Annotated in this window: 51 protein-coding genes and 1 tRNA gene (1 of these 52 running past the window's edge); 33 read left to right on the top strand and 19 right to left on the bottom strand. The window is 75.5% G+C overall.

Going from position 1 to position 56558, the window contains the following annotated elements:
• The first annotated feature begins 162 nt into the window (after positions 1-162).
• A complete protein-coding gene (locus ACZ4MO_RS17865) occupies positions 163-492 on the top strand; it encodes a tyrosine-type recombinase/integrase (protein ID WP_499279320.1) in 330 nt (109 codons plus the stop codon).
• A 97-nt stretch (positions 493-589) separates the two neighbouring features.
• On the opposite strand, the gene ACZ4MO_RS17870 is transcribed toward ACZ4MO_RS17865, so the two are convergent.
• The 3 genes from ACZ4MO_RS17870 to ACZ4MO_RS17880 all read right to left on the bottom strand — a co-directional run bounded on the left by ACZ4MO_RS17870 (position 590) and on the right by ACZ4MO_RS17880 (position 4107).
• Positions 590-666: transfer RNA gene (locus ACZ4MO_RS17870), tRNA-Pro, on the bottom strand.
• A 160-nt stretch (positions 667-826) separates the two neighbouring features.
• On the bottom strand, positions 827-1807 hold the full coding sequence (locus ACZ4MO_RS17875; RefSeq protein WP_499279311.1) for a metallophosphoesterase: 981 nt from the start codon (positions 1805-1807) through the stop codon (positions 827-829).
• Positions 1771-4107 (bottom strand): transglycosylase domain-containing protein, encoded by a 2337-nt coding sequence (locus ACZ4MO_RS17880; protein ID WP_175010018.1) that lies wholly within the window; start codon positions 4105-4107, stop codon positions 1771-1773. The genes ACZ4MO_RS17875 and ACZ4MO_RS17880 overlap by 37 nt, the downstream gene beginning before the upstream one ends.
• 138 nt (positions 4108-4245) lie before the next feature.
• Here ACZ4MO_RS17880 and sp36 point away from each other — a divergent pair, with 138 nt between their 5' ends.
• On the top strand, positions 4246-4410 hold the full coding sequence (gene sp36, locus ACZ4MO_RS17885; RefSeq protein ID WP_021481786.1) for a Sp36 family protein: 165 nt from the start codon (positions 4246-4248) through the stop codon (positions 4408-4410).
• The gene (locus ACZ4MO_RS17890; RefSeq protein ID WP_085387318.1) at positions 4410-4898 is read left to right on the top strand and encodes a RidA family protein; all 489 of its coding nucleotides are present in this window, start codon (positions 4410-4412) and stop codon (positions 4896-4898) included. Before sp36 ends, ACZ4MO_RS17890 begins: the two co-directional genes overlap by 1 nt.
• A 94-nt stretch (positions 4899-4992) precedes the next feature.
• Here ACZ4MO_RS17890 and ACZ4MO_RS17895 read toward each other — a convergent pair whose 3' ends face one another.
• On the bottom strand, positions 4993-5628 hold the full coding sequence (locus ACZ4MO_RS17895; protein ID WP_170982154.1) for a Crp/Fnr family transcriptional regulator: 636 nt from the start codon (positions 5626-5628) through the stop codon (positions 4993-4995).
• 139 nt (positions 5629-5767) lie between these two features.
• On the opposite strand from ACZ4MO_RS17895, the gene nth reads away from it, so the two are divergent.
• Complete coding sequence (gene nth / locus ACZ4MO_RS17900; protein WP_209828593.1) at positions 5768-6493, top strand: endonuclease III; 726 nt, start codon at positions 5768-5770, stop codon at positions 6491-6493.
• Between the two features lie 33 nt (positions 6494-6526).
• On the opposite strand, the gene ACZ4MO_RS17905 is transcribed toward nth, so the two are convergent.
• Together ACZ4MO_RS17905 and ACZ4MO_RS17910 are read right to left on the bottom strand one after the other, a co-directional pair.
• Positions 6527-7471: an alpha/beta fold hydrolase gene (locus ACZ4MO_RS17905; protein WP_257418509.1), complete on the bottom strand. Its 945-nt coding sequence runs from the start codon at positions 7469-7471 to the stop codon at positions 6527-6529.
• Positions 7468-8250 carry a winged helix-turn-helix transcriptional regulator gene (locus tag ACZ4MO_RS17910; RefSeq protein ID WP_255437391.1) on the bottom strand — a complete coding sequence of 261 codons (783 nt, stop codon included), beginning with the start codon at positions 8248-8250 and terminating at the stop codon, positions 7468-7470. The genes ACZ4MO_RS17905 and ACZ4MO_RS17910 overlap by 4 nt, the downstream gene beginning before the upstream one ends.
• Positions 8251-8605: 355 nt before the next feature.
• Here ACZ4MO_RS17910 and ACZ4MO_RS17915 point away from each other — a divergent pair, with 355 nt between their 5' ends.
• The 3 genes from ACZ4MO_RS17915 to ACZ4MO_RS17925 are packed head-to-tail and all read left to right on the top strand — an operon-like array spanning position 8606 to position 10335.
• Positions 8606-9340, top strand: a complete 735-nt coding sequence (locus ACZ4MO_RS17915) for a hypothetical protein (protein WP_043654716.1) — start codon at positions 8606-8608, stop codon at positions 9338-9340.
• Positions 9337-9819 (top strand): thioredoxin domain-containing protein, encoded by a 483-nt coding sequence (locus ACZ4MO_RS17920; protein WP_186810509.1) that lies wholly within the window; start codon positions 9337-9339, stop codon positions 9817-9819. The genes ACZ4MO_RS17915 and ACZ4MO_RS17920 overlap by 4 nt, the downstream gene beginning before the upstream one ends.
• Before the next feature lie 36 nt (positions 9820-9855).
• Entirely contained in the window at positions 9856-10335 is a 480-nt protein-coding gene (locus ACZ4MO_RS17925) for a DUF4395 domain-containing protein (protein WP_255437390.1), read from the top strand.
• 18 nt (positions 10336-10353) lie between these two features.
• On the opposite strand, the gene ACZ4MO_RS17930 is transcribed toward ACZ4MO_RS17925, so the two are convergent.
• Positions 10354-10749, bottom strand: a complete 396-nt coding sequence (locus ACZ4MO_RS17930; RefSeq protein WP_255437389.1) for a DsrE family protein — start codon at positions 10747-10749, stop codon at positions 10354-10356.
• A gap of 254 nt (positions 10750-11003) precedes the next feature.
• On the opposite strand from ACZ4MO_RS17930, the gene ACZ4MO_RS17935 reads away from it, so the two are divergent.
• The 9 genes from ACZ4MO_RS17935 to ACZ4MO_RS17975 all read left to right on the top strand — a co-directional run bounded on the left by ACZ4MO_RS17935 (position 11004) and on the right by ACZ4MO_RS17975 (position 18602).
• Positions 11004-11600, top strand: coding sequence for a heme-binding beta-barrel domain-containing protein (locus tag ACZ4MO_RS17935; protein ID WP_175010015.1), 597 nt, complete (start codon positions 11004-11006; stop codon positions 11598-11600).
• A gap of 67 nt (positions 11601-11667) precedes the next feature.
• Positions 11668-12810: a CAF17-like 4Fe-4S cluster assembly/insertion protein YgfZ gene (ygfZ, locus tag ACZ4MO_RS17940; protein WP_255437388.1), complete on the top strand. Its 1143-nt coding sequence runs from the start codon at positions 11668-11670 to the stop codon at positions 12808-12810.
• Positions 12807-13955, top strand: a complete 1149-nt coding sequence (locus tag ACZ4MO_RS17945; RefSeq protein ID WP_175010014.1) for an FUSC family protein — start codon at positions 12807-12809, stop codon at positions 13953-13955. Before ygfZ ends, ACZ4MO_RS17945 begins: the two co-directional genes overlap by 4 nt.
• A gap of 126 nt (positions 13956-14081) precedes the next feature.
• Complete coding sequence (locus ACZ4MO_RS17950) at positions 14082-14414, top strand: type II toxin-antitoxin system prevent-host-death family antitoxin (RefSeq protein WP_175010013.1); 333 nt, start codon at positions 14082-14084, stop codon at positions 14412-14414.
• 10 nt (positions 14415-14424) lie between these two features.
• On the top strand, positions 14425-14862 hold the full coding sequence (locus ACZ4MO_RS17955) for a type II toxin-antitoxin system VapC family toxin (RefSeq protein ID WP_061267981.1): 438 nt from the start codon (positions 14425-14427) through the stop codon (positions 14860-14862).
• Between the two features lie 10 nt (positions 14863-14872).
• Entirely contained in the window at positions 14873-15211 is a 339-nt protein-coding gene (locus tag ACZ4MO_RS17960) for a DUF2516 family protein (RefSeq protein WP_286185721.1), read from the top strand.
• Positions 15208-16305, top strand: a complete 1098-nt coding sequence (locus tag ACZ4MO_RS17965; RefSeq protein WP_255437387.1) for an asparaginase — start codon at positions 15208-15210, stop codon at positions 16303-16305. Before ACZ4MO_RS17960 ends, ACZ4MO_RS17965 begins: the two co-directional genes overlap by 4 nt.
• Positions 16302-16742 carry a D-aminoacyl-tRNA deacylase gene (gene dtd / locus ACZ4MO_RS17970; protein ID WP_175010012.1) on the top strand — a complete coding sequence of 147 codons (441 nt, stop codon included), beginning with the start codon at positions 16302-16304 and terminating at the stop codon, positions 16740-16742. Before ACZ4MO_RS17965 ends, dtd begins: the two co-directional genes overlap by 4 nt.
• Positions 16743-16964: 222 nt before the next feature.
• Positions 16965-18602 carry a glycosyl hydrolase family 18 protein gene (locus ACZ4MO_RS17975; RefSeq protein WP_175010011.1) on the top strand — a complete coding sequence of 546 codons (1638 nt, stop codon included), beginning with the start codon at positions 16965-16967 and terminating at the stop codon, positions 18600-18602.
• A 49-nt stretch (positions 18603-18651) separates the two neighbouring features.
• On the opposite strand, the gene ACZ4MO_RS17980 is transcribed toward ACZ4MO_RS17975, so the two are convergent.
• Together ACZ4MO_RS17980 and ACZ4MO_RS17985 are read right to left on the bottom strand one after the other, a co-directional pair.
• On the bottom strand, positions 18652-19677 hold the full coding sequence (locus ACZ4MO_RS17980; protein ID WP_108047806.1) for a CorA family divalent cation transporter: 1026 nt from the start codon (positions 19675-19677) through the stop codon (positions 18652-18654).
• Positions 19677-19907 (bottom strand): hypothetical protein, encoded by a 231-nt coding sequence (locus ACZ4MO_RS17985; protein ID WP_043659205.1) that lies wholly within the window; start codon positions 19905-19907, stop codon positions 19677-19679. The genes ACZ4MO_RS17980 and ACZ4MO_RS17985 overlap by 1 nt, the downstream gene beginning before the upstream one ends.
• Positions 19908-20411: 504 nt before the next feature.
• On the opposite strand from ACZ4MO_RS17985, the gene ACZ4MO_RS17990 reads away from it, so the two are divergent.
• From ACZ4MO_RS17990 to ACZ4MO_RS18000, 3 genes are all read left to right on the top strand, one after another.
• Entirely contained in the window at positions 20412-23474 is a 3063-nt protein-coding gene (locus ACZ4MO_RS17990; RefSeq protein ID WP_175010010.1) for a LuxR C-terminal-related transcriptional regulator, read from the top strand.
• 212 nt (positions 23475-23686) lie between these two features.
• Entirely contained in the window at positions 23687-25618 is a 1932-nt protein-coding gene (locus ACZ4MO_RS17995; protein WP_175010009.1) for a glycosyl hydrolase family 18 protein, read from the top strand.
• A gap of 256 nt (positions 25619-25874) precedes the next feature.
• Entirely contained in the window at positions 25875-26486 is a 612-nt protein-coding gene (locus tag ACZ4MO_RS18000; RefSeq protein ID WP_175010008.1) for a hypothetical protein, read from the top strand.
• Between the two features lie 88 nt (positions 26487-26574).
• Here ACZ4MO_RS18000 and ACZ4MO_RS18005 read toward each other — a convergent pair whose 3' ends face one another.
• Positions 26575-27255, bottom strand: a complete 681-nt coding sequence (locus ACZ4MO_RS18005) for a peptidase (RefSeq protein ID WP_175010007.1) — start codon at positions 27253-27255, stop codon at positions 26575-26577.
• A gap of 207 nt (positions 27256-27462) precedes the next feature.
• Positions 27463-29289, bottom strand: coding sequence for a DUF4012 domain-containing protein (locus ACZ4MO_RS18010; protein ID WP_175010006.1), 1827 nt, complete (start codon positions 29287-29289; stop codon positions 27463-27465).
• A gap of 138 nt (positions 29290-29427) precedes the next feature.
• Here ACZ4MO_RS18010 and ACZ4MO_RS18015 point away from each other — a divergent pair, with 138 nt between their 5' ends.
• The 9 genes from ACZ4MO_RS18015 to ACZ4MO_RS18055 all read left to right on the top strand — a co-directional run bounded on the left by ACZ4MO_RS18015 (position 29428) and on the right by ACZ4MO_RS18055 (position 39184).
• Positions 29428-29991, top strand: a complete 564-nt coding sequence (locus ACZ4MO_RS18015) for a sigma-70 family RNA polymerase sigma factor (protein ID WP_175010005.1) — start codon at positions 29428-29430, stop codon at positions 29989-29991.
• A 70-nt stretch (positions 29992-30061) separates the two neighbouring features.
• Complete coding sequence (locus ACZ4MO_RS18020) at positions 30062-31558, top strand: hypothetical protein (RefSeq protein WP_175010004.1); 1497 nt, start codon at positions 30062-30064, stop codon at positions 31556-31558.
• Positions 31559-31837: 279 nt separating this feature from the next.
• Positions 31838-33085, top strand: a complete 1248-nt coding sequence (locus ACZ4MO_RS18025) for an inositol-3-phosphate synthase (protein ID WP_175010003.1) — start codon at positions 31838-31840, stop codon at positions 33083-33085.
• Positions 33082-34011: an SCO3242 family prenyltransferase gene (locus tag ACZ4MO_RS18030; RefSeq protein WP_209828575.1), complete on the top strand. Its 930-nt coding sequence runs from the start codon at positions 33082-33084 to the stop codon at positions 34009-34011. Before ACZ4MO_RS18025 ends, ACZ4MO_RS18030 begins: the two co-directional genes overlap by 4 nt.
• Positions 34008-34922, top strand: coding sequence for a sugar phosphate isomerase/epimerase family protein (locus ACZ4MO_RS18035; RefSeq protein ID WP_255437386.1), 915 nt, complete (start codon positions 34008-34010; stop codon positions 34920-34922). The genes ACZ4MO_RS18030 and ACZ4MO_RS18035 overlap by 4 nt, the downstream gene beginning before the upstream one ends.
• Positions 34919-35620 carry an EboA domain-containing protein gene (locus ACZ4MO_RS18040; protein ID WP_209828573.1) on the top strand — a complete coding sequence of 234 codons (702 nt, stop codon included), beginning with the start codon at positions 34919-34921 and terminating at the stop codon, positions 35618-35620. Before ACZ4MO_RS18035 ends, ACZ4MO_RS18040 begins: the two co-directional genes overlap by 4 nt.
• Positions 35620-36498, top strand: coding sequence for a TatD family hydrolase (locus ACZ4MO_RS18045; RefSeq protein ID WP_175010002.1), 879 nt, complete (start codon positions 35620-35622; stop codon positions 36496-36498). The genes ACZ4MO_RS18040 and ACZ4MO_RS18045 overlap by 1 nt, the downstream gene beginning before the upstream one ends.
• Positions 36499-36515: 17 nt before the next feature.
• Positions 36516-37769 carry a metabolite traffic protein EboE gene (gene eboE, locus ACZ4MO_RS18050; protein WP_186810508.1) on the top strand — a complete coding sequence of 418 codons (1254 nt, stop codon included), beginning with the start codon at positions 36516-36518 and terminating at the stop codon, positions 37767-37769.
• Entirely contained in the window at positions 37766-39184 is a 1419-nt protein-coding gene (locus tag ACZ4MO_RS18055) for an alkaline phosphatase family protein (RefSeq protein WP_175010001.1), read from the top strand. Before eboE ends, ACZ4MO_RS18055 begins: the two co-directional genes overlap by 4 nt.
• A 10-nt stretch (positions 39185-39194) precedes the next feature.
• Here ACZ4MO_RS18055 and ACZ4MO_RS18060 read toward each other — a convergent pair whose 3' ends face one another.
• From ACZ4MO_RS18060 to ACZ4MO_RS18075, 4 genes are all read right to left on the bottom strand, one after another.
• Positions 39195-40424: an alpha/beta hydrolase gene (locus tag ACZ4MO_RS18060; RefSeq protein WP_175010000.1), complete on the bottom strand. Its 1230-nt coding sequence runs from the start codon at positions 40422-40424 to the stop codon at positions 39195-39197.
• Between the two features lie 125 nt (positions 40425-40549).
• On the bottom strand, positions 40550-41098 hold the full coding sequence (locus tag ACZ4MO_RS18065; protein ID WP_175009999.1) for a hypothetical protein: 549 nt from the start codon (positions 41096-41098) through the stop codon (positions 40550-40552).
• A gap of 88 nt (positions 41099-41186) precedes the next feature.
• Positions 41187-41879, bottom strand: a complete 693-nt coding sequence (locus tag ACZ4MO_RS18070) for a DUF4241 domain-containing protein (protein ID WP_175009998.1) — start codon at positions 41877-41879, stop codon at positions 41187-41189.
• A gap of 185 nt (positions 41880-42064) precedes the next feature.
• Complete coding sequence (locus tag ACZ4MO_RS18075) at positions 42065-45667, bottom strand: S8 family serine peptidase (RefSeq protein ID WP_186810507.1); 3603 nt, start codon at positions 45665-45667, stop codon at positions 42065-42067.
• Between the two features lie 297 nt (positions 45668-45964).
• On the opposite strand from ACZ4MO_RS18075, the gene ACZ4MO_RS18080 reads away from it, so the two are divergent.
• Entirely contained in the window at positions 45965-46696 is a 732-nt protein-coding gene (locus ACZ4MO_RS18080) for a hypothetical protein (protein WP_175009996.1), read from the top strand.
• Between the two features lie 114 nt (positions 46697-46810).
• The gene (locus ACZ4MO_RS18085; protein ID WP_074802899.1) at positions 46811-47254 is read left to right on the top strand and encodes an OsmC family peroxiredoxin; all 444 of its coding nucleotides are present in this window, start codon (positions 46811-46813) and stop codon (positions 47252-47254) included.
• A 96-nt stretch (positions 47255-47350) separates the two neighbouring features.
• On the opposite strand, the gene ACZ4MO_RS18090 is transcribed toward ACZ4MO_RS18085, so the two are convergent.
• Together ACZ4MO_RS18090 and ACZ4MO_RS18095 are read right to left on the bottom strand one after the other, a co-directional pair.
• On the bottom strand, positions 47351-48388 hold the full coding sequence (locus tag ACZ4MO_RS18090; protein ID WP_499279317.1) for an NAD-dependent epimerase/dehydratase family protein: 1038 nt from the start codon (positions 48386-48388) through the stop codon (positions 47351-47353).
• A 47-nt stretch (positions 48389-48435) separates the two neighbouring features.
• The gene (locus tag ACZ4MO_RS18095; protein WP_175009994.1) at positions 48436-49143 is read right to left on the bottom strand and encodes a TetR family transcriptional regulator; all 708 of its coding nucleotides are present in this window, start codon (positions 49141-49143) and stop codon (positions 48436-48438) included.
• A 111-nt stretch (positions 49144-49254) separates the two neighbouring features.
• Between ACZ4MO_RS18095 and ACZ4MO_RS18100 the strand changes: the two genes are divergently transcribed.
• The 3 genes from ACZ4MO_RS18100 to ACZ4MO_RS18110 all read left to right on the top strand — a co-directional run bounded on the left by ACZ4MO_RS18100 (position 49255) and on the right by ACZ4MO_RS18110 (position 55843).
• The gene (locus ACZ4MO_RS18100) at positions 49255-50112 is read left to right on the top strand and encodes a hypothetical protein (RefSeq protein WP_175009993.1); all 858 of its coding nucleotides are present in this window, start codon (positions 49255-49257) and stop codon (positions 50110-50112) included.
• Complete coding sequence (locus tag ACZ4MO_RS18105; protein WP_175009992.1) at positions 50109-52211, top strand: YhgE/Pip family protein; 2103 nt, start codon at positions 50109-50111, stop codon at positions 52209-52211. The genes ACZ4MO_RS18100 and ACZ4MO_RS18105 overlap by 4 nt, the downstream gene beginning before the upstream one ends.
• A 548-nt stretch (positions 52212-52759) precedes the next feature.
• Positions 52760-55843: an FAD-binding and (Fe-S)-binding domain-containing protein gene (locus tag ACZ4MO_RS18110; protein WP_499279318.1), complete on the top strand. Its 3084-nt coding sequence runs from the start codon at positions 52760-52762 to the stop codon at positions 55841-55843.
• 19 nt (positions 55844-55862) lie between these two features.
• Here ACZ4MO_RS18110 and ACZ4MO_RS18115 read toward each other — a convergent pair whose 3' ends face one another.
• Together ACZ4MO_RS18115 and pdxR are read right to left on the bottom strand one after the other, a co-directional pair.
• The gene (locus ACZ4MO_RS18115) at positions 55863-56357 is read right to left on the bottom strand and encodes a DUF6174 domain-containing protein (protein ID WP_175009991.1); all 495 of its coding nucleotides are present in this window, start codon (positions 56355-56357) and stop codon (positions 55863-55865) included.
• A 71-nt stretch (positions 56358-56428) separates the two neighbouring features.
• Positions 56429-56558: the 3' end of a MocR-like pyridoxine biosynthesis transcription factor PdxR gene (gene pdxR, locus ACZ4MO_RS18120; RefSeq protein WP_175009990.1), read on the bottom strand. 1430 nt of this gene lie beyond the right edge of the window; 130 of the gene's 1560 nt are visible here — the last part of the coding sequence; its start codon lies beyond the right edge, outside the window; its stop codon occupies positions 56429-56431.

Raw genomic sequence — 56558 nt, forward strand, 5'->3', positions numbered from 1 at the left:
TGTTCTGGATCGAACGCACCTACAACCGGCGTCGGCGCCAGCGTGCCCTCGGCAAGCTCACCCCGGTCGAGTACGAGCTCGCCTTCACCGCCCAGAACGCCGCCCTTGCGGCATGATCACCACTAACCCCGTGTCAACCGTTCCTGCAGCAGTCCCCTGGCACTGGTCCCGAGTCTCAACCCGAAGGAGTGGACGCCCCGCGACCTGCGGCACTCGTTCGTTTCGCTGATGTCAGCCGAGGAGATCCCGCTCGAAGAGATCTCGCGGCTCGTTGGGCACTCCAGCATCGAGGTCACCGAGCAGGTCTACCGGCAGGAGCTTCGGCCTGTGCTCCAGGCCGGGACCAAGGCGATCGACGCGTTGTTCGTCGAGGTGGGATCGGACGTCCACTGGACGATGGACCCACTGTTCCCGGTGGCATCCGCGCGGGGTGGCGGGACCTCGAACGGTCGCTCGACGTCGCCTCGTGGCGGTTCGAACAGAAACCCGTAGATGCCCACCTAGATGCCCAGAGGCGTTTTCGGCCCTCAGAGGCAAAACAAAAGGCCCTCCGACTTCAGCGTTTCCGCTGGTCAGAGGGCCTTTCGGCTGGTCGGGGTGACAGGATTTGAACCTGCGACCTCTTCGTCCCGAACGAAGCGCGCTACCAAGCTGCGCCACACCCCGGTTGCTCGTCCACGTGACGGTCCGACGGGAAGATCCCCGTCTTCCCCGCGGGAAGCCTGCCCAGAATAGCCGACGAAGTGCCGTGCCACGAAACCCGATCCCCGTGACCCCGACGACACCCGCCACCGACCGCCCTCGGCGGAGGGGTGGGGCGTCGTCGTCAGCGCGTCGTCAGGGTGAGGAGCGTCGCCTCGGGGCGGCACGCGAACCGGATCGGCGCGAACGGGGACGTGCCTGCGCCGGCGGAGACGTGCAGCCACGTCGAGTCCTCGCCGCCCGCGGCGTCGGGGCGGGGGCCCGGCCAGCCGTGCAGGCCCTTGGCCCGCTTGCGGTCGATGTCGCAGTTGGTCACGAGCGCACCGAACCCGGGGACGCAGAGCTGCCCGCCGTGGGTGTGGCCCGCGAGGACGAGCTCCGCGCCGTCGTCGTGCATCTGGTCCAGGACCCGCCGGTACGGCGCGTGCGTGACCCCGAGCCGGAGCACGCCGCCCTCCGGCGGAGCGGCCGGGGCCTGCGACTCGGGCGCGGGGAAGACGTCGCGGTCGAGGTGCGGGTCGTCGACGCCCACGAGGTCGAGGCGGACGCCGCCGACGTCGAGGACGTCCCGACGGTTCGTGAGGTCGACCCACCCGGCGTCGCGCATCGCGCCGGCCATCTCGGCTGCGGGCAGGAGGCGGGCCTGCGACGCGAACGGCAGCCGCGCGTCGGGCAGGAGGTAGCGCGCCGGGTTCTTCGGGACCGGCGCGAAGTAGTCGTTCGAGCCCAGGACGAACGCGCCGGGCACCGCCAGGAGCGGGGCGAGGGCGTCGAGCAGCGGCTCGAGCGCGTCGACGTGCGCGAGGTTGTCCCCGGTGTCGACGACGAGGTCGGGCTCGAGCTCGGCGAGCGAGCGCACCCACTCGATCTTGCGCCGCTGGGTCGGGACGAGGTGCAGGTCGGAGACGTGCAGCACCCGCAGGTCGCGCGACCCGGGCGGCAGCACGGGCACGGTCGCCTCACGGAGCGTGAAGAGCTTCGTCTCCACGTGCGCGTACGCGACGCCCGCCACGCCGACGGCGGCCAGCGCCCCCAGCCCGCGCAGGGCCCGGCGCGCCCCGTCGGCGCTCAGCCGTTCCCCCCGCCGCCGAGGCCCTCCAGCCACGCGCCGAGGTCGCTCTCGCGGCCCGCGCCGTTGCTGCGGTCGCCGCGGTCGCCCCGGCCGCCGCCGGCCTCGCTGTCGGGCTGGTTGTCGTCGGGCTCGTCGCCGCCCGGCTGCTGACCGCCCTGGTCACCGCCGTCCTGGCCGCCCTCGGGCGTCGACGGGGTGCGCGGCGGGGGCTTGGGGGCGTTGACGCGGCCCCAGTCCGGCTCGGCGAACCCGGGTGCCGGCTGGCCGGCGAGGATCTGGTTCATGTAGTCGCGCCACGTCGGGGCGGCGAGGCTCGACCCGTACCAGTACGGACGCGTCTTGCCGTTGATGGTGAAGCGGCCGTTCATCTCGACGTCGTTCTCGGCGTTGCCGATCCACACGGCCGTGGCGACCTGCGGCGTGTAGCCGATGAACCACGTGTGCTTGTTGAGGTTCGCGGTACCGGTCTTGCCCGCGGCCGGCCGGCCGTCGGCGAGCGCGTTGCCGCGGCCGGAGCCCTGGGTGAGCACCTGCTGGAGCGCGTACGTGACGGTGTTGGCGACCGCGGGGTCGATGGCCCCGGGCTGGCAGTTCGCCGACGGGACGGGCAGCTCCTCGCCGTCGCCCGCGACCACCTTCGTGATCGCGATCGGCTGGCAGTACGTGCCGCCCGCGGCGAACGTCGCGTACGCGGCGGCCATGTGCATCGGCGACGAGTTCTGGGTGCCGAGGATCATCGACGGCACGATCTCGATGTCGGTCTTGTCCTTCGACGACGGCGTGAAACCGGCCGCCTTCGCGGTGTCCGCGACGCCGCAGAGGTCGAGCTGGGAGGCGATGGTCGTGTAGGCCGTGTTGACCGAGTTGTAGGTCGCCTTGAGCACCGTCATCGAGCCGCTGCCCGGGCCGTCGGAGTTCGCGGGCGTCCACGGGTCGTTGCCGAGACGCTTGCAGCTCGCGCGGAAGTCCCGGCTGCCGATCCAGGTGCGCTTGTTCGCGTTGACCGTGTCGTAGAGCGAGTGCCCCTCCTTGAGCCACTCGGCGAGGACGAACGGCTTCCAGGTGGAGCCGGGCGAGAACCCGCGCGAGCCGCCGTGCGCCTCGTCGGTGCTGTAGTTCACGGCCGTCGTGTTGGGGGCGGGGTCCTGCGTGTTGTCGAACGCGCGGTTCTGCGCCATCGCGAGGATCTTGCCGGTCCCCGGCTCGATCGACACGATCGCGTCCTCGATCTGGCTCGGGTCGTCCGCCGGGACCGCAGCCGCCGCGTGCTGCTCCGCGGCCGCCTGCATGTTCGGGTCGAGCGTCGTGTAGATGTCCAGCCCGCCGCGGTACAGCAGCGCCTCGCGCTCGGCCTTCGTCTCGCCGAACACCGGGTCCGACATGATGACCTTCGTGACGTAGTCGCAGAAGAACGCCGAACCGCCGGACGCCTGGCAGCCCGCCTCGAGCGGCTGGATGGCGAGCGTGTCCGCGATGGGGGTGGCCAGGCCGGTGTCGTACTCCTCCTTGGTGATGTACCCCTGCTGGTACATCGTGTTGAGGACGACGTTGCGGCGGTTCTGGGCCTTCTCCGGGTCGGCCGTCGGGTCGTACGTGGACGGCGCCTTGGTGATCCCGGCGATCGTGGCCGCCTGGAGGTAGTTCAGGTCCTTCGCCGAGACACCGAAGTAGTGCCGTGCCGCCGTCTCGACGCCGTACACGGAGCGCCCGAACTGGGCGATGTTGAGGTAGCCCTGGAGGATCTCCTCCTTGCCCATCCTCTTCTCGAGCGAGATGGCGAGCTTCGCCTCGCGCGCCTTGCGCCCGAGCGTGTCGGCCTTGGCCTCGTGCTGCGCCATGACGTCGCCGTCGCGCACGGCCTGCTCGATGAGGACGTTCTTCACGTACTGCTGCGTCAGGGTCGAGGCGCCCTGCGTCGAGCCGCCCGTGAGGTTGTTGACGAACGCGCGCGGGATGCCCTCGACGTCGACCCCGCCGTGCTCCCAGAAGCGCTTGTCCTCGATCGCGATGACCGCGTTCTTCATGGGCTCGGAGACCTGGTCCAGCGGGACGACGATGCGGTTCTCCGTGTAGAACGTCGCGAGCCGCGTCGTGCCGTCGTTCGCGTAGATGCGCGACTGCTCGGACAGGGGGCCCGGCTCGAGGTCGGCCGGCAGCTCGTCGAACACCTCCACGGCGGTGTCCGTCGCCGTGTTCGCCCCGGCGGCCAGCGGCACGAGGAGCCCGGCCGCGAGCACGCCGCCGACACCGGAGACCAGCACGAACGCCAGGAAGAGGGCGACGAGCTGGTACGCGTTGATCTGCCGGCCGCGAGGACGCACAGGGGAAGCCATGGTGCCAACCCTACGGGAGCAACCCCGGGAGAGGCCCGGAGAGCCGCCTCTCCCGGGTGTGCGGGTTGTGTAAGCATCCCGGGACGGCGCGCCCGTCCGGCCGCGCCGCGGCCCGCACCGTCCGACTACGCTCGCCCCATGGCAACCACGTGGGAGTACGCGACCATCCCCCTCATCATCCACAACACGAAGGCCGTCCTCGACCAGTGGGGCTCCGACGGCTGGGAGCTCGTCCAGGTCGTGACCGGCCCGGACGGCAACGGCCTCGTCGCCTACCTCAAGCGCCCCACCGGGGAGAAGTAGTGGCGGGCGTCCCCGCCGGGACGGTCGCCGCGCGCCTCGCGGAGCTCGGGATCACCCTGCCGCGGGTGGCGGCGCCGGTCGCCGCCTACGTCCCCGCGGTGCGCACCGGCCGGTACGTCCACACCTCGGGCCAGCTCCCGTTCGTCGACGGCGCGCTGCTCGCGACGGGCAAGGTGGGCGACGGCGAGGGCCTCGTCGCACCCGCCGACGCCGCGGACCTCGCGCGGGTGTGCGCGCTCAACGCGCTCGCGGCCGTGCACGACGTCGTCGGGAACCTCGACGACGTCGTCCGGGTGGTCAAGGTGGTCGGTTTCGTGGCGAGCGACCCGTCGTTCACGGGCCAGCCCGGCGTCGTGAACGGTGCGAGCACCGTCCTCGGCGAGATCTTCGGCGAGGCGGGGGTGCACGCCCGCAGCGCCGTCGGCGTCGCGGTCCTGCCGCTCGACGCCCCGGTCGAGGTGGAGCTCGTCGTCGAGCTGGCGGACTAGCCTTCACGCCCGCACGAGAACGGGGTCGGCGACCAGATCCGGGAGGATCCGGTCGCCGACCCCGTTCTCGTCGACGTCTCGGCGGTGCGGCCGATCAGCGCGCGCGGCGCTCCAGGCGGTCCATGTCGAGCAGGACGACGGCCCGGCCCTCGCGGCGGACCCAGCCGCGCGTCGCGAAGTCGGCGAGCGCCTTGTTCACGGTCTCGCGCGACGCGCCGACGAGCTGCGCGAGCTCCTCCTGCGTGAGGTCGTGCGCGACGCGGATGCCCTCGTCCGTCTCCTCGCCGAACCGGGTCGACAGGTCGAGGAGCGCCTTGGCGACGCGGCCCGGCACGTCGGAGAACACGAGGTCGGCCAGCGTCTCGTTCGTGCGGCGCAGGCGGCGCGCGAGGGCGTTGAGCAGGTGCTTCGCGACGCTCGGGTGCTTCTCGATCCACTCGACGAGCTGGTCGTGGCCGAGCTCGTAGATGACGGAGTCGGCGACGGAGCTCGCGGTGGCGGTGCGGGGGCCCGGGTCGAAGAGCGAGAGCTCGCCGAACATCTCGCCGGGGCCGAGGATCGACAGGAGGTTCTCGCGGCCGTCGTTGGAGCGGCGCCCCAGCTTGATCTTGCCGCTCGCGATCACGTAGAGGCGGTCGCCCGGCTCGCCCTCGCGGAAGAGCACGTCCCCGCGCGAGAGCTCGATCTGCTGCATCGACTCGAAGAGGGTGCGCGTCTCGTCCGCGTCCATCGTCGCGAACAGGGGGGCGGAGAGCACAACGTCGTCGTCCACGCGGGGTGTCCTATCGTCTCGTCCTCGGAAATGTTCCAGGACAAGTCTGCCCTACCGCTGCAACTCGGGTGTCGGGGGCGGCGGCTACGGTGGGTTCGTGACCACCACCGAGCAGGCCCGCGCGCAGGCTCCGAAGCCCGAGTCGCACCTCGCGCTCGTGCGGCGCGCGCGCCGCACGAACCGTGAGCTCGCGATCACCTACCCGGACGCGCACTGCGAGCTCGACTTCACCACGCCGCTCGAGCTGCTGGTCGCGACGGTCCTCTCGGCCCAGACGACGGACAAGCGCGTGAACCTCACGACGCCTGCGCTCTTCGCGCGGTACCCGGACGCCGCGGCGTACGCGTCGGCGGACCGGGCCGAGCTCGAGGAGATCCTGCGGCCCACGGGCTTCTTCCGCGCCAAGGCCCAGTCGGTCATCGGGATCGGCCAGGCGCTCGTCGAGCGGTTCGACGGCGAGGTGCCCGCCCGCCTGGAGGACCTCGTCTCCCTGCCGGGCGTGGGCCGCAAGACGGCGAACGTGGTGCTCGGGAACGCGTTCGGCGTGCCGGGGCTGACCGTGGACACGCACTTCGGCCGCCTCGTGCGCCGCCTGGGGTGGACCACGGAGGAGGACCCGGTCAAGGTCGAGCAGGTCGTCGGCGGTCTGATCGAGAAGTCGGAGTGGACCATGCTCTCCCACCGGCTGATCTTCCACGGCCGGCGCGTCTGCTTCGCGCGCAGGCCCGCGTGCGGCGCGTGCACGATCGCACGGTGGTGCCCGTCGTTCGGCGTCGGCGAGGTCGACCCGGTCAAGGCGGCCGCGCTCGTCAAGACGAGCTGACGGTCTCCCGCCGACGGCCCGGCGGCCGCTCGGTCAGCCCGCGGGCCGCTGCGTCGTGGGGAGCCAGTCCAGGAGCAGCTCCGTCACGGTGTCCGGCGCCTCCTCGGGGAGGAAGTGCCCGGCGTCGTCCACGACCTCGAAGCGGAAGTCCCGGGCGAGCGCCGCGCCGTCGGCGTCCGCGAGGTCGCGGCGCAGCAGGCCGTCCTGCGCCGCGTGCACCTGGAGGGCGGGGACCTCCACGGGGTGGCGGAGCGCGGCGAGGAAGCGGCGCCCGTCGGGCCGGGGGGTGGAGCGCACGGCCCAGCGCAGCGACTCCATCGCCGTGTGCGCCGCGAACGGGATGCGCATGACGGTGCGGTACGTGTCGACGACGTCGGGTGCGAAGGGTTGTGCGGCGCCCGTCGCGAGCACGTCGGCGACGAGGTCGCCGCGGACGAGCGCCCGCTCGGGCAGGGTAGGCACCTGGTAGAACGCGAGCTGGCGCCGCGCGGCGGGCGTGAGCAGCCGCCGGGCCGACGTGTGCAGGCGGGCGGGGTGCGGCGCGGAGAACGCGGCGACCCCGGCCGTCACGGCGGGCTGGAGCGCGGCCATCGCCCAGGCGAGGCTGCCGCCGGTGCCGTGGCCCACGACGACCGCGCGGCCCGACCCCAGCGAGCGGATCACGCCCGCGATGTCGCGCGTGCGCGTCGGGGCGTCGTAGCCGATCGGCGGCTTGTCGGACGCACCGACGCCGCGCACGTCCATGGCGGCGACGCGGTAGCCGGCGGCGGCCAGCGGCTCGAGCTGGTGCCGCCACGCCCACCAGAACTGGGGGAAGGAGTGGAGGAGCACGACGAGGGGCGGGCCGGGGTCCCGCACGCCGCGGTCCTCGGGACCCGCGAGCGCGACGTGGAAGCGGGCCCCGTTGGCCGGCACGAACTCGTGGCGCCAGGGGCCGTCGAGGAGGGCGGACGTGAAGTCGGAGGGGTCGGGCGTCACCCGGACGAACCTACCGGGGTACCGGACCCGCTGTCCGCGGACGACGCGGCGTCCGCCCCGGTGGCATCGGTCCCGCCCGGCTCCGCGGCCGCCGCCGGGCGGCGGTCCTTCGGCGGGTCGAACCGGTAGCCGACGTTGCGCACCGTGCCGATGAGCTGCTCGTGCTCCGGCCCGAGCTTCGCGCGCAGGCGCCGCACGTGGACGTCGACGGTGCGCGTGCCCCCGTAGTAGTCGTAGCCCCAGACCTCCTGGAGGAGCTGCGCGCGCGTGAACACGCGGCCCGGGTGCTGGACGAGGTACTTGAGGAGCTCGAACTCCTTGTACGTGAGGTCGATCGGGCGGCCGCGGAGCCGCGCGGTGTAGCCGCTGGCGTCGATCGCGAGCTCGCCCGCCGCGATCTCCTGCGGGCCGTCCTCGGCCGGTCCGCGCGCGGAGCGCTCGATGACGAGCCGGAGCCGGGCCTCGACCTCGGCCGGGCCGGCGCCCTCCAGCAGGAGGTCGTCCGCACCCCACTCGGCGGTCACCACGGTGAGCCCGCCCTCGGTGAGCACGAGCACGAGCGGGACCGTCAGGCCCGTGGCGTGCAGGAGCCGGCACGTGGTGCGGGCGGCGACGAGGTCGCGGCGCGCGTCCAGCAGCAGGACGTCGGAGTCCGGCGCGTCGACGAGCGCCGACGGCTCCATGGGCAGGACCCGGATGCGGTGCGAGAGCAGGCCGAGCGCGGGCAGCACCTCGACGGAACCGCCTGTCGCGGGGGTGAGGATGAGCAGGTCGGCCATCCGGCACCTCCTTCCGGGTCGCGGGGCGCGGGCGGCGCCCCCGGGCGTCGACGCGTGGCGACCGGGCGGACGGACCTCTACGGGGCACGCCACGTCGTCGGCCACGTCCTCGGTCCGTGGACGGTTACCGTATCGCGTGCCGGCCGCGCGCACGGTGCGTGTCTCACATCGCGCGCGTCCTCTCCCTCGCCGGTGACAGCGCTGCCCGACGGCGACGCGGCAGCCCGCCCGCGCGACCGCCGCTCGATCGCGGAGCGGGGGCCGGTGAGCGGCGCGCGGCGAGTCTCTGCGACACTCTGAGGCGTGCTGCACGACCCGACGCCCTCCCGCGACCCCCGAACGGGGCGCTGACCGCGTGGACCTCTCGACCCGTGCCGTCGTGACGGCATGCCTGGCGGCGGTCGTCGCCGTCGCCGCGTTCTTCGGCCCGCTGCCGCTCACGATCGCGTCGGGCGCCCTGGCTCTGGGCGTCGCGATCGGCTGGCCGCGGCTGCTCGACATCCCCGTCCACGGCGGGACCCGGGTCGTCATCGCGATCGCCGGGCTCGGCGCCGTGGCCGCGACCGCCGCGACGCACGGCGAGCCCGCGCTGCGCCACCTGCCCGTCGTGCTCGCGCTCTCCGTCGTCCTCGCGTTCGTCGCCGAGCTCCTGCGGCGCGACGGCCGTCCGCGCCTCGTCGAGTCGCTCATCGGCACGGTGAGCGGGATCGTCGTGGCGACGTCGAGCGCGGGCTGGATCGCCGCGGGCCGGACCGACGCCGGCGAGTCCCTCGTCGTGACGACGGCCGTCGCGCTCGCCGTGGCGTCCGCGGTGTCCGCGCTGCCGCTCGGCGGGTGGCTCAACGCCGCGCTCACGCTCGGCCTCGCGGTCCTCGCGGGCGGTGCCGTCGGCTATGTCATGCCCGACCTCGAGCTGCTGGGCGGCGTCTGGGCGGGGGTCGTCGCGGGCCTGCTCGTCGCGTCGCTGCACGCGCTCTTCGACCAGCTCCCCGAGCTGCGCGGCCGGCTGGGCGCGTTCTCGGCGACGGCCCTGCCCGTCGCCGTCGGCGGGACCCTGATCTTCGTCGTCGGCCGGGTGATCGTCGGGTGACGCCGTCGCCGCTCGCCGTCGTGCTGCTCGTCGTGACCCTCGTCGGGACGGCGGTGCTCGGCGTGCGGTGGCAGCGCCGCCAGGGTGTGGTGCGGGCCGCGCGCGAGGGAGCGGGCGCCGCGTCGTCCGCCGCCGGGCCCGCGGCCGTCGACTGGGCGACGCACGGCGTCGCGCTCGCGGAGCGCCGCACGTTCGTCCAGTTCTCCGCCGAGCTCTGCGCGCCGTGCCGGGCCACCGCCCGGGTCCTGCGCGACGTGAGCGCCGCGCACCCGGACGTGACGCATCGTGAGATGGACGTCGACGACCACCTCGACCTGGTGCGAACATTCGGCATACTGCGCACGCCGACCGTCCTCGTGCTCGACGCGGAGGGCCGGGAGGTCGCCCGCGCGAGCGGTGGCATGAACCGCGCCCAGGCGCTCGCGGCGCTCGCCGTCGCGGGCCCGGGCGCGCAGCCCGCGAGCGCGCCAGGCAGCTGACCGCCGTCTCCGACGGCCCGACCGGAGGAGACCCGAGTGAGCGACCAGGCAGGCCCGGAGGCCACCGTCACCGAGCCGGACGGCACGCCCGTCGGCATCGACCCGCGCGGTCCGCGCGCGGGGGCGGGCATGACGGCCGTCCTGCTCGCCGTGGTCATCCTGCTCTGGACGTCGCCCGCGGCGCTCGTGCTGCTCGCGGTCGTCGCGGCGAGCTTCCTGCTCGGTACCGTCCGCGGCGCGCAGGGCACCTGGCAGGCGGCCGTCTACCGGCTGGTCCTGCTCCCGCGCATCGGCCCGACGACGGAGCGTGAGGACCCGAGGCCGCCGCGGTTCGCGCAGGCGGTGGGCCTGGTGATCACCGGCGCCGGGGTCGTGCTCGGGCTGCTCGGCGTCGCGGGCGCCGTGCCGGCCGCGGCGGCGCTCGCGCTCGTGGCCGCCGTCCTCAACGCCGCGTTCGGCCTGTGCCTCGGGTGCGAGCTGTACCTGCTGCTGCGCCGGGTCGCGCCCGCCCGCTGACGGCCGTGCGCGGGTCGGTCAGTAGACGAGCGCCTGGGCACCCTCGCGCAGCGCCTCCTCGACGAACACCGCCGCCCCCGCGATGCGCACGCCGGGCAGGACGTCGTCGGCCGTGATCCCGCGGCGCGCCGCGCACTGGGTGCAGACGGTCACCGTGCCCGTGGCGAGGACCGCGTCGAGCAGGTCGGGCAGCGGCGCCGCGTGCTCGAGCTCGAGCTCGGCCGCGCGGCCCGGCACCCCGAACCACGCCGCCTCGCCCGTGAGCCAGACGCTCACCTCGACGCCGGCCGCGACGGCGGCGGCGGCGACGGTGAAGGCCTGGTTCGCGGCCTCGGGCCGGTCGAGCCCGGAGGTCGTCTTGACGACGAGCGAGCGGGAGCGGGGGGCGGCGGCAGGGAGCGAGGAGTCGGTCACGCGGCCGAGCGTAGCCCCGCGGGTGACCACGGCCACGGCGTGCCGGTGCCGTCCGGCCGGTAGGATCGCCCGCATGAGCCCGCACACTCTCGAGCTGATCTTCCTCGGCCTGCTCCTCGCGGCGACGGTCACCATCACGTGGTTCGCCGGGTACGTCGTCTACAAGCTCTTCAAGGGCCAGCGCTGACGTCACCGCACGGGGCCCGTCCCCGCGCGGGCGCCGCGCGTCGCCCGACTCCGAGAGGTGGTCGCTGATGCCGTTCGAGTTCCCCGAAGGCCTCGCTCCCGAGGTGTACCCGCTCGCCTGGCTCGTCGGGAGCTGGCGCGGCGAGGGCGTCGTGAAGTACCCGGGCATCGAGGAGACGCCGTTCGTCCACGACGTCGTGTTCGACCACGACGGCGGCCCCTACCTGCGGTACGAGTCGACGCTGCGCGTCCTCGACGCCGCGATCCCCGAGACCGTGCCCGCGGAGGGCGAGTGGCCCGAGCGTGACGAGGCGACCCTCGACGCCGCGGCCGCCGCGTCGCCCGTCTGGTCGACGGAGACCGGCTACTGGCGCGTGTCGACCGACCGGCCCGAGGGCCTGGAGGACGACCGCCACCCCCTCGAGGTCCTGATCGCCGACCCGGCGGGCCGCGTCTCGGTGTACCTGGGCGCCGTCGGCAACGGCCGCGTGGACCTGGCGAGCGACCTCATCGCGCGCACGTCCACCGCGTCCGAGGTGACGGCCTCGAAGCGGCTCTACGGGTTCGTCGAGGGCCAGCTCCTGTGGGTGTGGGAATTGGCGGCCTTCGGTCAGCCGTTGCAGTCGTACGCGTCCGCGAAGCTGACCCGGCGCCCGTCGGCCTGACGCGCAGGCCACCGGGCAGCCCCGTAGGCCTGCCAGGACCGGACGCGTCGACGAAGGAGGACCACCCGTGACCACCGGTTACACCAGCCCGCTCCTGTCCCGCCACGGCGCCGTGCCCGCGACGGGCCCCGACGAGGGCGTCGCCTGGCACTACGGCGACCCCACCGGGGAGCAGCGCGCGCTGCGCACGGGCGGCGCCGTCGTCGACCAGTCGCACCTGGGCGTCGTGACGGTCACGGGCCCGGACCGGCTGAGCTGGCTGCACTCCATCACGTCCCAGGACCTCACGGACCTCGCACCGCGCACCTCGACCGAGCTGCTCGTGCTCTCGCCGCAGGGCCACGTCGAGCACGCCGCGTCCGTCGTCGACGACGGCACGACGACGTGGCTCGTCACGGAGCGCTCGCACGCCGCCGACCTCGCTGCGTGGCTGGACCGCATGAAGTTCATGCTCCGCGTCGAGATCGCGGACGCCACGGACGAGTGGGCCGCGCTCGGCGAGCCGGTCGACGCCGAGGGCACCGAGGACGAGCCCGTGACCTGGCGCGACCCGTGGCCGCACGTCCTCGCGGGCGGCACGCGGTACGGGCCGCCCGAGGACGAGCACCCGGGGCGGGAGCGCCCGTGGCGGCTCGTGCTCGTCCCGCGCGCGGAGCTGGCCGACTCCGTCGCGGCGCGCGAGGCCGCCGGGTGGCGCCTCGTGGGCACGTGGGCGAGCGAGGCCGCCCGCGTCGAGGCCTGGCGCCCGCGGCTCGCGACGGAGGTCGACCACCGGTCGATCCCGCACGAGACCGACTGGCTGCGCACCGCGGTCCACCTGCACAAGGGCTGCTACCGGGGGCAGGAGACCATCGCGCGCGTGCACAACCTCGGGCGCCCGCCGCGCCGCGTCGTCATGCTGCACCTCGACGGCTCGGGGCACCTGCTGCCCGCACCGGGGGCCGACGTCACGCTCGACGGCCGCTCCGTCGGCACCGTGACGTCGGTCGCGCGCCACCACGAGCTCGGGCCGATCGCGCTCGCGGTCCTCAAGCGGAGCGCGCCGGTCGACGCCGAGCTCCTCGTCGACTGCGACGGAGGCGCGATCTCCGCGGCGCAAGAGGTCGTGGTGCCCGGCGAGGGCGTCTCCGTCGACCGTCCGGCCGCGCGCGGCCCCGTCGGGCGCGGCGTCACGCCGCGCGGCGAGGGCGCACCCACGAGCATGCTGTGACGTCGGGGCCGGCGCGAGGGCAGTCCTCGGGTCCGGGGGCGGTCGACGTCGCCCGGACCGCGTGGCGCCGGCTCCTCCTGCGGGCCCGGATCCGGCAGGGCGCGTCGCGCGTGCGCGTGGCGCTGTGGCCCATCCTCCAGGCGTCGGCGGCCGCGGGTCTCGCGTTCGGCATCGCGCGGTACGGGCTCGGGCACACGGCACCGTTCTTCGCGCCCGTCTCGGCGTGGATCTGCCTCGGCTTCAGCCAGGACCGGCAGCTCCGCCGCGTCCTCGAGCTCGCCGTGGGCGTCGCGATCGGCGTCGGCCTCGGGGACCTCGTGGTCCACGCGATCGGGTCCGGCTGGTGGCAGGTCGCGGTCGTGCTCGCGGTCTCGGCGCTCGCCGCGCGCTTCATCGACCGGGGCGCGATGCTCACGACGCAGGCGGGCGTGCAGGCGATCGTCATCGTCGGGCTCCCGGCCGCGCAGGCGGGCGGCCCGCTCGGGCGGTGGACGGACGCGCTCGTCGGCGGCGCCGTCGCGCTCGCCGTTGCTGCCCTCACGCCGGGCGACCCCCGGCGACGACCCCGTCTGCTCGGGTCCGAGGCGACGACGGAGCTCGCGGGCGTGCTCGACGTGATCGCCCGCGGCCTGCGGGCGCGCGACCCCGCGGACCTCGACGCCGCGCTGGTCCAGGGCCGCGCGTCCGAGGGTGCGCTGGAGGAGTGGCAGTCGTCCGCGTCGTCCGCGCGCGAGCTCGCGCGCGTGAGCGCGGCGGGCCTGCGGCACCGCGACGAGCTGGGCGGGCTCGAGCGGCAGGCGGTCCTCGTCGACCGCGCGATGCGCAGCGTGCGCGTCCTGGCGCGGCGTGCGCGGCCGGTCGCGAGCAGCCCGGACGACCACGAGCTCGACGCCGTGGCGGACCTCGTCGGCCGGTTCGGCGCGGGGGTGCACGTGCTCGCCGAGGCGGTCGGCGCGGGCCGCGACCCGGCGGTCGCGCGCGAGGTCCTCCTCGAGGTGGCCCGGAGCGCCGACCCCCACGTGCTCGGCGACGGCGACTGGCAGGTGCAGTCGCTCGTGATGCTCGTGCGGTCGCCGATCGTCGACGCCCTGGAAGCGGCGGGCGCGACGCCCGAGCAGGCGCGCGACGCGCTCCCCGAGCTCTGAGCGCCGGCGCGTGGCGGGTGCGGGCGGCGCCTGCGCTCGCGGTGCGCGCCGCCTGGGCGCACCGGGTATGCACCAGGGGACGACCGGCCCCTGCACAGCGGCACCGCGGGCCGGTACGGTCGGGGCATGGAGGTCCCTGTCAGCGCGCTGCGCGCCGAGCTCAAGTCGTGGATCGAGCGGGCCAGGGACGGTGAGGAGGTCGTCATCACCGAGCGCGGCGTGCCCGTCGCCCGGCTGACCGGCGTCGCGACGGCCGACCTCGTCACGGAGCTCGTGCGCGACGGCGTCCTGGTGCCCCCGGCGGGGGAGCGTCCCGTGCACACGGTGCCCGCGCCGGCGCTCGTCGCGGCGACGGACGGGCCGCGCCCTGCCGGGCCGGACGGGTCGCGTCCCACCGACGGCGCCCGGGCCGCCCGCGGCGGCGGGGTCGCGGCGCTCGTGCGCCGGATCCGGCGCTGAGGGTCCCGCGGTGGCCCTCGTCTACTTCGACGCGAGCGCGCTCGTGAAGCTGTGCGTCCCCGAGGCCGGCTCCGCGCTGGCGAGCCGCCTGTGGAACCGTGCCGACGTCGTCGTCACGAGCCGCCTCGCCGACGTCGAGGTCCGCGCCGCGCTCGCCGCGGGGGCCCGCGGCGGGGTGATCGACGGCTCGGCGCACGCCCGCGCGCTCGGCACCTGGGACACCCTCCGGCCCGCGCTGCACGTGGTCGAGGTGTCCGGCGCGGTCGCCGACCGCGCGTCGCGCCTCGTCTCCGCGGGGTCGATGCGCAGCAACGACGCGGTGCACGTGGCGAGCGCGCTCGCCGTCGCGCACGACGACACGGTCGTGGCCGCCTGGGACCCCCACGTCGTCACGGCGGCGCGTGCCGCCGGGCTGCGCGTGGTGCCGTGGCCGCTCGTCAGACCGTAGGCTCGTGCCCGTGGGAATCTTCGGGTCGCTGCAGTGGATCGTCTACCTCCTCCTGTCGCTGGTCGTGTTCGGGACGCAGCTCTTCGCGCTCGTGGACGCCCTCCGGCGGCCTGCGAGCGCGTTCACGGCGGAGGGCAAGCTGAGCAAGCCGATCTGGCTCGCGATCCTCGGCGTCGCCGCGGCGCTCGGATTCCTCTCGATCCCCCTCGGCGGCGGGATCAACCTCGGCTTCATCGGGATCATCGCGGTCGTCGCGGCGATCGTGTACCTCGTCGACGTGCGCCCGCGCCTCCAGCCGTACGGGAACGGGCGCGGCAACGGGTCGTCCGGCCGGCCGGGCGGCTGGTGAGCGCCGCGGTGACCGACGGCGTCCGCACCGGGGTCGCGCGCGCCGCCGTCCCGCTGGCCGAGGTCGTGCGTGGTGACCTCGTCGAGTCCGTCCACACGGGCCACCTCGTGCTGCTGGACGCCGACGGCGGCACGCTCCTCGAGCGCGGCGACGCCGGCACGGTGATCTGGCCGCGCTCGAGCGTCAAGCCGTTCCAGGCCGTCGCGATGCTGCGGCACGGGCTGCGCCTTCCGCCGCGCCTCCTGGCCCTCGCCGCCGCGAGCCACGACGGCGAGCCCGAGCACCTCGCCGGGGTGCGCGAGATCCTCGCGGGCGCCGGGCTCGACGAGTCCGCGCTGCGCAACACCCCCGACCTCCCGCTGCACCCGCCCGCCGCGCTCGCGTGGCAGGAGGCGGGGAACGGCCCGGCGTCGATCACCCAGAACTGCTCCGGCAAGCACGCGGCGATGCTCGCGACGTGCGTCGTGGCGGGCTGGGACCCGCGCACGTACCTGGAGCACGACCACCCGCTGCAGGTCGCGGTCCGGGAGGCCGTCGCGGAGGCGACGGGCGTCGCGGTCGAGCACGTCACGGTCGACGGCTGCGGGGCGCCGCTCTTCTCGACGACCGTGCGCGGGCTCGCGCGCGCCTTCGGGCGGCTCGCCGCGGCCCCGCAGCACGACCCGGGTTCCCCCGAGGCCGAGGTCGCGCACGCCATGGCGGCGTTCCCCGAGATGGTGGGCGGCACGGGCCGCGACGCGACGCTCGCGATGCGCGCCGTCCCGGGCCTGGTCGCCAAGGACGGGGCGGACGGGGTGTACGGGGCCGCGCTGCCCGACGGCCGTGCGCTCGCCCTCAAGGTGCTCGACGGCGCGTCCCGACCCCGGCCGGCGGTGCTCGCCGCCGCGCTGCGTCGTCTCGGCGCGCTCGACGTCGCGGGGACGGACGGGCCGGCGCTCGACGCGCTCGGCGACGTGCCGGTCCTCGGTGCCGGGCAGCCGGTGGGCACCGTGCGCGCGGTGCTCGACGAGGCCGGTGCGGACGTCGTGCGGGACGACGCGCGGAGCCCCGCGCACGTCGCCGCCGCGCAGCACCCCGACGGGGGACGGTCGTGAGGGCCGTCGTGCAGCGCGTGACGCGCGCGAGCGTGAGCGTCCTGGCCGAGGACGGGACGGCGGAGGTCGTCGGCGCGATCGACCGACCGGGCCTCCTCGCGCTCGTCGGCGTCACGCACGACGACGGCGACGCGCAGGTGGAGACGATCGCGCGCAAGATCGCCGAGCTGCGGATCCTCGCGGGGGAGCGGTCCGTGCTCGACGACGGCGCGCCCGTGCTCGTCGTCAGCCAGTTCACGCTCTACGCGGACACGCGCAAGGGCCGACGCCCGTCGTGGAACGGCGCGGCGCCCGGTCCCGTCGCCGAGCCGCTCGTCGACGCGGTCGTCGACGCGCTGCGCGCCCGCGGGGTCGAGGTCGCGACCGGACGGTTCGGCGCGCACATGGCGGTCGACCTCGTCAACGACGGCCCGGTCACGCTGATCCTCGAGGCCTGACGCGCCGCCGTACGGGCTGTCCCGTACGGGATGTGCGTACGCAGGACCGCGTACGCCGCGCGACGTGCGTGACGCGAAGAGTGTGGGAAGCACGTAGTCCCCCCGCGCCCGCCCGCGGCTACGGTCGCTGACGTCAGCCGGTCGCTCAGGCCCCGCAAAAGGCCGCACCGCCGCGCGTCCGTGCGGGTCGGCGACCGACCTCGTCGACGAGAGGTTCTCTCGATGCACCGTCCTCGCCCGTCCGCCCCGCGCCCCGCTCGCGCCACGCGCGCGGCCGCCGGCCTCACCGCCCTCGCGCTCGCCGCGAGCGGGGCCGTCGCCGCCGCGACGACCGCCGCCGCCGCGCCCGCCGACCTGACCGCCACGACGGCGGCCACCGCCCCCACGCCCGACTCGCCGAACGGCGACGCCGCCCTCAACGGGTACCGCAACGTCGGCTACTTCATGTCCTGGGCCCCGGAGAACTACGGCTACACCGTGCGCGACTTCGTCGAGTCCGGCCAGGCCGAGCAGATCACCCACGTGAACTACGCGTTCGGCAACATCCACCCGACCGACCTCACGTGCTTCCTCGCGGACGCCCCGGGCACGCCCGAGCCGGGCGGGAACGACGGCGCCGGCGACGCGCAGGCCGACTTCGTGCGGGCCGTCTCCGCCGAGGACTCCGTCGACGGCGTCGCGGACACGGCGGACCAGGCGCTCGCCGGCAACTTCAACCAGCTCCGCAAGCTCAAGGAGCAGCACCCCGACACCAAGGTCCTCATGTCGCTCGGCGGCTGGACCTGGTCGAAGTTCTTCTCGAAGGCCGCGGCGACGCCCGAGAGTCGCGAGAAGTTCGTCGCGTCGTGCATCGACCTCTACATCGACGGCAACCTGCCCGTGATCGACGGCCGCGGCGGCCTCGGCGCGGCCGCAGGCCTGTTCGACGGCATCGACGTCGACTGGGAGTGGCCCGGGGCGCCCGACTGGTCGCAGCACCCCGAGAACCACGTCGACCCCGTCAACGACAAGGCGAACTTCACCGCCCTCCTCGCCGAGTTCCGCAAGCAGCTCGACGAGCGCGGCGCCGCGCGGGGCGAGGACTACCTGCTCTCCGCCTACATCCCGGTGAGCCCCACCGTGGTGAACGCCGGCTGGGACGCCCCCACGATCTTCGACTACCTCGACTACGGCAACATGCAGGGCTACGACCTGCACGGCGGCTGGTCGCCGAACCTCGCCGGGCACCAGGCGAACCTCCACGACACCACGCAGCCGGGCACGATCTCGCTCGAGGACGGCATCGACCTCTACCTGTCGCGCGGCGTCGACCCCGCCCAGCTCACGCTCGGCATCCCGGCGTTCGGCCGCGGCTGGTCCGGCGTCGAGGCCGGCGACTCGAACGGTGCCTGGCAGCCCGCCGCGGGCGTCGCCCCCGGCACCTACGAGGCCGGGAACAAGCAGTACTTCGAGCTGCGCGACCACGGGACGGAGTACTTCGACGAGGCCAGCGGCGCCTCGTGGCGCTACGACGGCGACCAGTGGTGGAGCGTCGACACGCCGCGCGCCGTCGCGCACAAGGCGTCGTGGATCACGGAGAAGGGCCTCGGCGGCTCGATGTTCTGGGACCTCGCGGGCGACTACGAGGACGAGCTCGTCGGCACGGCGGCCGACGTCTACCGCGCGGGCCCGGCCGGTCCGGTCGACCCGACCGCGCCGGGCTCGTGCTTCCCGGGCTGGGACCGCAGCACCTCGTACGTCGGAGGGCGCGTCGTCGCGCACGAGGGCGTGAACTACCGCGCCGCGTGGTGGGTCCGCACGAACGTCCCGGGCACGGAGAAGTGGTACCCGGCCTGGCGCGTCGTCGGCACCTGCGCCTGACCTGAGGGTGCGGTGCGCGGCCTCGGCCGCGCACCGCACCGTCCGGCGTTCAGCGCAGCCAGCCGCGGCGCTTGATGTACGCCAGCGGGATGACCGCGGCGACGAGCGTCACCAGGACCGTGAGCGTGAACCCGTACGGCCGGTCGAGCTCGGGCATGTGCGTGAAGTTCATGCCGTAGAACGACGCGATGAGCGTCGGGGGCAGGAACACCGCGGTGATGATGGTGAAGACCTTGACGATCTGCGCCTGCTTGACGTCGAGCGACGTCATGATCGCCTGCTGCAGGTAGCGCACCTTGTCGTGCTCGAACCCGGCGTGCTGCTTCACGCCGTCGACGTCCGCGACGAGGGTCTCGACGAGCCCCGCGAGCACCGGGTCCGAGTCCGCGATCTCGCTGCGCAGGTGCCGCGCGGCGCGCGCGAGCGAGAGCTGGGACTCCTGGGCTCGCGACACGATCTCCTCGGCGCGGTTCATACGCGTGATCGTGTCCTGCATGTCGCTCACCCCGATCTCCCGGCCGCGCGAGTCGACGCCGCGCGTGGCCTCGTCGATCTCGTCGGACATGTCCTCGAGCAGGTCGCTCGCGTAGGACACGACGCGGTCCGCCGCCTCGTTGAGCGCGTAGAGCAGCGCGTACGCGACGCCGTACGACGAGCCGATGAGCCACGGCGTGCGGCGCATGCGGGCGATCGCCTTGTCGAAGACGGCGTAGTGCCGCTGCGGCTGGGCCGTCACGACGACGTCGGCGGACAGGGCGAGCACGATGCGCTCGTCCACGACCCGGTCGCCGTCGCGCCGGGTCGCCGTCACCGGCAGGTAGACGTGCGCGTCCGTCTCCCAGACGCGCCCTCCGGCGGCCGCGAAGTCGACGCCGTGCTCGGCCGCGCGGGCCGCGGACTCCGGGTCGCCCACCGCGACCTGCACCCAGCGCGAGCGCAGGACGCGCGGGTCGAACCGGGGCGCGCCGTCGCCGTGCGCACGGGCGTGCAGGTCGAGCCCGCCGCGCGCGGGGGCGGGCAGGCGGGTCTCCGTCCGGGGAGCGAGGCCCGGGGTCTCGGGCAGCATCGTCGTCATCACGCACCGCCGGCCGTGAAGTGCGCGGTGAGGAGCGCGGCGCAGATGAACAGGTAGAGCCCCACGGTGAAGGAGATCGACTGCCGTTCGAGGTTCGGCCGGCGCGCGCGGCGCCGCTCCTCGCGCGGGGCACGCAGGGGCGTCCGGGCGGGGCGCGTCCGCACCGGGGTCGCGGCAGGGGTGGCGACGGGCGTGGTGGCGGGTCCCGTGGCAGGGGAACGCTGGGTCATGGTGGTCGTCCTTTCCGGCGGGCGGACGCACGGGCGCGGCCACGTACGGGCGGCGCGGGAGCGTCGGCGGGGGAGGTCCGGCGGCGCGCACGAGGCGCGCGCGGAGCGCACTGGCGACCTCCCCGCGCGGGACGGACGACGGCCGGGGACGCAGGGACCTGCGTCGGCCGGGCTCAGGCGTCGGGTCGCGAGCCACGGGGGGTGAGCGCGCAGTGCACGGATCTATGACTGCTGCCGTCAGGCATGGGGCTCACCTCGCTCTCGTGGCGGCGGCGCCGTGGGCGCCGCACCCGGGTCGGGACGCACGAGGGTCGTGGCCGCGACGGGGATCGAGCCCAGGCTAGCCCTCCGGGCAGCGGGCAGCAACCGTCGAGGTGCGGGCGTCGGCCCAGGTGGCGGCCGTGTGACGGGCGGGAAACGATGAGGTGATCCCTTGTTTACGGAGGGTTGTTAACATTTCATCCGGTCGACGGGCGACGAAGCCCCCGGACGGAGGGTCCCGACATGTCAGAACAGCAGGACTACATGGTTCCCGAGCCGGTCCGTCGCGCGGACTCGCGGTTCGCACGACGGCTCGAGCGGCTCTCGTCCCGCGCGCAGGAGGTCGACCGCGCGCTCGCCGCCGTGAGCGAGGGCAAGGGCGGTCTCGTGTGGACCGCCGAGCACGGCATGGGTGCGAGCGCGACGCTCGAGCTGGTGTGCGAGGCCGTCGCGACGCACGAGTTCGCGCAGCCGACCGTCACGCTCCGCTGTCGCCCGCCCGCGGGCGTCCCTGCTCCGGGGTCGGCCGTCGTCTCCGTCGTGTCGCAGGTGTCGCAGCTCGCGGGCGGCGTCGTCCCCGAGCGGCTCACGCGGGTCCTCGAGCCGGTCGACCCAGGCTTCGGCTACCTCCCTGAGGTAGCGGCGGTCGCGCTCGCCGAGCTCCTCGTCGCGACGTTCGACGGCGCGACCGTCGTCCTCGTCGCCGACGACCTGCACCTCCAGGACGAGCTGAGCCGGTCGGTCCTCGCGAGCCTCGTCGCGCAGCGGCACGCGCCCGTCGTCCTGCTCGGGACCGCGCCGGCGGGTGCGCTCGACCCGTCCGTGGGGCCGTTCGAGCTGCGCGCCGTCCCGCCGCTCGCGCCCGCCGACGCGCTCCACCTCCTGCTCGTCGAGCGTCGGCTCGCCGTCGCCCCGCACGTCGCGGCGCGGCTCGCGCACCTCCTCGGCGGCAACGCCGCGGCGATCACGCAGACGGCGGCGCTCCTCACGCCCGAGCAGCTCTCGGGCGGGTCGATCCTGCCCGACCCGCTGCCCGCGGTCCCCGCCGTCCGGTCCCTCTTCGCCGACCGGCTCGCCGCGCTCAGCGAGGCGGAGCGCCAGGCGCTGCTCGTCGCGGCGGTCGCCGTCGTCGACCGCACGGAGCTCGTGCTGTCCGCGACGGGGCTCGCGATGGAGCAGGTCCTCGACGGCCCGCTCGCGGAGCACCTCGTCCTCGCGGGGGGCCGCTTCGCGTTCGTCGACCCGCGCATGCGCTCGCTCGTCCACGCGGACGCGCGCCTCGCCGAGCGCACGGCCGCGCACGTGGCGCTCGCGGAGGCGCACCGGCGCGCGGGCGAGGAGGACGTCGCGGTATGGCACTCGGCGCTCGCGACCCTCGTCGGCGACCCGGCGCTCGTCCCGGGCCTCCTGCGCATCGCGCGCCGCCACCTCGAGCGCGGCGACGTCGTCTGGGCGCACGAGGTCGCGCGCGAGGCGGCGAGCCAGGCGGGCGCCGAGCACCGTGCGGAGGCGTTCGCGATCGCCGGGGTCGCGGCCCTGCGGTCGGGCCACGTGCAGGACGCCGCCGACTGGCTGCGCAAGGCCTCGCGGAGCGGGGACGACGCGCTGCGCGCCTGCACGCTCGGCCCGCTCGTCGCGGCGCTCACGCTCGCCGAGGGCCAGGTGCCCGACGACGTCCTGTCGCCCTACCTGCGCGGGGGGCGGCCGGACGGCCTCCCCGTGGACGCGGTCGCCGGGGTCGTCACGGGCGTGCTCACGGCGGCGCGGCTGCACGCCGAGCGGGGCGACGGCGTGAGCACGTCCCAGCTCCTCGACACCGCGACGTTCCTCGCGTCGTGGTGCGAGGACGACGCGACCGCGGCCCGCCTCGCGCTCGCCCGGTCGTGGGCCGCGGTGTTCGGGGTGGGGGAGCGCGGCGTCGTGCCCGACGTCGACCTGGGCCCGGACCACGAGGCCGCGCTCCAGGTGAGCCGGGCCCTCGGGCTCGCCGCCGACGACCGGCTGGACGACGCCGCGCAGACGCTCGCGAGCGTCGTCGCCTCCCTGGCCCCGGTGCGCGACGGCGGTCGGTGGTTCGACGGCCCGGACGCCGCCCTCACACCGCTCGCCGAGGCGCACGTCCGGCTCGCGCAGGCGCTCGTGCACCTGTGGCGCGGCACCCTCACGCGCGCCGCGGACGAGCTCGCGGAGGCCGCGTTCCGGCTGCCGCTCGGCCTGCCCTTCGCGGGGATGGGCGTGGCCGCCGCGCGTCGGCTCGACATGATGACCCGGGGGGTCGTCGGGCCCGTCGCGACGGCGCTCGAGGAGACGTGCGCGAGCCCGACGTCGCGGCCCGTGCGCCTCGGCCTGCTCGTGGACCGCGCGATGGGCGCCGCGTTCGCCCACCACGTGACCCAGGCCGCGACGCTGCTCGAGCTCGCCGCGGAGCGCGAGCGCCCCGACAGCGCACGCATGCTGCCGCTGCCCGGCCTGGACGACGTCGAGGCGTGGGTCGTCGCCGGGCGCCACGACGCGGCGCAGCGCGCGCTCGCGCGGCGCCGGGTCGACGCCAAGGAGCTGCCGCCGTCGCTGCGGTCGGCGACCCTCGTGCGCGCCGACGTCTCGCTCGCCGCGCCCGAGGACCTCACCGCGCCGCTCGAGCGGGCCACGCGCGTGAACCGCACGACCGCGTCGCCCTACGAGCACGCGCGGACCGACCTGTGCGCTGCGCGGGCCCTCGTGCGCGCGGGCGAGCTGCAGCGCGCCCACGGCCTGTTCCTGTCCGCGATCGAGCTGTTCGACGACGCGGGCGCGGACGCCTGGACGACGATCGCGCTCGACGAGCACGCCGAGGTGGTCCGCCTCCTCGGCGGCCCGGTGCCCGAGGACCTGACCGTCGCGGTGCCCGGCCCGCCCGGTGTCCCCGGCGTCCTGGGCGGCGGAGCCGTCGGCCCGGCCGGGGCGTGGCCCCACGCCACGCGGGCCGCCGGCCTGCCCGCCGCGGCCCTCGGGGTCGCGCGCGCCGGCGCCGAGGCGCAGGCCGCGCTGCGCACCGCCCCGCCGGACGCGTGCCGGCTCGCGGTGCGCGAGAGCGACGTGACGGACGAGGCGCTCGCGGAGCTGCGGGGCCGGTGGGCCGACGAGCTCACGGAGCGCGAGCTCGACGTCGCGCTCCTCGTCGTCCAGGGGGCCTCGAACCGGGAGGCGGCGGACCAGCTGTACCTGTCCGTGCGCACCGTGGAGGTCCACCTCGGGCGCGTGTTCCGCAAGCTCGGCGTGCGCTCGCGCGTCGAGCTCACGGTCCTGGCGCACCGCGTGGGCCGCTGAGCTCGGGGCACTTCGGGGGCACGTGTCCATCTATGTCCCGGTTTGTCCTACGGGTCTTCCCCTACGCCGACCGCGCGGACGCGCCGTGAACACTGCGGGAAGCGCGGATCACGCGCGGGGTCCGGCGTGGCTACGTTCGGGGAGACCTGAGGGCAGGGCGGCCCCGAGCACGACGCCGTCGCAGCTCCCCGCACGAGCACGAGGCAGGACCCATGGACGTGTCCCTCTCCACCCGACCACCGCGCCCGGCCCGGCGGCGCGGCGTGCGCCTCGCGGCGCTCGCGACGGCGGCCGCCCTCGTCGGCGGCCTCCTCGCGGGCGTCGCGCCGGCGCAGGCGGCGCCGACCGCCACGACGGCGGTCGGCAACCCCGGCGACAGCGACGTCAACGGCTACCGCAACGTCGGCTACTTCACCCAGTGGGGCGTGTACGGCCGCGCCTTCCCGCTCAAGAAGGTGCAGGACTCCGGCGCGGCCGCGGACCTCACCCACATCAACTACTCGTTCGGCAACATCCATCACCAGAACCTCACGTGCTTCATCGCGAACAAGGCGCAGGGCACGGGGCCGAACGGCTCCGACGGCGCAGGCGACGCGTGGGCCGACTTCGGTATGGGCTACACGGCCGCGAACTCCGTCGGCGGCGTCGCCGACGCGTGGGACCAGCCGCTCGCGGGCTCGTTCAACCAGCTCAAGCAGCTCAAGGCGAAGAACCCGCAGCTGCGCGCGCTCATCTCGATCGGCGGCTGGACCTGGTCGAAGAACTTCTCCCGCGCGGCGGCGACGCAGGCGTCCCGCGAGAAGCTCGTGTCGTCGTGCATCGACCTCTACATCAAGGGCAACCTGCCCGTGATCGACGGCCGGGGCGGGCCGGGTGCGGCCGCCGGCGTGTTCGACGGCATCGACATCGACTGGGAGTGGCCGGGCTCGAACAACGGTGAGGTCGGCAACTCCGTCGACCCCGTGAACGACCGCGAGAACTTCCGGCTCCTGCTCGCCGAGTTCCGCAAGCAGCTCGACGCGTACGGCGCGCAGACCGGCAAGCACTACCTGCTCTCGGCGTTCCTGCCCGCCAACCCGGCCGACATCGCGGCGGGCGGCTGGAACGATCCGCGCATCTTCCAGTCCCTCGACTACGGCAACGTGCAGGGCTACGACCTCCACGGTGCCTGGGACCCGGCGCTGGCCGGCCACCAGGGCAACCTCTACGACGACCCGGCCGACCCGCGCGCCGCGAGCCGCCAGTTCAGCGCGGACAAGGCCGTGCAGGAGTACCTCCGCGCCGGCGTCGCCCCGAGCCGGCTCGGCCTCGGTCTCGCCATGTACGGCCGTGGCTGGAAGGGCGTCACGTCGTCGCAGCCGTGGTCGGCCGCGAACGGGGCGGCCCCCGGCACGTGGGAGGCGGGCAACGAGGACTACGACAAGCTCCGCACGCGGGGCCAGGACTACTACGACCCGACGACCGTCTCCGCCTGGCGGTACGACGGCGACCAGTGGTGGAGCTACGACAACGCTCGGTCGGTGGCGGCCAAGGCCGAGTACATCGACCGGCTGAACCTGGGAGGCGCCATGTGGTGGGACCTGTCCGGCAACCACGACGGCACGCTGCTCGGCGGCTTCACGGACAAGGTCCGCACGCTGCCCGCCGGTCCCGTCGACGGCACGAGCGGCCCGACGAACCCGCCGACCAACCCGCCGACCAACCCGCCGACCAACCCGCCGACCAACCCGCCGACCAACCCGCCGACGAACCCCCCGACCAACCCGACGGCCTGCGTGGCCGCGTGGTCGGCCGCGACGGTCTACACGGGCGGGGCGACGGCGTCGTTCGAGGGCAAGAACTACCGCGCGAAGTGGTGGACCCAGGGCGACCGGCCGAGCGCGGGCGGCCCCTGGGAGGCGACGGGCGCGTGCGGCGGGACCACCCCGACGACCCCGCCGACGACGCCGCCCACGAACCCCCCGACCACGCCGCCCACGACGCCGGGCACGTGCACCGCGCCGGCGTGGTCCGCGACGGTCGCCTACACCGGGGGCGCGACGGTCTCCTACCAGGGCCAGTCCTACCGCGCGAAGTGGTGGACGCAGAACAACGTCCCGGGCGCGGAGCAGTACGGCCCGTGGCAGGCCCTCGGCGCGTGCTGACGACCTGCCGGACCTCCTGACGCGGGACCGCCGGGGCGGCCCGCGGGTACGGGGAAACCCGTACCCGCGGGCCGCCATCGTGTGGTTCTCCCGCATCTCGACCAACCCTCGCGCTCGTTAGCGTGAAGGGGCCGACGAGGACCTCCGCAGCCCTCCCCAGTGGGTTGCGGGGCTCCTCCGACCGTGAAAGGCGGTCAGCGTGCCCGTGCGTTACCGAACGACCCGACCCCGCACCTCCCGTCCCCTCCCGCCCTCCGTGGCCTCCGCCCTGCCCGTGGCCCTGACGGCCCTGCTCGGCGCCGCGCTCCTCGCGGGCTGCACGAGCGGCTCCGCCGACGCCGGGGCGGCCGTCGACGGCGGCTCGGGACCCGCCCAGGCCGAGGACCACGGCTCGCACGGCGACCACGCCGACGCGGGCAAGGTGCCCGTCGGCCCCCTCCAGCTCCCCGGCGCCGACTACTGGTCGGTGCTCCAGCCGGCCGACGGCGTCACGCAGGTCCGGGCGGGCGGGTGCCCCGAGGACGCCGCGTGCCCGAGCTTCGAGGTGCTGACCGGCGCCGCGCTCGACGGCATCGACCCCGCGGCGGCGCTCCTGCCCGACGGCGCGACGTGCCCGGGCACGGACGCGCTCGCGGCCCGCGCGGTCGGCGACCCCGCGGAGTCGGACGTCGAGGTCGCCGGCACGCCCGCGACGCTCGCGCGCTGGACGCTCTCGTGCGTCGACGCCGCGGGGGCCGAGGTGCGGACCGTCGAGCAGCTCCAGTGGTACGTGCCCGACGCCCCGGGCGGTGCGGTGCTCGTCGTCGACCGCTGGGCGTTCGAGGGTCTCGAGTCGCGCCTCGCCGCGGGGGGCTGGGCGTCCGCCTGACGGCGGCCTGCCCCCGGGCACCACGACGGCCTCGCTCCCGGGAGGGTGCGAGGCCGTCGTCGTGCGCCCGGCCGTGCCGGCGGCCGGGTCAGCTCTTGCGCGTGCGGCGCGCCAGCAGCACGACCGCGGCGCCCACGGCGGCGAGCCCCGCGGCGACGGCGGCGTACAGGCCCACGGTCGCGCCCGTGGTCGCGAGCGACGAGGACGACGAGCCGGTCGCGACGGTGCGCGAGACCTGGGAGGCCGTCGTGGTCGTCGTCGGGTTCCCCTGCCCGGGCGGGTTCGTCGCACAGCTCGGGGACGACGGCGGGTAGTCCACGCTGACGACCGTCTCGGGGTTGACCTGGAAGAGCACCTGGACGCTGGGGCGCACCCAGTCGAACTCGTCGCCCTCGACCCACTGGCCGTCCACGAGGCTCCAGCCGGGCCAGTCGGCGCCGCGGCCGTCCGCCCCGACGACGGCGCCGGGCCACAGGACGCGGCCCTGCAGGGGGAGGCCGGACTGGACGACGTTCTCGCCGCCCGGGTTGAGCCACGTGATCGTCGCGGTGTCGTTGTCCGTGCCGGTGACGGCGATGGCGTACTCGAGGTACGGGACGTCCCCGTCGCAGACGGGGGTCAGCGTGGTGAGCTCGATCGTCGGCTCCGGCACGTACGTGTCGTCCTCGGCGGCTCCCGCGACCGGTGCGGCGAGCAGCACCACCGTCGCGGCTGTAGCGGTGACGGCCAGCGCGCGGCTCCCGGCGCGGCGTCCTCCCGACGTGTTCATGGTGATTCCTGTCCGTGGGCGGGAAAGGCTGTTCGTGGAGAGGGAGCCGTGCCCCGAGGTCCCTGATACGTGCAGGTGCCACACGCGCGCGAGGTGTTTCCGTCCTGCCAGGCTAGCGAGGCGGGCGCCCGAGTTGGACGCTTGTCCAGGGTGAAAAAAAGTCGGTGCGCGGGATCGTGACCGCGCCGTGACGTGACCTGACGCGGCTCAGCCGCAGGGCGCGACGTCCACCGTGCGCAGGCCCGGCTGGGTGGTCGTGGGCGTGCTCCACACGTCGAGCGAGGTCGCGGCGGCGGTCCCCGCGTCCCGCGGCGTCGTCGTCGTGAACGACAGGGTCGTCGACTGTCCGGGCGCGAGGTCGACCATCGCGGACAGCGCGCCGCGGCCCGCGACGTCCGCGGGCTGCGCCGGGAGCGGGGCGTCGTCGCTGCGCAGGCCCGACACCTGCCCGTCGCGCGGCGGGTAGAGGACGACGAACGTGCGCGTGACGCCCGGCTCGACGCCCGCCGTGCCGCCGCCGGTGACGTACCAGGGCAGGCTCGTCGCGGCGTCGGCCGGGGCGGACGACGCGAGGTCGACCTCGAAGGTGTCCACGCGGCCCGCGGCCGTGCACGTGCTGCCCGCGAGCCGCACGTCGCTGCCGAGGTAGACGCCCATCTTGCCGCCGGTGCCGTCGTTGAGGAACACGCCGACCGAGCCCGCGGCCTGGTCGGCGGTGTCGATGTCGCCCGCCACGACCGTGCCCGCGAGACGCTCCTGCTCCGCCTCGTGCGCCGACCACAGCAGCACGCGGTGCTCGTCCGCGCCGCGCACGAGCGCGTCCCGCGCGACGGCCGGGTCGGCCCCGCCCGCGAGGAACTCCTCCAGGACCCGGGCCGCGACCGCCGCGAAGAAGGTGTCCGTCTGCTCGCCGGGCTCGAGGTCGGCGTACGCGTCGGAGAGGAGGGTCTGCACGACGTTGCCCGCGTCGAGGTCGACCGCGCCGCCGTCGACCGGGACGGTCACCGGGCCTGTGGCCTCGAGCAGGTAGGAGAGCGCGACGGGGTCGGTCGCGATCACGCCGTCGACCTGCTCGCCCTGCGCGCGCTCCCACATCGTCGACGCGAGCGCCGCGGTCGTGGGGAAGTCCGGCGTCAGCGGGGTGTCCTGGAGGTAGCGGCCCACGCGGTCCGAGAAGAGCTGCTCGACCCCGGGGTCGAGGGGCAGCACCGGCTCGTCGAACGACGGGAAGCCGACCGTCGAGGCCTGCCGCTCCAGCGTCACCGTGCCCTGGTCCGCCGAGATCACCGCGAGCGCGCCGGGAATCCCGCCGCCGGCGCGCAGCTCGGCGTTGTTCAGCGCGAGCACGAGGTAGCGGCGCGGGCCGTCGGCACCGAGCATCGCGGGCGCGAGCGCCGTGAGCCGGTCGGCGGTGCGGACCACGGGGCGCAGGTCGTCCGTGCGCGCGACGAGCGCCGCGTACGGGTCGGCGACCTCCGCGTGCAGCGCGTCGCGGTCGACGGTCGCGAGGCGCGCGTCGATCGCGTCGTACGCGTCGGCGGCGCGCGCGACCGTCGGGGCGGCCGCGACGAGCGGCGCGAGGTCGACGCCCTCGCCCGTGAGCGCGAGCCCGTCGCCCTCGACGCTGCCGAGCGTCTGCGTGAGCGACGGCAGCACGACGGCGGCGAGGTCGTCGGCCGTCGCGGCGGCCACGGAGAAGGCCCGCACGTCCTGCCCGTAGACCGGCAGGTGCGCCGCGAGCGACCACAGCGGTCCGTCGGTGTGCGCGCGTGCGGAGGCGGTGAGGGGCTGGACCCGCTCGAGCGCGGCGTCGGCGGCCGCGACGTCGCCCGCCCGCAGCGCCTCCTCGGCGGCGGGGACCTCGTCGAGCGCGCGCGTCAGGGCGTCGCGCGCGGCGAGCGCGTCCCGCGCGAGGAGCCCGACGCACACGACGAGCGCGACCGCGAGCAGGATGAGGCCCCAGCCGAGCCACGCCGCCCGGCTCCGCCGACGGCGGGGGTGGCGCGGCGGGGCGTCCCGCTCCGTCGTCGTCATGCCTCTCAGCGTAGGTGCCGGGGATGGCAGGATCGGTGCCGTCGCGGGTGAGGTTCGGGTGAACCGCGGGGCGTGCAAGGAACGCGCGCCCCGGCACACAGAGCGGTTGACAGCCCGCCCCGCCGACGAGGAGCCGCAGTGACGACCGACGAGGGCAGTGCCGAGACCACCGAGGCCGCCGTCCACGACGAGGCCTGGTTCGCCGCGCTCTTCGCCGCGCACGCGACGCCGCTCTACCGCTACTTCCGCCGCCGCCTGCCGAGCGCCGTCGGGGGCGTCGCCCCCGACGCCGACGACCTGACGGCGGAGGTCCTCGCGACCGCGTGGCGGCGTCGCGACGACGTGCCCGACGGCGCCGAGCTGCCGTGGCTGTACCGCACGGCGGGGTTCCTCCTCGCCAACCACCGGCGCAAGGCGCGCGCGCTGCCCGTGGCGGCGGTGCCCGAGCGCCCGGACGACGGGGCCGACGTCGAGCACGTCGTCGTCCAGGACGACGAGGTGCGCCGCGCGCTCGGCGCGCTGTCCGACCGCGACCGGCGCATCCTCCTCCTGCACGCGTGGGAGGGGCTCGGCGGAGCGGAGCTCGCCGCCGTCCTCGGCACGTCGCGCGGGGGCGCGGACGCGGCCCTCTCCCGGGCTCGTGCCCGTCTGCGGGCGGCGTGGGCGGAGCAGGCGGCGCTCGCGCAAGAGACCGGCGCCTGAGCACACATCACGGGTAGACCCGACCGGCCGCGCCTGCGCGGTACGGCCCCTGCGGTACCTGGAGGGCGACATGACCACCCGAACCCCCGAGCAGCCCGACGACGCCGACCTCGAGCGCCTGCGCGCGGCCGACCCGGCCGCGGACGCGACCCCCGACGCCACGGCCCTGGAGGCCGCGGTGCGCGACCGCGTCCCCGAGGCGTTCGCCCGCCCTGCGACGGCCGGCCCGGGCGCGGGCCCGGCTTCCGCGGCGCTCCCGGACGCGTCCGGCCTCGCCGGGGCGGACGGCCCGACGGCCGCGCTCGTCGACGAGCTGGCCGAGCGCCGCGCGCGCCGGCTGCGCCGTCGGGCGCCGCTCCAGGTGGCGGCTGCCGTGGTGGGCGCGCTCGTCATCGGGACGGGCGGGTACGCGCTCGGCGCCGGCGACTGGGGCTCGGCGGGCGACTCCGCCGCGGAGAGCACGGCGCTCGCGCCGATCCGCCTCGGCGGCGCGGACGCGCCCGCGGCGGCGGACATGCCGGCGGGGACGGAGGTGTTCGCGGGCGGTGTCGCGACCGAGGAGGGCTCCGTCGGGAGCTCCCGCGCCACCGCCGACATGGCCTACCCCGGCGGGTGGGGCGGCCGCACCGTCTTCCGCGCCGACGGGCTGTCGTCCGACGGCGCGCGCGCGGACGCCTGGGCCTACGACGCGGCGGGCGTGTTCTCGCAGGAGACGGCGCGCCGCGTCGCCGTGGTCCTCGGGGTCACGGGCGAGGTGCGCGAGGAGTACGGCTCGTACGCCGTCGGCTCGGCCGACTGGACGGGTCCCACGGTCTCGCTCCAGCCGGACGGCCTCGCGAGCGTGAGCTTCAACGACCCGGCCAAGGACCCGTGGGGCTGCGTCGTCGTGACGCCGATGCCCGCCGAGGGCGCGGACGGGGTGAGCCCGTCGGCCGAGCCGGGCGCGTGCGAGGAGGCCGACCACGGCGCCCCGCCGAGCGGCGCCGAGGCCGGTGACCGGCTGCGCGAGGTGCTGGGCTCCCTCGGTCTCGACCCGGACGGCTACGAGATCGCGGCGGAGGAGCAGCCCGTGGACGAGGGCGCCCCGCGCGCGACGACGGTGACGGCGGCCGAGGTGGTCGACGGCCAGCGCACCGGCACGCAGTGGAGCGCGACGTACTCGGGCGCCGGGCTCGCGTCGCTCTACGGGACCCTGGCGCCGCGCGTCCCGATCGGCGCGTACGACGTGGTGAGCCCTGCCGAGGCGGTCGAGCGGCTCGGCGACCCGCGGTTCGGCGGGGGCGGCATGATCGCGTGGGCCCGGGCGGACGTGCAGGCCGTCCCCGAGACCGCGCCCGAGCCCGAGGCCCCGACGGTCCCGCCGACGGTCGGGGAGGGGGCGCGGTTCTCCTGGCCCGTCACGGACGTGACGATCACGGACGCCCGCCTCGGCCTGGCGGTGCAGCACCAGCCCGACGGCGCCGCGGTGCTGCTGCCCGCGTACGAGCTGTCCGACGCGGCCGGGAACGTGTGGTCCGTCGTGGCCGTGGTGGACGACCAGCTGGACTTCACGCCCTCCGCCTGGTGACGGAGCACGACCCGGCGGTCGGTATCGTGATACCGACCGCCAGGTCGGCTTCGCCTGCGCGCTTTTGCATGTTGCAAGCATCCGAGGTCGCGAAAGTGGCCACGCTTTTGATTGACCACCGACAAAAGTGTGGTTAGGGTCGCAGCAGACCGAGCGCCACCGGGTCGGAGAGCGAGCAGAGCGACCCTCTCCCGGGGCGTGCGGTCCGACGGTGGCAGGGACGCCATCGTCGTCGTGATCGGCGGCGCCGCGGCGTCCGCCGTCGGAACGGGAGCAACGATGCACCACTTCGCCCCTGACGGATCGTCGGACCGCCCCGCCCCGGACGCGCGCACCGGGCTCTGGCTCGTCGGCGCCCGCGGCTCGGTCGCCACCACCGCCGCCCTCGGCCTCGCGGTGATCGCCGACGGGCGCGCGGAGCCGACCGGGTGCGTCACCGCGGGCGAGCCCTTCGCCTCCGCCCCGCTGCCCGCGTTCGGCGACCTCGTCGTCGGCGGCCACGACATCTCCGACGTGTCGATGGTCAAGCGCGCCGAGCTGCTCGTCGAGGCCGGGATGATCGCGCCGCGCCTGCTCACCGCCGCGCACGCCGCGCTCGAGCGGGCCGACGCCGAGGTGCGTCCCGGCTACTCCGCCCACCCCGCCGAGGGCAGCGCGCGCGAGTCGCAGCAGGCCGCCGCGGAGCGCCTCGCGGCGGACATCGTGGACTTCCGCGAGCGCCACGGCCTCGCCCGAGTCGTCGTCGTCGACCTCGTGTCGACCGAGCCGCTGCCCGAGCCCGCGCCCGAGCTCTCCGACCGCGACCTGCTGCGCGAGGCGCTCGCGGACCCGGAGCGTGCGGTGCTCCCGCCGAGCTCCGTCACCGCCTACGCCGCGCTCCTCGCGGGCGCCCCGTTCGCCGAGTTCACGCCGTCGGCCAGCATGCACCTCCCGGTGCTGCTCGAGCTCGCAGAGGAGCGCGGCGTGCCCGTCGCGGGCCAGGACGGCAAGACCGGCCAGACGTGGCTGCGCACGATCCTCGCCCCGGCGTTCGGGGCCCGCGGGCTGCGCGTCCTGTCCTGGGCGGGGGCCAACCTGCTCGGCGGCGGGGACGGCGCCACGCTCGCCGACCCGCAGGCGGTGCAGAGCAAGCTCGTGTCCAAGTCGCGCGGGCTCCAGGACCTCACGGGCAGCGACGTCACGCCGCTGCACATCGACAACGTGCCCGACCTCGGGGACATCAAGGTCGCGTGGGACCACGTCCACGTCGAGGGCTTCCTCGGCTCGCGGCTCACGCTGCAGACCACGTGGTCGGCGTACGACTCGATGCTCGCCGCGCCGCTCGTGCTCGACCTGGCGCGCCTGCTCGCGCTCGCGGACGCGGCCGGGTACGCGGGCCCCGTCCCGGAGCTCGGGTTCTTCTTCAAGGACCCCTGGGGCAGCGGCGTGCACGACTTCGCCGCGCAGACCGTCGCGCTGTCCGACTGGGTCCGCGAGGCGACCGCCCGGGTGGGCGGCGACGCGACCGCCGCGACCGACCGGTCGTGACGGGCTCCCTCCACGACCACCTGGACCTGGTCCGCGCCCCCGCGGTCCTCTCGGTGGTCGGTGACACGCTCGCGGGCGCCGCGGCGGCCGGGCACGCGCTCACGCCACGCCGCGCGCTCCTGCCGGTCGCGTCGGCGTGCCTGTACGCGGGCGGCATGGCGCTCAACGACTACGCGGACCGGCACCTCGACGCGGTCGAGCGGCCCGAGCGGCCGATCCCGTCGGGCCGCGTGACGGAGCGGCGTGCCCTCCAGGTCGCCGTCGGTCTCACGGCGGCGGGCGTCGGGCTCGCCGCCGCGGGCGGGGGAGCGCGCGCCCTCGCCGTCGCCGTCCCGCTCGCCGCGAGCGTGTGGACGTACGACACGGTCGCCAAGGAGCGCGCGGCCGGTCCTCTCGTGATGGCCGCGTGCCGCGGGCTCGACGTCCTGCTCGGGGCCGGCGTCGGGCACCTGCGCGCCGCGCTGCCCGCCGCGGCGGGGATGGCCGTGCACACCGCGGGCGTCACGTACCTGTCGCGCGGCGAGGTGCACGGCACGACGTCGTCCCTCGCGACGGGCGTGGCCACGGCCACCGCGGTGGGCGGGGCGGTCGTCGGCGCCGGTGCGCTGCGCCGAGCCCGCAGGGCCGACGGCGGCGCGAGCCGCCGCGTGCGCGTCGCGACGGCGGCCGCCGGGGCCGCGGCGGCGGGCGCCTACGTCGCGACGTGCCTGCCCCGGCAGGTCGACGCCGCGATAGCGCCCTCCGCGCAGAACGCGTTCGCCGCGACCAAGGCCGGGATCCGCGCGATGCTCCCGCTGCAGGCGGCGTGGTCCGCGCGCGGGGGGAGCCTCGCGTCGGTCGGGGTGCTCGCGGCCGTGGAGGTCGCCGGGCGTCTCCTGCGCCGGGCGGGCCGGACCCCGGGCCGCGCCGAGATGAGCGAGACGTGACCGCGCACGCCGCCCCCGGGGGCGGGATGCCCTTCACGCTCGGGTACGGCACCAACGGCTTCACCGACCACCCGCTCGACGTCGCGCTCGACGTGCTCGCGCACGAGGGGTACGGCGCGGTCGCGCTCACGCTCGGCTTCCCGCACCTCGACCCCTTCGCGGACGGCTGGGAGGACGAGGCCGCGGCGCTGCGCGCGCGGCTCGCCGCTGCGCGCGACGGCGCGGGGATGCGGGTCGTCGTCGAGACGGGCACGCGGTTCCTCCTCGACCCGTTCCGCAAGCACCGCCCGACGCTGGTGGACACCGACGCCGACGCCCGGCTGCGGTTCCTGCGGCGCGCGGTCGAGGTCGCCGCCGTGCTCGACGCGGAGTGCGTGTCCTTCTTCTCCGGGGTCCTGCCCGACGACGTGGCCCCCGCCGAGGGCTGGTCGCTCCTGCGCGAGCGCCTGCCCGCGCTCGTCGAGCACGCGCGCGACCACGGCGTGCGGCTCTCGCTCGAGCCCGAGCCGGGGATGCTCGTGGAGACGGTGGGCGACGCCCTGCGGCTGCGCGACGAGCTGGGGGGAGACGGCGGCGACCTCGCGGACCTCGGCGTCACGGTCGACGTCGGGCACTGCCTCGTCGTCGAGCCCGACGGCGTCGTGGGCGCGCTGTGCGCGGCCGCCCCGTACCTCGCGAACGTGCAGCTCGACGACATGCCGCGCACGCACCACGAGCACCGCCCGTTCGGCGAGGGCGAGATCGACCTCCCGCTCGTGCTCGGCACGCTCGCCGACGTCGGGTACGCCGGCGTCGCGGCGGTCGAGCTGCCGCGCCACTCGTACGACGCCCCCGGCCTCGCGCACCGCAGCATGACAGCGCTGCACCGCGCGTGGGACGACCGCCCCCACCACCCCCAGGAGGTGCCATGACCGAGACCCCCCGCCCCGACGCCCGCACGGCGGACGGGACCGCCCCGGGCGAGCGCTGGCTCGCCGAGGCGCGCGCCGCCGTCGTGCAGGACCCCGCGGTCGTGACGCGCGCGTTCGCGCTCGCGGGCCGCCAGGTGGGCCGCGCGCCCGTCCGCCCGGACACCGACCCCGCCGGGGTCGTGCACGGGACGGTCGACGACGCCGCCCGCGCCGACCTCGTCGTCGCGCTCGCCGAGGCCACCGGTCGCGGCGGGGCCGACGGCGACGCCGCCCTCGCGGCGCGGCTCGCGGACCTCTACCAGCACGGCGACACCGCCGAGCGGCGGGGCGTCCTGCGCGGTCTCGACGCCCTCACGGAGCGCGGGGCGCTGGCGGACGACGCCGCGCCGTCGGTCGTGGCGGTGGGCCGGGACCTCGCCGCGGACGCGCTCCGCACGAACGACCAGAGCCTCGTCGCGGCGGCCGTCGGGCCGTTCGCGGCCGCGCACCTCGACCCGCACGCGTGGCGCCACGCCGTGCTCAAGCTCGTCTTCATGGGCGTGAGCCTCGACGCCGTCGCCGGCCTCGACGACCGCGCGGACGACGAGCTCGCCCGCATGGCGCGCGACTTCGCCGCCGAGCGCCGCGCCGCGGGCCGCGTCGTGCCCGACGACGTCGCCCGCCTCGCCCCTGACGTCACCACCGGGAGGACCGCCTGATGCGCATCTTCGACCCCCACATCCACATGACCAGCCGCACGACGGACGACTACGAGGCCCTGTACGCCGCGGGCGTGCGCGCGCTCGTCGAGCCGGCGTTCTGGCTGGGCCAGCCGCGCACGAACGTGGGGTCGTTCCTCGACTACTTCGACGCGCTCCTGGGCTGGGAGCGGTTCCGGGCCGCGCAGTTCGGCATCCGGCACCACGCGACGATCGCCCTCAACCCCAAGGAGGCGAACGACGCGCGGTGCCGCGAGGTGCTCGACGAGATCCCGCGCTACCTGCTCAAGGACGGCGTCGTCGCCGTCGGGGAGGTCGGGTACGACTCGATGACGCCGGAGGAGGACGAGGTCTTCTCGCGCCAGCTCCAGATGGCCCGCGACGCGGCGCTGCCCGTGCTCGTGCACACCCCCCACCGCGACAAGCTGTCGGGGACGCGGCGCACGCTCGACGTCGTGCACGAGTCGGGGATCGCGCCCGAGCACGTGCTCGTGGACCACCTCAACGAGACCAACGTCGCGCTCGTGCTCGACGCGGGCGCGTGGGCCGGGTTCTCGATCTACCCGGACACGAAGATGGACGAGGACCGCATGGTCGCGATCCTCCAGGAGCACGGCACCGAGCGCATGATCGTGAACTCCGCCGCCGACTGGGGCCGCTCCGACCCGCTCAAGACGCTCAAGACGGGGCAGGCGATGCTCGCCGCGGGCTTCACCGCGGACGACGTCGACCAGGTGCTGTGGCGCAACCCGGTCGAGTTCTACGGGCAGTCGGGCAACCTCGTGCTGGACCCGGTCCCCGGCTTCGTCGAGGGGGACCTCCCCACCCCGGGCGTGGAGTTCGAGGGCTCCTCCGTGCTGCGCGGCGCGCGGGCGTAGCGCGGGAGGGCACCACCATGCTGCTGTCGTACTGCACCAACGTCCACCCGGCCGAGCACCTCGACGGGGTGCTCGACCAGCTCGTGCGCTACGCCGCGCCCGTGCGCGAGGCCGCGGGCCTGGACGTGCTGGGCGTCGGGCTGTGGATGCCGGCCGTGCTCGCGCACCGCCTCGCGGGCTCGCCCGACGACCGCGTGCGCCTGCGGTCCGTGCTCGACGAGCACGGCCTCCAGGTCCACACGCTCAACGCGTTCCCGTACGGCGGCTTCCACGCCGACGTCGTCAAGCTCGACGTCTACACGCCCACGTGGGCGGACCCGGAGCGGCTCGCGTACACGCTCGAGTGCGCCGAGGTGCTGGCCGAGCTCCTGCCCGACGGCGTCGCCGGGTCGATCTCGACGCTCCCGCTCGCGTGGCGCGAGCCGTGGACCGACGCCGACGACGACGCCGCGACGCGCGCGTTCGCCGCGCTCGGGGAGGGCCTGCGCGACCTGCGCGAGCGCACGGGCAAGGTCGTGCGCGTCGCGGTCGAGCCCGAGCCGGGCTGCGTGCTCGACACGGTGGACGACGTCGTGGCCTGGCTCGCGGCGCGCACGGGGCCGGACGTGCCGGCGGACCGGCGCATCGACCCCGAGCACGTCGGCGTGTGCCTCGACACGTGCCACCTCGCGGTGTCCTTCGCGGACCGCCGCGCGGGCACCGCCGCGACGGTGCGCCGCGTCACCGACGCGGGACTGCGGGTCGTCAAGGTGCAGGCGTCGGCCGCGCTGCACGTCGCGGACCCGGCCGACGACGCGGCGCGCGCCGCCGTCGGCGCGTTCGCCGAGCAGCGGTACATCCACCAGGTGCGCGAGCTCACCGCGACGGGCGACGTGCTCGCCGCCGACGACCTGCCCGACGCGCTGGGCGGCGCGCTGCCCGCGGAGGGTCCGTGGCGCGTGCACTTCCACGTGCCGCTGCACCACGAGCCCGCCGCGCCGCTCGCCGCGACGACCGACGTGCTGCGCGAGGCGGTCGATGCCGTCCGCGCGGCGCCGCACGGCGACGAGGCCCACCTCGACGTCGAGACGTACACGTGGGCGGTGCTGCCCGAGGGGGCCGCCACCGACTCGCTCGTCGCCGGCATCGCGGCCGAGCTGCGCTGGGCGACGACCCACCTCGCCGCGGCGCACGACGTCGCTGCCGCCGGGACGGCGCACACCGAACCGCCCTCGGGGCCGACCGCGGACGACACCGCGGCCGACCCGGGCATGACCAGGAGGACCGCATGAAGCCCGTGCTGCTGCTCGACGTCGTCGGGCTCACCTCGACCGCGCTCGCGCACATGCCGCGACTGCGCCAGCTCGCCGCGAACGGCTGGCAGTCCGAGCTCGCGACGGTGCTCCCCGCCGTGACGTGCAGCGTCCAGTCGACGATGCTCACCGGGCTCAGCCCGGCGGAGCACGGGATCGTGGGCAACGGCTGGTACTTCCGCGAGCTCGGCGACGTCTACCTGTGGCGCCAGCACAACCGCCTCGTCGAGGGCGAGAAGCTCTGGGAGGCCGCGCGCCGGGCGCGCGGCGAGTACTCGGCGGCGAACGTCTGCTGGTGGTACGCGATGGGGATGACGACGGACGTCACCGTCACCCCGCGCCCGGTCTACCACGCGGACGGCCGCAAGTCCCCGGACGCCTACGTGCGCCCGCCGGCGCTCCACGACGACCTCGTCGGCCGGTTCGGCGAGTTCCCGCTGTTCACCTACTGGGGCCCGACGGCGGACATCACGTCGTCGCGGTGGATCGTGGACGCGACGCGGCACGTGCTGCGCACGCACGCGCCGGACCTGACCATGGCGTACGTCCCGCACCTCGACTACGACCTCCAGCGGTTCGGGCCGACGTCGCCCCAGGCCGACGCCGCCGCGGCCGAGCTCGACGCGACGCTCGCGCCGCTGCTCGACGACGCCGCGAACCAGGGCGTCACCGTCCTCGTGGTCTCCGAGTACGGGATCGCGGACGCCGACCGGCCCGTGCACCTCAACCGCATCCTGCGCCGGGAGGGACTCCTCGAGGTCTACGTGCAGGACGGCAAGGAGCAGCTCGACCCGTGGACGTCGCGCGCGTTCGCGGTCGCGGACCACCAGGTCGCGCACGTGTACCTCGGCGACCAGCAGGACCCGGCGCTCCGACGGCGCGTCACGGACCTGCTGCGCGGCGTCCCCGGCGTCGACGAGGTGCTCGACCGCGAGGCGCAGGCGCGGTACGGGCTCGACCACGAGCGGTCGGGCGACCTCGTCGTCGTCGCGGAGCCCGGCGCGTGGTTCACGTACTACTTCTGGCTCGACGACGCCCGCGCGCCCGAGTACGCGCGCGGCGTCGACATCCACCGCAAGCCTGGCTACGACCCCGCCGAGCTGTTCTTCGACCCGGCGGACCGGCTCGCGAAGGCGAAGGCCGGCCTCAACCTCGTCAAGAAGAAGGTGGGGCTGCGGTACGCGATGAGCACCGTGCCGCTCGACGCGTCGTACGTGAAGGGCTCCCACGGGCGGCTCCCCGACTCCTCCGCCGACACGCCGCTCGTGCTGTGCTCGGACCCGGAGGTGCCGGCGTCGGTCGCGGGCGTGGTGGAGAACGGGTCCGGGCAGGTCCCGGCCGCCGCCATCAAGGGCCTGGTGCTCGAGCTGCAGGGCCTCGGCGTCCGGGTCTGACGAGCGATCGCTACCGGGCGAGGCGCTCGTCGAGCCAGTCGAGCACGCGCTGCTCGACGAGCGCCCGCCCGAGGGGCTCGCAGTGCCCGCTCGCGCCCTCGTCGTCGCTGAAGGTGACGAGCGTCGCGCCGGGGACGAGCCCGGCCAGCCGCTCCGGCTGGCCGGGCCAGAACTGCTCGTCCTCCGGGCTCGTGACGAGCAGCGGCGTCGTGACCTGCGCGGCGACGTCGGAGGCGTCGTACCGGCGGACCTCGCGCAGCGTCGCGGCGTACCCCTCGATGCCGTACGGGCGCGCGCGGAAGCGCCATGTGCGGGCAGCGCCCTTCGACAGGCGCAGGCCGAGCGCCATGTCGCGGTCGAACGCGTGGTCGTCGCCCTTGTCCAGGAGCTTGAGGAGGCTCTTCGGCACCTCGCGCTCCCACGAGGTGGCCACGTCGACCACCCCCGGGTCGACGACGGCCGCGGCCGGGCGGTGCTCGAACGCGAGCGCGCGCGTGACCCAGTAGCCGGCCTGGCTGATCCCGTAGAGCGCGACGCGGTCGGGGTCGACGTCGGCCCGCGCGACGACCGCGTCGAGCACGGGCGTGAGGACCGCCTCGAAGTCGGGACGGAACGGGACCCCGTGCTCGAAGAGCACCGACTGCTGGCCCGGGCCGTCGAACACGAGCGCGTGGTACCCGCGGCGCACCGCCCCGGACACGACGGCCGACCACAGCGCCGGCAGCGAGCCGTCCGAGCCGTTCACCGCGACGACGACGGGTCCGCGTGCCGCGGGGTCCACGCCCGGGGCGCGGAAGAAGTACCCCGGGAGCGTCGTGCCCTCGTAGGGGATCGGGAAGCGCTCGACGTCGAGGTCCACGAGGTCGACCCAGCGGTCCCACGCCGCCCGGTGCTTGCGGAACGTCGGCAGCAGCGGCGCGTCGTCCTCGAGCCCGGACACCGCGTTCACCGCGACGCCGAGGTAGGTCGCCGCACGCAGGTACGCGGAGGCGGCGCTGACGCGGTGCCCGCGCGCCGCGCACGACTCGCCGGTCGCGGCCAGGCGGTCCCCGAGCGCGTCCCAGGCGCGGAACCACGCACGGTGGTCCGTGCCGACGTCGGCGACGGCCGCGAGCACCTCGCCGACGTCGGCGGCGCCGCTGAACGCCCCGCCGAGGACCGTGCGGATCTCGAAGTCGAGGTCGGGGTCGTGGGAGAAGCGGCCGGAGAGGCTGCTCCGGTGCGTGCCGTGCCCGGTCATGAGGTGCCCCTGCCGTCCTGGGAGGTACGGAACGCTCTCCAGGCTAGGAGCGTCGGCGCACGGGCGCGCGGCGAGCGAGCGGTGCGCACGCCCGTGCGCGGTCGGCGAGCCGCGCGGGCGGTCGGTCAGGCGCGGGTGACGGCGCCCACGACGAGCGTCGCGACGAGACCCACGACGAAGACGGCCGAGCACACGCCGCCCACGACCCGCGCGGCGCGCAGCCCGGCGGGTGCCGGGGCGTCGCCCGGGTCGAGGAACCCGACGAACGCCGACCCGGCGTACGAGGGCCGAATCGGCACGTGGAACTGCCGGACGTCGTGGTCGGTCAGCGCAGGCGGCGGCTGGTGCGCGAGCGCCGCCTCGACGCGACGGCGGCGCAGGCGGCCGACCTGCAGCACGTACCCGGCGAGGACGCCGTACTGGCTGAGGTAGAACAGACCCAGCGCGAGCACCGTCGTCCCGAGACAGACCCCCGTCGCGGACCGCATCGACACCAGCAGGGCCACCCCGCCGGCGGTGAGCGCGGCACCGAGGAGCAGCCACAGGGGCAGCACGGCCCAGGAGCCCGAGCGGTCGTCGGCGTACGGCGAGGCGGGCTGCGTGGGACGGCTCGAGTCCGCGAGCTGGTCCGCGAGCCGGCTCGCGGACGGCTTCTCGTCTTCCCACCAGGCCATCGGGTCGTCTCCCGTCGTCGTGCGTCGTCACCTGCCCCGGAACGCTAGCCGCCCCCGGCCACCCGTTCCATGGGGAGCAGTGCCCGCTCTAGTCGTCGTCCTCGTCGTCGGGGAGCGCGACGAGCAGGTCGAGGTGCAGGCCGAGCACCGTGCCGTCCGCGGCGACGGTCCGCACGAGCGGGTAGAAGCCGTCGCCCCACCCGGAGTGCGAGAGCACGACGTTCTCGCCGTCCTGCGCACCCGGGAGCAGGATGTTCGCCGACCCCTCGCGCAGGTGGTCGGGAGAGTCCGTGAGCGCGAACCAGCTCGTGTCCGTGCCGTCGTCGAACACCTCGTCGTACCAGTCGCCCTGCGGCATGAGGCGCGCGACGGCGTCGGCGTCGGCGAACGCGACCGTCCCGGCGTCCACCGGCACGCCGTAGGCGGCACCCGCCTCCGGCGGGCCGTCCGCGCCCTCCGGGACCACGGGCTCGACGGCGGCGACCTCGCCCTCGGCGAGCACGACGCTCAGGTACGCCTCCCGCAGGTGGGAGCCGTCCTGCTCGTCGGAGACGTCGGCGACGGTGACGCGCACCGGGTACCGGCCCGGCTCGACCGGCACGACGAGCCCGTGCCCGAGCAGCGTGAACGGGTCGGACGCCTCCAGGCGCCCGCTGGGGAGGACGAGCTCGCCCAGGTCGTGGACCGTCAGGGTGTAGTCGGGGCCGTCGGCCGCGCCCGTGCCGACGGCGGGGCCGGGGCGCAGGGCGAAGAACGTGTCGGGGGAGGGGAAGTCGCTCACGCCCGCGAGCGTAGCGGGCCGCGCCCACGCGGGCGGCGGGGCTGCCGCGCGGCGGCCGGCATCCCCACGCGGCGGCCGCGGCCACGACGCGGCCCCGGACGCGCCGACGGCGCCCGGTCCGTGGGACCGGGCGCCGTCGGGCGGTGTCGCTCGAGCGTCCGCGAGGAGCGCTCAGGAGGCGGGCGTCACGAGCAGCTCAGCGCCTCGTAGTCGGCGTCGTAGGTCGTGGTGACCTCCTCGCCGTCGATCTCGGCGGTGAGCGTGGCCGTCACCGAGCCCGCGTCGAACGACGCGGCGCGCGACGAGAACGACCGGTAGGCGTTCTTGCCGTCCTTGACGTTCGGGAACGTCTTCTCGCCGTACGGCGTGGCCACGACGACGTCGGCCGTCGCGCCCGACTCGTTGAGCACGCGCACCGCGACGTGGGCCTTGCCGCCGAGGCAGCGTGCCTCGGCCGTGACGGTCGCGTCGACGACGGCGGACGTCGTGACGTCCACGGTCTGCCAGCGCGAGGTCGGCGTCGCGTTGTGCAGGTGCAGCAGCAGGAGCTTCCCGCTGCCGGCCTCGACCGCCGACTCCGAGCGGTGCACGGTGATCGGCGCGTCGTCGGCCCCGACGTAGACGAGCTCGCCCTCGCCCCCGAACCAGTAGGCCGGGTCGTACGGGTCGGCCGTGAACGTCTCGCTCGCGTCGACGAGCTGGTCGGCGGCCTGCGAGTACGGCGAGTACGTGAGGACCTGGAAGGTCGGCACGTCGCCTTCCTCGATGCCGAGCGACCCGATGCCGACCGGGATGACGACGACGTTGTTGTCGAACACCGAGGTGTCGACGTCGCCCCACACCGAGTTGACCGGCTGGAGGTCGACGTTGTCGCCCGCCTCGTACTCGGTGCCGTCGGGAGCCGTCCAGTCCTTGAGCGTGTATGTGGCGGCGAGCGTGAGGTCGGTCTCGGCGTTGTACTTCACCGCGGCGACCTCGAAGTCCGCCGAGCCGTCGGAGTCGACGTCGACCTCGACCGCGGGGATCGAGACGGAGCCGAGGCTCGCCCACTCCCCGTCCATCGCGACACCGATGCCCATGACGCCGTCGGCGGGGTCGCCCCCGGCCGCGGCCTCCTGCGGCGCCGTGGACGCGAAGCCGACCGCGCGCACGTCGGCCGCCGCGATGGCCGACGCCGAGGCGCCCACCGCCGCGTCCGCCTCGAGGCGGGGGCTCGTCGTCTTGAGCTCGAACGGCGCGACGATCGACGTCCAGCCGCCGGAGTCGACGCCGCGGCCGTCGAGGTCGAGCTCGGCGGTCGTCACGGTGCCCGGGAAGGCGACGGGCTTGCCGGACAGGTCGCTCACGAGCCGCGGCGACGCCTGCACGGGGACGCGCAGCTCGCTGCCGCCGTCCGTCGGGGTGAGGACCACGCGACCGCTCAGCGAGGACACGAAGTCGCGCGGCACGCCGACGCCGGAGTCGGCCGACGACGTCGGGTCGAGCTCCTTGGCGAGCGTCGCCGGGTCCGCCGTGAGGGTCACGGTGACGACGGTGCGCTGGCCGGCGGGGACGGTGACCGAGGCGGGCGCGACGGAGACGGTGGCGCCGCCGGCCGTGCTCGACTGCGTGAAGCCGGTCGAGTACGTCTTCGGGGTGTCGCCGGTGTTCTGCACCGTCACGGTCTTGCGGACCGTCACCGGGTCCGCGCCCACGGGCACGACGCCGAACGCGACGGACACCTGGTCGGAGTCCTGCGACGCGTAGGCGAGGGTCGTGTTCGAGGCCGCGTCGACGGCGTCGACCCGGCCGGAGCCGACGCGCTCGGGACCGTACGCGGTGCCCGTGCCCGAGGGGCCGGTGAAGACGTCGTGCGTCGCCGTGTTCATGACCGACGCCTTGACCTCGGCCGGCGCCCAGCCCGGGTGGGCCTGCTTGACGAGGGCCGCGATGCCCGCGACGTGCGGGGTGGCCATCGAGGTGCCGGACTTGATGCTCGCGCCGACCAGGCGGCCGGACGCGACGGACGCGATGCCGGTGCCGGGCGCCGCGACGTCGGGCTTGGCGACGCCGAGCGAGCCGTGCACGCCGCGCGACGAGCCGCTGTTGAGCGTGTCGCCGATCTCCGGGATCGAGACGAACGACGACAGCGCGAGCGACGGGCCGACGGTCATCGTGACCTCGCCGGCCTCGATCGCGGGGCGCAGCGCCGCGTGGCTCGGGCCCGTGAGCTGCGCGCCGGGGATGCCGGGGTTGCCGGCGATGCCCGCGACGAACGACGACAGCTCGGAGGACAGCAGCACGCCCACGGCGCCCGCGGCCTCCGCGTTGTTGAACCGCGCGGCGCTGCCGCACGCGCGCGTCGCGTCGTCGTCGTCCCAGTAGAGGAACGCGATCTTGCCCGCGACGGCCGCGGCCTGCTCGGGCGTGAACGCGGTGCAGCCGGAGAAGTCGTCCGCGACGAACGCGACCGGGGCGGTCACGTCCGCGGTGCCCGCGTACGCCTGGGAGTTCTGCGCCGGGTACGTGCCGGCGAGGGACTCCGGCGCCTCGACGCGGACCGCGTCGAACGTCTGGGTGTCGCCGACCGAGTTCGCGACGGTCAGCGCGGTGCGCGCGTTGCCGGGCGAGCCGCCGACGTCGGTCACGTCGCCCGCGTTGCCCGACGCGATGACGGACAGCGTGCCCAGGCGCGAGAGCTGGTCGATGAAGAGGTTCTCCGGGTCGTCCGCGGGCGAGCCGTCGGAGCCGAGGGAGAGGTTGACGATGTCGAGGCGGTCGGAGAGGTCGCCGTCGCCGTTCGGGTCGGCAGCCCACTCGAGCGCGTCGACGACGACGCCCGTCGAGCCGCCGAGGTCGCCGAACACCTTGAGCGCGTAGATGCCCGCCTCGGGCGCGGAGCCCGGGCCGACCTGCCAGTCGGAGATGTCCGTGAGCGTCGAGTAGTCGCCGTCGAACGTCTCGCCGTCCGCGGTGACGCCGTACGCCGCCGTCGTGCCGGCCACGTGCGAGCCGTGGCCCGAGCCGACCGAGTCGAGCGAGTCGATGGGGTTCTCGTCGGGCGTCGGGACGAGGGTCGTGCCGGGGACGGTGCCGCTCGCGTCGTAGTCGTAGCCGGCGAAGTCGTGGCCGCCGAGGAACTTCAGCTCGTCGTACGTGCCCTCGGGGACCGGGCCGGTGCCGCGGTCGCCGTAGGCCTCGTCGAACGCCTCCTGGGTGCCGGGGCCGCCGAACGCCTTGTGGGTGTAGTCGACGCCGGTGTCGATGATGCCGATGCGCACGCCCTCGCCGGTGAGGCCGGTGCTCTGCCACGTCTCGAGCGCGCGCGTGAACACGTCCGTGCCCTTGTTCGCGGGCTGCTTGGGGATGATCCGGTAGACCGTGCGGACCGAGGCGTCGCGCGCGAGGTCGCGCACGCGGGCCGCGTCGCCCGTGACGACGACGCCCGCGACGAGCGTGCTCGTGACCGACACCTGCTGCGGGTTGCGCGCGCCCGCGCTGCGGGCGGTCGCCTGCTGCGGGACGACGTCGTCCGCGAGCTGCGCGACCTCCTGCGCGTTGGCCTCGACCTCGTCGGGGCTCGCGCCCTGCGCCGTGAGGTCGACCGCCGACGGCGCGTCGAGCTCGACGAACGCGGTGACCGTGCCGGTCGCCTTCGCGAGCGACGGCGCGACCTTCTCGGTCGGCTCGAGGGACGCGCCCGACTGCACGCCGAAGGCGTTGCCGGGGTCGGGCGGCGGGTCCGCGGCGGCGGGTGCGGCGGCGGCCGCGACGACCGCGAGGCTCGCGGCGGCGGCGGTCAGTGACACGGGTAGAGAACGGTGCTTCATCGACACTCATCTCCCCGGCAGTGCCGGTTCGGCGAAGGGTTCGTGGATGGGTCCTTCCCAGCGGTCTCGCCCGGGTGGGACCGAGGCCACCCGAGCACGGTAACCAACGACCGCCCGACCTGCCCAGCGGCAGGGGACCTCCGCCGGGCCCCGGGGGACCGCCCGCCCTAGGATGCGGGCGGGGTCACGGGACGTGGCCGTCCTGTGGGAGTCCCCTTCCCGCGTCAGGTCCACGGGGTGCGAACCCGGGGGCGTGGCCCACGCAGAAGGAGAACCATGACCAGCACTCCGCTCCGCGCCCTGTCCGCCGGCCTGTCCGCCGGTCTCGTCGCCGGTCTCGTGCTGGTGGGCGCCGTCGCCGGCCCGGCGCTCGCCTCGTCGTCGGACGTCCGGGCCGCCCCGGGAGGCGACCTCGCGGCGCTCCCCGCCACGGACCCGCCCGTCGCGACCGGCGAGAGCTGCGCCGTCCGGGCGCAGCCTCTCCTCCCGGGCCAGGACCCGGCCACCCTGCCCGCCGCTGACGAGGCGTGCTTCGACTCGCTGGAGGAGGCGCTCGAGTTCGTGTCCGGGGACGAGGTCGCGCCGTCGCGCCTCGCACGCGCCACGCGGGTCGACGTCGACGGCCTCGTCGCCGAGCTCAACGCGACCACGACGGCGGGCCCGCGCGCCGCGGCGACGGAGCGTGCGACGGCGGCCGCGGCCAGCTCGATCGTGCTCGGCGTGCTCTGGCGGGACCCGGGCTACAAGGGTGCGTCGAAGGTGCTCTACGGGTCGGGCACGAACGGGTGCCACACCGGCTCGACGTACGGCTTCCCGAACCTCGCGAACCTCCTCATGAACAACGTCGTCTCCTCGGCGTCGACGTACGCCGGGTGCTGGGCGACGCTCTACGACTCGACCTCCTACGCGGGCGCGAAGAAGAACTGCACGCCGCACTGCGCGAGCCTCGGCTCGTTCGACGACCGCGCGTCGTCGGTCGTCTACCGCCCGGCGGGCACGCTCGGCTGACCGCGTCGGGTGACGCAGACCTCACGCACCCCGTCCCGGCGGGGCGCGGCCCGGCGGGTTACGGTCGGGGCACCGGGTCCTGCCCGGGACCCACGACGTCGAAGGAGATCTCGCATGCCCACCCGTATCGCACGCACCGCCTGGAACGGCGGCCTCCAGGACGGCCAGGGCCAGGTCGAGCTCTCGAGCTCGAAGGTCGGGACGTACGACGTGTCCTTCCCGCGTCGAGCCGCCGACGACGCGGGCGGGGTCACGAGCCCCGAGGAGCTCATCGCCGCCGCGCACTCGTCCTGCTACGCGATGCAGTTCTCCGCGCTGCTCGGCGAGGCCGGCGCGACGCCCGTCTCGCTCGAGGTCACGGCGGAGGTCACCCTGGCGCCGGACCCGGCGGGCGGCTTCCAGATCCCGGAGATCGCGCTGACCGTCCGCGGCGAGGTCGAGGGCATCGACGCCGCCGGCTTCCAGCAGGCGGCGGAGGCCGCCAAGGCCACGTGCCCCGTCTCGAAGGCGCTCGCGGGCGTCCCGACGATCACGCTGGACGCCACGCTCGAGAGCTGACCCCGGTACCGACGACGGACCCCGGGCCGCGCACCGTCCAGCGGTGCGCGACCCGGGGTCCGTCGTGCCGGGGGCGGGACGCCGCGCGCGGTCCGGTCAGCGGGGGAGGAGCGGGGGCGAGGACGTCCCGGCGCCCGCCCGGATGCCGTCGACGAGCTCGGCGAGCGTGTCCTTCGCGCCGTGCACGGGGCGCCAGCGCAGCAGCTCCGTCGCGAGCTCGGTGTCGAGCACGGGCGCGCGCATCGCCATGTCGAGCCAGCCCTCGCCGACGGGGACGAGGCGCGCGCGCCACGCGACGGCGACGGCGGTCCGCGCCGTCGCGTAGGGGACGGTGCGCAGCGAGCCGTCCGCGACGACGTCGGCCACGTCCTGCGCCGTGAGCACCGCGGGGTGGGCGACGTTGAACGGCCCGGGGTGCCGGCCCACGACGATCCGCGCGTAGGCGTCCGCGAGGTCGTCGGCGTGGACGACCTGGAGCCGCAGGCCGTCGGGCAGCGGGACCGTCGGGAGCGGGTCGCGCCGCAGCACGCGCGTGCCGAGCGGGCCCAGGAAGTACCGCGCGATCTCGGAGCCCGCGTCGCGCTGGAGCACGAGCGCCGAGCGGACGCGCGAGACGACGAGGCCCGTCTCCCGGTCGAGGTCGTCGAGCAGCGTCTCGACCGCAGCCTTGTCCTCCGAGTACGACGAGCCCGGGACGCCCTCGACGGGCCAGCCCTCGTTGACCGGGGTGTCGCGCGCGTCGCCCGCGTACGGGGCGGGCGAGTAGGCGCCGACCGACGACGCCACGACCACGTGCGCGACGCCTGCCCGCTGCGCCGCCTCGACGACGCGGCGCGTGCCCTCGACGTTGACGCGCCGCAGCCGCCTGCGGTCGTGGCTCGGCTGGATCGCCCACGCGAGGTGCACGACGACGTCCGCCCCGGCGAACGCGGCGTCGAGCCGCCGGTCGGCGTCGGGGGCTGCGACGTCCGCGTACCGCCAGGTCGCGACGTCGTGCGGGAAGCGCACGGTGCTCGAGCCGTCCGCGCGCGGCACCCGGCGCGCGACCGCCACGACGGACGTCACGACCGGTTCCTCCGCGAGCCGGCGCAGGACCGCCGTGCCGACGTTCCCGCTCGCTCCGACGACCACCACGCGCATGCGCTGCCTCCCGACCTCGTCCGCTGCCCGTCGCCCCGACGCTAGCCCGCCGCGGGCGAGTTCGCCCGGGCGATGGCCAGGACGGCGCCGCGCGCGGGCTCGGGGAGCTCGGGCACGAGCACGACGGCGCTCGCGAGCACGAGGCTCTCGATGTCCGCGCGGGTGAGGTCGCCGCCGCCGAGCCACGCGGCCGTGACGTTCTCGACGAGCGCGACCCAGCCCGCGGCGAGGAGCCGGAGCCGGGGCGTCGTGGGCAGCGCGTCCGCGGTGGTGGCGCTCACGGTCGAGGTCAGGCGCGCGACCAGCCCGTCACGGACGCGCGCGAGCGCCTCCTGGGTCGCGTCGTCCTCGGCGAGCACCCCGCGCCACAGGTCCTGCCACACGAGCCGGCGCGCCTCGACCGCGTCGAGGTAGGAGGCGACGGCGAGCGCGGGGCGCTCGCCGAGGGGACGATCGTCCGGTGCGACCGTCGCCGCCTCGAGCTCCGCCACCGCCTCCAGCGCGACGGCCCGGCGCAGCCCGGCGGTGGACGCGAAGTAGTGGAAGACGAGCGCCCTGGACGCGCCCGAGCGGGCTGCGACCGCGGCCGGGGTGAGGGCGTCGAGGCCGTGCTCGTCGGCGTGGCGCGAGGCCGCGTCGAGCAGCTCGCGCCGCCGGTCGGCGGGCTCGCGGCGTCGGCGGGCGCCCGGTCGGGTGCGCACCGAGCCGTCGAGGCCGGAGGGACCGGCGGGGGTGGGCGTGCGGGGCATGACACCGTTCTACGCTGTTGTTGACCGTGAGTCAACAACAGGCGTAGCGTTGTTGACCGTGAGTCAACGGCGCCCCGGGGAAGGCCCGGGGGCCACGGAGGGAAGAACCGGATGCAGATCACGCTGACGGACGTGCACGTCGACGGGCGGCGCGAGCCGATGCTCGAGCCGATGGACCTCGCCTGGTCCACGGGCGAGTGCGTGCTCGTCGCGGGGGAGCCCGGGCACGGGCACACCGCGCTCGCCCTCGTCGCGACGGGCCGCTTCGACCCGTCCGGGGGCGAGGTCCGGCTCACCCCGGAGAGCACGCCGTCGCACCGCGCCGGACGATCGGCGCGCGGCGCCGCCGCGACCCTGCGCGACGTGACCGCCGTCGTCGACGTGCCCGGCATCAGCGAGCCCGACGACGCGCTCACCGTGGCCGACGTCGTCGCCGAGGGCCTCGCGCTCGCCGGCCGCCGCTCGCTGCCCTCCGACGTGACCCGCTGGCTCGCCGACCACTCGCTCGCCACCGACCGCGGGCGGCGCCTCGACCAGGTGCCCGGGGTCGTGCGCACCGCGCTGCTCGCGGCGCTCGCGGCCGAGGACCGCGACGTCCGCTTCCTCGTGCTCACCCTCCCCGACCGGCACGGGGGAGAGCCGTCGGGCTGGTGGGAGGTCGCGCAGAGCCTCGCCGGCGCCGGGTACGGCGTCCTCGTGCAGTGCACACGTGCCTCGGCCCGCGACCTCGGTGCGGACCTCCCGCCCGCGCGCGGCGCGTCGATCCACCAGCCGCCGGCCGTCGTGCTGCGCACGCGCCCCGAGCCGCCCCGCGACCCGGACCCGGAGCTCGAGCCGCCGCGCAACCCGGACCGGGACCCGGACCCGGAGCCCGAGCCGGAGGCCGGGCCGGTCCCGGATCCCGAGCGGTCCGCGCCCACCACGGCCGACGAGCCCACCGCCCCGCACGACCCCGAGGAGGACCGATGACCGCGATCCGCCTCGGGCTGTCCGAGCTGCGCCGCCTCGCCGCAGGCACGCTGCCCCGCCTCGCGATCCTCGCGATGGCACTCATCCCCACGCTCTACGCGGGCCTCTACCTGTTCGCGAACCACGACCCGTACGACAAGCTCGACGAGATCCCCGCCGCGCTCGTCGTGCTCGACGAGGGCACGACGACCACCGACGCCCAGACGGGCGCGACGACGCGGCGCGACTTCGGGCGCGACGTCGCCGACCAGCTCCTCGACGACGGCGGCTTCGGCTGGGTCGAGACCAGCCAGGTCGACGCCGAGTACGGGGTGCGGTCCGGCCGGTACGACGCCGCGCTCGTCATCGGCCCGACCTTCTCCGCGGACCTCGCGTCCGCGGGCGAGTTCGAGCCGCAGCAGGCGAGCCTCACGCTCATCACCAACGACGCGAACAACTACCTCGCACGCACGATCGCGGACCAGATCGTCGGCAAGGTGCGCGACTCGATCGCCGAGCAGGTGGGCACCGAGGCGGCGGACACGTTCCTGCGCGGCTTCGCGTCCATCCACACCAACCTCGCCGACGCCGTGGACGGCGCGGACCAGCTCCTCGACGGGTCGACACAGCTCCGCGACGGCCTCGTCACCGCGGACGACGGCGCGCACACCCTCGCCGACGGCGCGGGCCAGGCCGCCGACGGTGCCGAGCGTCTCGACGCGAGCACCGGGACGCTCGCGGACGCCGTCGGGCAGCTCGACGACGGCGCGGAGGCGCTCGCGTCGGGGCTCGGCACGCTCCGGGGTGCGACGTCGTCGCTGCCCGCCCAGACCCAGCAGCTCGCCGACGGCGCCGCGCAGGTCGCGGACGGGAACGCGCAGGTCGCGCAGTACGGGCAGCAGGCCGCGGCGGCCGCGGGCGAGGTGCTCCCGACGCTCGACACGATCCGCGGCGACGTCGACGCCCGGCTCGACCAGCTCGTCGCCGACGGCGTCATCGACCGGGCGACCGCGGACCAGGTGCGGTCGCAGGTCGGCCCCGTGCTCGACCAGCAGCGCGAGCAGGTGCAGGGCGCCGTCGACCAGGTGACCGCCGCGTCCGGGAAGCTCGACCAGCTCGCCGACGGGTCGCGCCAGGTGTCCGACGGCGCGGCCCAGCTCGCGGGCGCGACGCCGCAGCTGACCTCCGGCATCGCGAGCGCCGCCGACGGCGCGGACCGCCTCGCCGACGGCACCGGACAGCTCGCCGCCGCGACCCCGCAGCTCGTGGACGGCGTCTCGCAGCTCGCCGACGGGACGCGCCAGGTGTCCGACGGCGCGACCTCGCTCGCGGACGGCACGTCGCAGTTGCGCGACGGCTCGGGCGAGCTCGTCGACGGCGTCACGCAGCTCCGCGACGGGCTCGCCGAGGGTCTCGGCCAGGTGCCGGACCTCGACGAGCAGACCCGTCAGGACACGGCCGAGACCATCGGCAACCCCGTGGCCGTGCAGAGCGACGCGCTGTCGTCCGCGGGCACGTACGGCGGCGGCCTCGCGCCGTTCTTCCTGTCGCTCGCCACGTGGATCGGCGCCTACGTGCTCTTCCTGCTCGTGCGCCCGCTGTCGGCGCGGGCCCTCGCCGCCGGGCGCTCGGGCCTGGCCACCGCCCTGGGCGGGTGGCTCACCCCGGCCGCGATCGGCGTCGTGCAGGTCGCCGCGATGTTCACCGTGACGAAGTTCGCGCTCGACATCGACCCGGTCTACGGCGTGGGGACCGCGCTGTTCCTCGTGCTGGTCTCGGCGACGTTCGTCGCGATCCTCCAGGCGCTCAACGTCTGGCTCGGCGCCGCGGGCCAGTTCCTCGGGCTCGTGCTCATGCTCGTCCAGCTCGTCACCGCGGGCGGCACGTTCCCGTGGCAGACGATCCCCGAGCCGCTGCGCTCCATGCACCGGTTCCTGCCCATGACGTACGCCGTCGAGGGCCTGCGGCAGCTCCTCTACGGCGGCAACATGGCGACGGTGACGCGCGACGTCACGGTGCTCGTCGTCGTGCTGGTCGCCGCCCTCGCCCTGACGACGGTCGCCGCCCGCAAGCAGCGCGTCTGGACCATCAAGAAGCTCCAGCCGGAACTCGTCCTCTGACACCGAGGTAGAGGCCCGGTCGCGCAAGGTAGAGCCCCGGTCTGCCGAGGTAGAGCCGTAGTCTGTCGAGGTAGAGCCGTGGTCTGTCGAGGTAGAGCCGTGGTTCTTGCGCCCGACGGCGTGTGGTGACGTCGGGTGGTCGGGGTGGGTGGTGGTGCCGCGGCTACCATCCGCGCCGCTCGTTCCTCGCGTCGCCCCGGCCAGGCCCGCCACGACGCGGCACCACCACCCACCCCGCCCGGCGTCGTCTCGCCGTGGTCTTCGCTCACCTGGGCGAACGACCCGCGGCGTCGTTCGCTCACGTCGGGCCGCGGCGACCCGCCCGCGGCGGGCGACCGCCCGCCGTCGGGCATCAGGTGCCCATGCCGGCCGCAGCCTCGGCCGTGATAGGTGACCACGCGCCGTCTGGCATGACCAGGCCTCTACGTCGGCGGACCGAGGCTCTACCTCGGCGGACTGGGGCTCTACCTCGCGCGACCACGGGCCTGCCGGGGGTCAGGGGGCGGACGGTCCGGAAGGTGCGGGCGCGGGGGTGCGACAATCGCGACGTGTCCGCTGAGATCGACGCCACCACGACCCCCGCCACGCAGCACGGGAACGGCTCGCGGCGGTCCGGCTCCCGCGCGACGACGTCGCCGGAGGCGGAGCGCGCGGCTGCCGTCCGCGAGGCGGAGCGGGCGGCCGACGCCGCGCGCACGGCGCTCGCGGACGCGCTGCGGACGGTCGTGCGCGGCACGGTCGACACCGCGACGCGTCGCCGCGCGGAGTACTCGACCGACGCGTCGAACTACCGCGTCGTGCCCGAGGCCGTGGTCTACCCGCAGGACGTGGACGACGTCGTCGCCGCGCTGGACGTGCTGCGCGAGCTCGAGGTGCCGGTCACGGCGCGCGGGGCGGGGACGTCGGTCGCGGGGAACTCGATCGGCCCGGGCGTCGTCCTGGACTTCACGCGGCACGTGAACCGCGTGCTCGACGTCGACCCGGAGGAGCGCACGGCCCGCATCGAGCCGGGTGTCGTCATGTCGACGCTCCAGCAGGAGGCGGCGCCGCACGGGCTGCGGTTCGGCCCGGACCCGTCGACGCAGAACCGCGCGACGCTCGGCGGCATGATCGGCAACAACGCGTGCGGTCCGCACGCCGTCGCGTACGGGCGCACGGTCGACAACGTCCTCGCGCTCGACGTCGTCGACGGCCGCGGGCGCCGCTACACGGCGGGCCAGGGCGACCCGACGTTCGCGGCGGTCCCCGGCCTGGCGGAGCTCGTCCGCGAGAACCTCGCGCTGATCCGTACGGAGTTCGGGCGGTTCGGGCGCCAGGTGTCGGGCTACTCGCTCGAGCACCTGCTGCCCGAGAACGGGTCGGACCTCGCGAAGGCGCTCGTCGGCACCGAGGGCACGCTCGTGACGATCCTCGAGGCCACGGTGCGCCTGGTGCCGGTGCCGTCCAAGCCGACGCTCGTCGTGCTGGGCTACCCGGACATGCCGTCCGCGGCCGACGACGTCCCGACCTTCCTCGACCTCAGCCCGCTCGCGGTCGAGGGCCTCGACGCGCGGCTCGTCGACGTCGTGCGCCGCGCCAAGGGCGACGCATCGGTGCCGCCGCTGCCGCCGGGCGCCGGCTGGCTCATGGTCGAGGTCGGCGGCGCGACCCCCGAGGAGGCGATGGCGAACGCGGAGGCGATCGTCGCGGCGTCGGGCAGCGAGGCCACGATGATCCTGCCCGCGGGCCCCGAGGCGACCAAGATGTGGCAGATCCGGGCCGACGGCGCGGGGCTCGCCGGGCGCACGCCCGCGGGCGAGCAGGCGTGGCCGGGCTGGGAGGACTCCGCCGTCCCGCCGGAGAAGCTGGGCGACTACCTGCGCGACCTCGACGCCCTCATGGAGCGCTACGGCGTCGACGGTCTGCCGTACGGGCACTTCGGCGACGGCTGCGTGCACCTGCGCATCGACATCCCGCTCGAGGCGTCGGGGTCGGTGCTGCGCACGTTCATGCTCGAGGCGGCCGAGCTCGTCGCGAAGTACGGCGGCTCCCTGTCGGGCGAGCACGGCGACGGCCGGGCCCGCTCGGAGCTGCTGCCGGTCATGTACAGCCCCGAGGCGATCGCCCTCATGGAGCGGTTCAAGGCCCTGTTCGACCCGCAGGACGTCATGAACCCGGGCGTCGTGGTGCGCCCGAGCGCGATCGACGACGACCTGCGCCGCCCGCACGCGCACCCGCTGCTGTCGACGGTCGGCGCGCCGGGCACGCCCGGGACGAGCACGGCCGCGCCCGCGAAGGTCACGAAGATCTCGCGTCGCGCCGGCTACCAGGGCTTCTCGTTCGCGCACGACCACGGCGACATGACGCAGGCCGTGCACCGGTGCGTCGGTGTCGGCAAGTGCCGCGCCGACACGAGCGCCGCGGGCGGCTTCATGTGCCCGTCGTACCAGGCGACGAAGGACGAGAAGGACGTCACGCGCGCCCGCGCCCGTGTGCTCCAGGAGGCGGTGAACGGCACGCTCGTCGGCGGTCTCGCGGCGCCCGAGGTGCGCGAGTCGCTCGACCTGTGCCTGTCCTGCAAGGCGTGCTCGAGCGACTGCCCGGCGGGCGTCGACATGGCGCAGTACAAGTCCGAGGTCCTGTACCGGACCTACCGCGGCAAGCTGCGCCCCGTCGACCACTACTCGCTCGGCTGGCTGCCGATCTGGGCGCGGCTCGCGACGGGGATGCCGCGCCTGGCGAACAAGCTGCTCGGGTTCCGGCCGCTCGCCAAGACGGTCCTGTGGGCGGGCGGCATGGACACGCGCCGCTCGATGACGACGTTCGCCGAGGTGCCGTTCCGCACGTGGTGGAAGCGCGGCGGCGCGACGCAGGGCGTGCCCGGGCTGCACGTCGGGCAGCGGCCCGGCCACCCCGTGCGCGACGAGCGCCCGAAGGTCGTGCTGTGGACCGACTCGTTCAGCGACAACATGTCGCCGGGGGTGCCGCAGGCGGCCGTCACGGTGCTCACGGCGGCCGGGTACGACGTCGTCGTGCCCGACGAGCAGGCGTGCTGCGGCCTCACGTGGATCAGCACGGGCCAGCTCGACGGCGCGCGCAAGCGCCTGGAGAACCTGCTGTCCGTGCTCGGCCCGTACGCCGTGAACGGCATCCCGATCATGGGGCTCGAGCCGTCGTGCACGGCCGTGCTGCGCTCCGACCTCGTGGACCTGTTCCCCGACGACCCGCGGGCCCAGGCGGTCTCCGCCGCGACGCGGACGCTCGCGGAGCTCCTGACGTCGGTCGACACCGCGCCCGGGCACGAGTCCGGGTGGCGCGTGCCCGACCTGTCGGACGTGACGGCCGTCGTGCAGCCGCACTGCCACCAGCACTCGGTGATGGGCTTCGCCGCGGACGAGCGGCTGCTGCGCGACGCGGGCGCGACGATCAAGGTGCTCGCCGGGTGCTGCGGCCTCGCGGGGAACTTCGGCATGCAGAAGGGCCACTACGAGACGTCGGTCGCCGTCGCGGAGAACGCTCTGCTGCCCGCGCTGCGCGACGCCGCCCCCGGCGACGTGTACCTCGCGGACGGCTTCTCGTGCCGCACCCAGGCGGACGACCTCGCCGGTGTGCAGGGCAAGGCTCTCGTCGAGCTGCTCGCCGAGCGGCTCTGAGCGTGGCGCCGCGCGGCCGTCAGCCGCGCGCGGGGTGCACGTCCGTGATCGCGTAGCACTCCTCGTCGTCGATCGCGCGCGGCACCGGGTCGAGCGTGAGCGACGACGGGTAGCCCAGCGCGTCGTCGAACGCGACGTCGGTGACGTCGTCGTGGCGCTCGTCGACGAGGTCGAGGAACCCGGCGATCGTGCGGCCACCGCTCTCGACGTAGGACTCCGGGGTCATCTCCAGGTGCGCGAGGCTCGCGGAGACCGCGACCACCTCGTCGGCCGCGACCTCGACGTCGAAGTCCCCGACGAGGTTCCGCTCGCCGCACGACGACGTGAGCGTGAACGCGTAGTCGTCGTACCCCGCCGCAGCCCACCGGTCCCGTGCCTCCGCGAGTCCGGCAACCGGCCCCTCGGCGCTCGCGGGCGCGCACCCGGCCGCGAGCGGCGCGACGACGAGCCCGCCCAGGGCGAGCGCCGCCGTCGTCCGGGACGGCCGAGCGTGGCGGTGCGACGTCGTCTCCATGCCCTGCTCGTGTCGCGACGCGGCCCGGTCTTGCCCGGGGCGGTTGGTTCGTCGGCGCGCGGCGCGACGACTCAGCCTCCTGTCCCACGACGAGGAGCGGCGCGCACCGCGTCGGCCAGGCGGGCGACGGCCTCGTCGACGCGGGCGTCGGCGAGGTTGCCGTACCCGAGCACGAGGGTCGTCGACCGGTCGGCGGGGCGC

The sequence above is a fragment of the Sphaerisporangium cinnabarinum genome, from assembly GCF_055567015.1.

Excerpts from the sequence above, each read along its gene's own strand:
- ACZ4MO_RS17880 (WP_175010018.1), bottom strand. The coding sequence starts at position 4,107 with ATGGCTTCCCCTGTGCGTCCTCGCGGCCGGCAGATCAACGCGTACCAG.
- sp36 (WP_021481786.1), top strand. The coding sequence starts at position 4,246 with ATGGCAACCACGTGGGAGTACGCGACCATCCCCCTCATCATCCACAAC.
- ACZ4MO_RS17895 (WP_170982154.1), bottom strand. The coding sequence starts at position 5,628 with ATGGACGCGGACGAGACGCGCACCCTCTTCGAGTCGATGCAGCAGATC.
- ACZ4MO_RS17910 (WP_255437391.1), bottom strand. The coding sequence starts at position 8,250 with ATGGCCGACCTGCTCATCCTCACCCCCGCGACAGGCGGTTCCGTCGAG.
- ACZ4MO_RS17935 (WP_175010015.1), top strand. The coding sequence starts at position 11,004 with ATGCCGTTCGAGTTCCCCGAAGGCCTCGCTCCCGAGGTGTACCCGCTC.
- ACZ4MO_RS17950 (WP_175010013.1), top strand. The coding sequence starts at position 14,082 with ATGGAGGTCCCTGTCAGCGCGCTGCGCGCCGAGCTCAAGTCGTGGATC.
- ACZ4MO_RS17975 (WP_175010011.1), top strand. The coding sequence starts at position 16,965 with ATGCACCGTCCTCGCCCGTCCGCCCCGCGCCCCGCTCGCGCCACGCGC.
- ACZ4MO_RS17980 (WP_108047806.1), bottom strand. The coding sequence starts at position 19,677 with ATGACGACGATGCTGCCCGAGACCCCGGGCCTCGCTCCCCGGACGGAG.
- ACZ4MO_RS17985 (WP_043659205.1), bottom strand. The coding sequence starts at position 19,907 with ATGACCCAGCGTTCCCCTGCCACGGGACCCGCCACCACGCCCGTCGCC.
- ACZ4MO_RS17990 (WP_175010010.1), top strand. The coding sequence starts at position 20,412 with ATGTCAGAACAGCAGGACTACATGGTTCCCGAGCCGGTCCGTCGCGCG.
- ACZ4MO_RS17995 (WP_175010009.1), top strand. The coding sequence starts at position 23,687 with ATGGACGTGTCCCTCTCCACCCGACCACCGCGCCCGGCCCGGCGGCGC.
- ACZ4MO_RS18005 (WP_175010007.1), bottom strand. The coding sequence starts at position 27,255 with ATGAACACGTCGGGAGGACGCCGCGCCGGGAGCCGCGCGCTGGCCGTC.
- ACZ4MO_RS18010 (WP_175010006.1), bottom strand. The coding sequence starts at position 29,289 with ATGACGACGACGGAGCGGGACGCCCCGCCGCGCCACCCCCGCCGTCGG.
- ACZ4MO_RS18020 (WP_175010004.1), top strand. The coding sequence starts at position 30,062 with ATGACCACCCGAACCCCCGAGCAGCCCGACGACGCCGACCTCGAGCGC.
- ACZ4MO_RS18025 (WP_175010003.1), top strand. The coding sequence starts at position 31,838 with ATGCACCACTTCGCCCCTGACGGATCGTCGGACCGCCCCGCCCCGGAC.
- ACZ4MO_RS18040 (WP_209828573.1), top strand. The coding sequence starts at position 34,919 with ATGACCGAGACCCCCCGCCCCGACGCCCGCACGGCGGACGGGACCGCC.
- ACZ4MO_RS18045 (WP_175010002.1), top strand. The coding sequence starts at position 35,620 with ATGCGCATCTTCGACCCCCACATCCACATGACCAGCCGCACGACGGAC.
- eboE (WP_186810508.1), top strand. The coding sequence starts at position 36,516 with ATGCTGCTGTCGTACTGCACCAACGTCCACCCGGCCGAGCACCTCGAC.
- ACZ4MO_RS18055 (WP_175010001.1), top strand. The coding sequence starts at position 37,766 with ATGAAGCCCGTGCTGCTGCTCGACGTCGTCGGGCTCACCTCGACCGCG.
- ACZ4MO_RS18060 (WP_175010000.1), bottom strand. The coding sequence starts at position 40,424 with ATGACCGGGCACGGCACGCACCGGAGCAGCCTCTCCGGCCGCTTCTCC.
- ACZ4MO_RS18065 (WP_175009999.1), bottom strand. The coding sequence starts at position 41,098 with ATGGCCTGGTGGGAAGACGAGAAGCCGTCCGCGAGCCGGCTCGCGGAC.
- ACZ4MO_RS18080 (WP_175009996.1), top strand. The coding sequence starts at position 45,965 with ATGACCAGCACTCCGCTCCGCGCCCTGTCCGCCGGCCTGTCCGCCGGT.
- ACZ4MO_RS18085 (WP_074802899.1), top strand. The coding sequence starts at position 46,811 with ATGCCCACCCGTATCGCACGCACCGCCTGGAACGGCGGCCTCCAGGAC.
- ACZ4MO_RS18095 (WP_175009994.1), bottom strand. The coding sequence starts at position 49,143 with ATGCCCCGCACGCCCACCCCCGCCGGTCCCTCCGGCCTCGACGGCTCG.
- ACZ4MO_RS18100 (WP_175009993.1), top strand. The coding sequence starts at position 49,255 with ATGCAGATCACGCTGACGGACGTGCACGTCGACGGGCGGCGCGAGCCG.
- ACZ4MO_RS18105 (WP_175009992.1), top strand. The coding sequence starts at position 50,109 with ATGACCGCGATCCGCCTCGGGCTGTCCGAGCTGCGCCGCCTCGCCGCA.
- ACZ4MO_RS18115 (WP_175009991.1), bottom strand. The coding sequence starts at position 56,357 with ATGGAGACGACGTCGCACCGCCACGCTCGGCCGTCCCGGACGACGGCG.